This is a genomic window from Bradyrhizobium sp. RP6 (assembly GCF_003837805.1).
Lineage (GTDB): Bacteria > Pseudomonadota > Alphaproteobacteria > Rhizobiales > Xanthobacteraceae > Bradyrhizobium.
In genome coordinates this window covers 891,872-939,750 of the sequence record NZ_RQIT01000001.1, presented here as the reverse complement: position 1 = coordinate 939,750, position 47,879 = coordinate 891,872, and the positions used below count along the sequence as shown (strand labels likewise).

Genomic DNA, 47,879 nt, shown 5'->3' with positions numbered 1-47,879 from the left:
CAACCACATGGGGCGGGGGATCTAAGGCTGGGGCAAGGTGACGAGGTCCGGACTCCTAGGCACTCCGGACCTCGAAACTTTCGACATCGAACGCAATCGCGCCGCCCGGCTGGTTTCTGCCGGGCGGCGCGTTGTCGTTTCAGCGTCGTTGCAGTCAGCGCCTCTGCGGCTCGATCGTCACCGTGCAGTCGCCCTGCCCTTGCGTTGCGACCACGATGTTGCCCGCGGGAGCGCCGAGCGCGATCGGCGCGGACGAGCCGCCGTCGGGCATCTGGACCGTCACGCTCAAGGAATCGGTGCGTGCAGTCGAGCCAACGGTCGAGGGTTCCGCTTGGGCGACATTGCCCGAGGCGTCACGCCGCATGATCTGGCAGTTCACATTGCTCCCGCCGGCCGCCGCCATGCTCGACGTGGCGCTGCCGCCCATTTGAGCACGGGCCCGCGACGGATCGCGGGGCACCTGGCTGACGATGCGATGCGTCCGCGGCTCGACAATGACGACCTCGTCCTCCGTCGCGAAATATTCGTAGTCTCGATATGCGGGCTCGATCGAGACGATCTCGGGCGGAAGCCTATGGAGACGCACGCGCGAGGGAATTGTCTCGCCGACCCGGATCGAGATGTTCAGATTGCGCTCCGGCTGCGCCAGCCGCGCGCGGCTCACCGTTTCGGAGATCCGCACCTGCTTCTCCGACGTCACCTGGGCCTGCTGATTGACCTGCGTGTTGGTCTGCGTGGTCTGATTGGCTTGGTTCGTCTGCGTGGCCGAGGTGCCGGGTGCGCTCTGCGCATTGCTGGCCGGAGCCGTCCGGTTCGTATCGCTCGCGGTGGCCGGCCGGTTGGTCTGTTGCGCCGGCTGCTGTTGCTCGGCCGCATTGCGCGGCGGCTGGGCCTGGTTGCGCTCGTTCTGGTTGGCCGCAGCTCCCGTGCGCTCGTTCTGCTGGCCAGTTGGGGCGGTCCTGGACTTCTCGGACTCGGCCGTTGATTTCTGCGGCGCAGACTTGTCCTGCTTCGTCTCCGCGCTGCTCTTGCCGCTGTCGCGTCCCGGCTTCGCGCTCTCTGCCTCGCGGTTGCGATCGCGCGAAGGCTCTCGGGATTCTTGTATCTGATCCCTCGTCTTCGGTTGGTTGCGCTCGGCAGAACTGGCTGGCTGCCGCTTGTCGTCGTTCGCCTCCTGCTTGGCAGCACCGCCCTTCTGTTCGCGGCCCGCACCCTGCAGCCGCTCCTGAGCGCCCTGCGCGCGCTCTTGAACGCGCTCTTGAGCCGGACCGCCGCGCTGTGGCGCAGCGCCTTTTGCCGGTTCCTCCGTTGGTTTCGGCTCGTCCCTTCGCTCACCGGGCGCCTGAGCGTAGGCGAAGCCGGATGCGAGCATGAGTCCGATGGCCGCAGTCGATAACATCAGGTGTTTACGCATGGTCCCTCTCCTCGAAAATCCTCAACGACAGACGCGAACGTTCTGTCCTTGCGAAGGTTCCTGAGCGGGAACGTAACGGTCAGTGAGCGGATTGGGTCACGTTCACATCGCATCCTTGAGCGTTAGTCGCGCCATGAACGTCACGCTGGTCTTGCCGACCAGCGCCATGCCTTCGACCTCCGCACCGCCGGAAGAATAGTCGCCGGAGAAGCCGCAGGTGACCTCCCTGCCGCCGAATGCAAGCGTCCTGCCGATCGACTCGGTGTGCTGGTTGACGACCAAGTCGCCACGCCACTTGCCGTTCCGGAAGGTGTAGCTGCCGGTGTAGTAGAAATAGCTGTCGCCCCCCATGATGCGGCCGTCGCAGAGCACGACCACGCCTCTCGCCTGCCCGCGCTTGCCGTCGCGCATCTCGATGTCGAAGATGTAGAGGCCGTTTACGACCTTGCTCTCCCCACCTGCCTCTGACGCGCCGGCATCCGACATCAGATCCTCTCCCGATACTCCCGATTGGCGACGCCGATCAGTTCGGCACGTTCCTTTCCAGATCCTCGAGCCAGGCGGCCGCGCTCGAATCCGACGGCGCGCGCCAGTCACCGCGCGGCGACAGGGAGCCGCCGGCCGAGACCTTCGGCCCATTCGGCATGGCCGAGCGCTTGAACTGGCTGAAGGCGAAGAAGCGGCGCAGGAACACTTCCAGCCAGCGGCGGATCTCCGGCAGATCATAGGCCCTGCGCCGATCGTTCGGGAATGCTGGCGGCCACTCGCCCTTGGCGACCTCCTTCCACGCGTGGAAAGCCATGAAGGCGATCTTGGAGGGCCGCATGCCGAACCGCAGCGTGTAGAACAGGTTGAAATCCTGCAGCTCGTAAGGCCCGACGGACGCTTCCGTGCTCTGCGGTTTCTCGCCGGGCTGCACCGGCACCAGTTCGGGCGAGATCTCAGCGGCCAGAATCGCGCCAAGCGTCCGGTTGACGTCGTCGCTGAACTGCCTGGATGAGATCACCCATCGGATCAGGTGCTGGATCAGCGTCTTCGGCACGCCCGCATTGACGTTGTAATGCGCCATCTGGTCGCCGACACCATAGGTGCACCAGCCCAGCGCGAGCTCGGAGAGATCGCCGGTTCCAATGACGATGCCGCCGTGATGGTTGGCGAGCCGGAACAGATAATCCGTGCGAAGGCCCGCCTGCACGTTCTCGAAGGTGACGTCGTAGACCTTCTCGCCCTTGCCGAAGGGATGGCCGATGTCCTTCAGCATCTGGGTTGCAGTGGTGCGGATGTCGAGCTCCTGCCAGCTCGTCCGCAACGCCTGCATCAGCGCCAGCGCATGGGACTTGCTCTCGCTGCCGGTGGCAAAGCCCGGCATGGTATAGGCCAGGATGTTTTCGCGCGGCAGACCGAGCAGGTCGACCGCCTTGGCGGCGACGATCAATGCATGGGTGGAATCGAGTCCACCGGACACGCCGATCACGACGCGCTTGGTGCCGGTCGCGCGCATGCGCTGCACGAGCCCGGCGACCTGGATGTTGTAGGCCTCGTAGCAATCCTGCTCGAGCAGGCTCTCGTCGCTCGGCACGAACGGAAAGCGCTCGACCTTGCGCAGGAAACCGATGTCAGCGGCCGGCGGCTTCAGCGCGAATGTCACTTTGCGGTAAAAGGCCTCGCGCTGCCGCCGGTTGTCGTCGAACGTTCCCATCAGCGCGCGTTCCTGCCTGAGCAGGTCGAGGTCGACATCGGCCAGCGTGATCTGGCCGCCCTGGCGAAACCGCTCGCCCTCGGCCAGCAGCACCCCGTCCTCGTAGATCGAGGTCTGGCCGTCCCAGGCGAGATCGGTGGTCGATTCCCCTGCGCCGGCGGCCGCATAGACGTAAGCCGCAAGACAGCGCGCCGACGTCGATTGGCACAGCAGCGCGCGCGAGCGTGCCCGGCCGATCGTGATCGGGCTCCCCGAAAGGTTGATCAGAACACTCGCACCCGCGAGCGCGAGCTCCGAAGCCGGCGTCACCGGGATCCACATGTCCTCGCAGATCTCGACGCCGATGGTGAGGCCCGGAACGTCCTCGGCGGCGAACAGGAGATCCACGCCGAACGGCGCGTGCAGGCCGCCGAAGGCGATCGTCTCGCCGACGATGCCGGCGCCGGAGGCGAAATGGCGTCCCTCATAGAACTCGCGATAGGTCGGCAGATAGGATTTCGGCACCACGCCGAGGACGTTGCCGCGATGAATGACGACGGCGCAGTTGTAGATGCGATGACCAAAGCGCAGCGGCGCCCCGACGATCAGGACCGTCATCAGCCCCGCGGAGGCCTCGACGATCGCGGCCAGCCCGCGCTCGACTGCATCGAGCAGCGGATCCTGCTTAACCAGGTCTTCGATCGCATAGCCGGACAGGCACAGCTCGGGAAAGACGGCGACCGCCGCCGACTGCTCGTGGCAGGCCTCGGCCGCCGCCAGGACAGCCTTCACGTTGGCCGTGGGATCGGCGACATGAGAGGTAGTGACACAGGCCGCCACCCGCGCAAATCCGTGAGCGTAAATCGAGTGGAAAGTCATCGAGCGCAGTACCCTTAAGTCTCTTCCCGGCGGACACCGACCGTCGGGTCAGATTCATATGTAACCCATCGGTCTGGCCCCGTGCAGGCCATCCGCCGTCATGCATAACGGATTTGCGCCCCGGCCGGTCCAGAGCCGGCGACCTCAGGCGCTGCGGGCCAGCACGCCGGGCAGATCGCCGCGCAGCCACTCGGCAACCCGCGGCCAGGCATGCGCGTGGGTGCGCGCTCCCATGAACAGGCCGAGATGATTGCTGGGCTCGGATGCCGCCGCAATGAAGGCTGGCGGCGTGCCGACGAGATTGGCCGTGGCGAGCGCTTGCGTTGCCGGCACCACGCCGTCGTCGAGCCCGGCCAGCAGGAAGATCGGCGCCTTGACGTCCTTCAGATCGATCGACCGGCCGAGCGCGACGAAGCTGCCCCCGGCAATCCGGTTCTCCCGGAAAATCCCGTTGACGATCTCGAGATAATAGGCGCCCGGCAGATTGAGCGTCTCGGCGTTCCATCGGTCGAAGCGCGCGAGCAGCGCCGTGCCCTGCTCGTCCGACAGATCCCGCTGCAACGCCGCGACGATATCGTCGCGGTTCGGCGCTCGGGACCACAAGCGCAGCATCTCCTCGCCGCTGACATTGCCGCCGCCGCGCGCGACGAGCTGCTCATAGACCAGCTCGGGCGCGTTGCGGGCGAGCCTGGATAGCGAGGAATCAATCGACAAGTCCACGGGAGCACCGACCAGGACCAGCCGCCGCACCTTGGCCGGAAAGCGCGCCGCGTAGAGCAGCGACAGCCATCCGCCCTGGCAAAGGCCGACGAGATCGACCGGCGCGCCGATCTCGTCGATGGCGACGTTCAGATCACCGAGATAGCTGTCGATCGAGAGATAGCGCATGCCGGGGGTGGCCGACCGCCAGTCGGTGACATAGACCCGGTCGACACCGCCCTCTTGCAGTGACTGCACCACGCTATGGCCCGGCGCGAAATCGGCGATCAGGGCCCGATGCAGCGCATAGGGGGCGCAGACCAGCGCCGGCTGGCCGGACCGGGTCCGCGAGCAATCGCGCAGCTGCATCGTTGCGAGCTCCAGGGCAACGCGGTTGGGCGTCGTCCATGGCAGGCTGCTCTCTCCCTGCTTCGCGGGTCCGCGCTCCAGCCACCAGAAGCAGGCATCCATGGCGAGCTGCGCCGCCGCAAACGGCCACAGCCGTGGATCGTCAGGAGCAAGCCCTGGTCCACGTGGCTGTCTGGGGGCCTTCTCCACCATGGCTACCTCGATATCCTCACAGGAACGCCTCGAGGCTGACGACAGCGATGCCGCGGTCCCTGAAACTTTGATGGGTGGCGGCCACCGAGCCGTCGAGATCGATGCCGCGGCAGGCATCCTCGACGACGGCCACCTCCAGCCCCGCCTGACGCGCATCCTCCGCCGAGAAGCGGACGCAGAAGTCCAGCGCCAGACCGGCGACGAAGACGGTCTTCAGTTCGCGTTCGCGCAGATAGCCAAGCAGTCCTGTCGGCGTCCGATGGTCGTTCTCGAACAGCGCCGAATAGGAATCGATGCCACGGCGAAAGCCCTTGCGCACCACGAGGCTCGCCCGCGTCATGTCGAGATCGCGATGAAATTCAGCGCCCGCCGTGCCTTGCACGCAATGCACCGGCCATAGCACCTGCGTGCCGTAGTCGAGCTCGACGGCCTGGAACGGCTCCTTGCCCGCATGGTTCGACGCGAACGAGACGTGATCGCTCGGATGCCAGTCCTGGGTCAGCACCACATTGTCAAATTTTTGGGCGATCCGGTTGATGGCGGGGACGACCTTCTCGCCACTGGGAACGGCGAGCGCCCCGCCGGTGCAGAAGTCGTTCTGTACGTCGATCACCAGCAGCACGTCGCGGTCGGAAATCTTCATATCAAGCCCCAATCCATCCGCCCGGCGTCAGGCGCCGGATGCTTCCTCCCAATGTCGATCTTCCGGCGCCGCTTAGCAACCACCGACCGCGTGCGGCGATACCGCGCTGACGGCTAGGATTTGTCCAGAATGCAACGGTTCGACCTCATCCGTGTTGACTAGGAACAACCAAGCGAGGATTCTCAGACCGTCCGCGCTTGCGGATCGATCAGGAACGGAGGCAAAGGTTCCCGAGGGCCGACAAGGCCGCGGAAGCCGCAGGGCCATGGGCATCGGCAAGACAGGAACAATTCTTCTCGCCGATATCGGCGGCACCAATGCGCGCTTCGCGCTGAGCCGGAATGGTCAGACCGGACCGATCGATTACGTGAAGGTCGCCGACTTCCCGACCATACGGGAAGCCATCGCGGATGTGCTGGCGCGCCGGTCAGGCGGCGAGCAGCTCCAAAGAGCGGTGCTTGCCGTGGCGGGACCTGTCACCAACAACCGCTGCGTCATGACCAACAGCCCCTGGGTCATCGACGGCAACGAGCTGCAGCCCGCGCTTGGTTTCGACAGCGTCCATGTGCTGAACGACTTCGAGGTGGTGGCCTGGTCCCTGCCCGCCTTGCAGCCTGCCGACCTGATCCCGCTCGGCGGCGGCGATGGCTTGCCCGGAGAGCCGTTGCTGGTCGTCGGGCCCGGAACTGGTTTTGGTGTCTCCTGTCTGATCGAACGCCATGGTTCGCGGCTGGCCGTCGTCACCGAGGCCGGACACGCGACCCTGCCAGCGGAGAACGAGCGCGAGGAACGCGTGATTGCCTGCTTGCGCCGGCGCCTCGGCCATGTCTCCATCGAGCGCGGCGCACTCTCGGGTTCCGGACTGCAGAATCTCTACGAAGCGTTGGCCGAGATCGACGGCGTCCAGGTGCCGCACCGCGATGCCGCCGCCATCACCAAGGCTGCGCTGGACGGCAGCTGTCCTGTCAGCCGCGCGACGCTGGAGATGTTTTGCGCCACCCTCGGCTCGGTTGCCGGCAATCTCGCGGTGACCTTCGGCGCCCGGGGCGGCGTCTATATCGCCGGCGGAATCGTGCCGCGCTTTCGCGAGTTCCTAGCGGCCTCGGCGTTCCGCGCACGCTTTGAAGCGAAGGGACGCTTCCAGGACTATCTTCGCAACATCCCGACCAGGCTCGTGATCAAGCCCGATGCGAGCTTCGTCGGCCTGAAGATGTTTGCCGACCACACTGCGGACTGAGAATGAGTGCTCTCCGCCGCTCGCGGGTTCCAGTAATTCACAGATGATTCAGCACGTGCCCGGTTCCAGGGGGAACGTGCTTGCGTGCATGTTTCAGATAAGAAACAATTCAAGCATGCGCGGCGTAGTTGCGGGGGCGTGGCATGCGTAAGCAGGATTTGGGTTTCGACTATCACCGCTATCATCGTCTGCTGAGCGAAGCGGACAACGAAGACAAGCGTTTGGCCCTGATCGAGCTCCTGATCGAGGAAAAGGCGCGTGACCGGCTGGCTGCCCAGCGCGCGTCGGACCGCGCAGCCATGACAGCCCACACCATTGCCAGGGTTTTGAGGAATGGTCGCAACTGAGCCGACTGGATCGCTCTCTGGCGCGCGCCTTGGGCGTGATCGGTCAGCCCGGAATTTCGGCTGACGGCTCGGGAAACATCGAATCGATCATCGCCTTGAGCTGATCCATTGCGATCGGCTTGCGCAGGATCGGCCTGCGCCGAAGCAAGGACGGCAGCAGTTCCGGCCCGTAGCCTGTGGCGAAGAAAAATGGTTTTCCGCGACGTTCGATTAGGTCGGCGACGGGATCGACGTAGACGCCCATGAGGTTGATATCGAGGATGGCCATATCGTACTGCGCGGTCATGGCAAACGCGCTGGCGTCGCGCACATTGTCCGCTTCCGCGACGACGTGGTGGCCGAGTTCCTCCACCATGTCGGCGATCATCATCCGGATCAACGCCTCGTCTTCGACCAGGAAAACGGAGAGTCCGTCCGCCATATCACCCCCGCAGTCAGCCTTACGAAGCTAACCATACCCGAATTGCGGAGAGGATTCACGAATTCGTGGCGGACGCCGTTAATTCAGACGCGAGCGAGCCGATTCAACTTGATCAATCCAATCCGCGCTCGTGGCTGAGGCGCACCATCTCCTGAATGAAGACCTGCTTCTGCTTGTCGTCGAGGCTCGAATAGAGCGGTTCGGCGGCGTCGGCCACGTTGCGCTGGTCGGCGGCGCGATCGATCAGGAACTGGGCCTCGTTTCGCATCTGCTCGATGATGTCGTCGGGCGGATCCCGCTTGGCGCGCGCAACCCGGAGGTTGAGCCGCTCTGCACCATTATGCCCGAGATAGTGCATCGCGCTCGAGAAGCCGTACCAGTGCTTCTCCTGATCCGGCGTGAGATTCAGCTGGCTCTTGATGCGCTCGATGTAGGAATCGCTGTTGGCGACGATCTGCTCGGCGGTGAGCTGCGGGGCGCCGGTCTGGGTGAGGACCGTGACATCCTTATTGTCTTTGGTGCCCTTGTTGTCCTGCGGCGCGTTCTTCGCCTCCTTGCTCGCCTTGGCACCCTTGCCCGCCTTGGTGCTCTTGGCATCCTTGTCCTTGGCCGCGCCCTGCTGCTTGGCGTCCCTGGCGACTTCCTTGGCGGCTGGCGGCTGATTGCCGCCGTTGTTGCTGCCGACACCGAGCACGCCGGTGAAGACGCCGACCACGCCGCCGATCGCGCCGCCGAGCACGCCACCGACCGGACCGGCCGCCTTGTTCCCGGCCGCCGCGCCTTCCTGAACGCCCTTGACCAAACCTTGAGCATTCGCCGCCGCGGCGGCACCGAGCAACAGCACGAGCACGGATCCCAGCGCTAACCATCGCTGCACGCAAAGCCGCGCTGGCTGTGCCGGATTGATCATCCTCGTCTCCATCGTCGATCTGCCTAGCCTATCGTGCGGAAGCCCGCCGGCTTCAACTCTATCGTTTTCGCCGCTTCGAGGTCCAGACGCAGCCGATTGCTGTCCACGCCGGAAAAGTCTTTCACGCGAAGCGGTTATGCAGGCTTATTCGAAACTGCGGCGTAAATGCGTAACCGACCGTTCCAGACGGCTTGCCGCGAAGTGTGCATCGCAAAAACGACGAGCCCTGCGCCTGCGACGCGTCGCCTCGACATGCGTCACGACGTTTTCCGGACACAACGTTAGTTTTAGACTCGGAGCCGTTCGGCTTCCTCGACAGATGCGATCAATCATGCTCTGATCGCGCTACCAACTTGCTGCGGCTTGCGTGAATTGCTCACGCGACCGACGGCACCAACAAGAAAAGCCAACAGCAAAAAACTCAATAAAGAAGTCTGTCTGAGGAAACTCCAACAACAACACCCAAGCGAGGAAACGAGATGTCACGCAAGACACTGACGCGACGTCAATTTGTGGCTGCCACTGCAATGTCCTCCGCGGCGCTGATCACCGCGCCCTATGTCCGGGGCGCTTACGCCGCCGGAAAGCTCTCGATCGGCTTCTGGGACCATTGGGTGCCGGGCGCTAACAAGGCCTCGACGGACCTGGTCAACGAATGGGCCGCGAAGGAGAAGGTCGAAGTCTCCATCGACTATATCACCAGCAACAACAAGAAGCTCGAACTGACGGTCGCCGCCGAAGCGCAGGCGAAATCCGGTCACGATATTCTCCAGATGCCGACCTGGTGGCCGCACGCCTATGCCGACCAGCTCGAGCCGGTCAATGACATCATGGAGCCGATCATCAAGCAGAACGGCGACGTCAACGGCACCGTCAAATATCTGGGCCAGGCCGGCGGCAAATGGCTCGCCGTGCCCGCGACCGTCGGCAGCCAGATCAAGGGGCCCTGCTCCCGCATTGACTTGATGAAGCAGCATGCGGGTATCGACGTGCAGGAGATGTATCCGGCCGGCGCCGCGCCCAAGGCGGACAACTGGACCATGGAGACCTTCCTGAAGGCGGCGGAGGCCTGTCAGAAGGCCGGCTTTGCGTTCGGGATCGGTCTCGGCGAGACCACCGACAGCGTCGATACAGCCGGCGCGATCTTCCAGTCGTTCGGCGCCGAGCTCGTCAATGCCAAGGGCGATGTCACGGTGAAGACGGACGCGGTCCGACAGGCGCTCGAGTTCTACAAGAAGTTGATCGCCGTCCTGCCGCCCGACGCAGCATCCTGGGACGATGCGTCCAACAACAAATGGCTGATCTCGGGCCGTGGTGCGCTCATCCTGAATCCGCCGAGCGCCTGGGCGGTGGCCAAGCGCGATGCCCCGCAGGTTGCCGAGCAATGCTGGACCCACAGCATGCCGGCCGGTCCGAAGGGCCGCTTCGCACCCTTCCTGCCGTACTTCTGGGGCGTCTGGGCGTTCGGCAAGAACAAGCAAGCCGCCAAGAGCCTGCTCGCCCACCTTTCGCAGCCGTCTTCGATTGAGAAATTCGTCGCTGCGAGCGGCGGCTATGACCTTCCCTCTTTCGCGAACCTGACGAAGCTGAAGACCTGGGCCGAGGAAGGCCCGCCGAAGGGCACGCTCTATCACTATCCGGATCCGCACCACAGCCAGACAATGTCGATTGCGGCATCGCCGGCGCCGCCGAAGATCGCGCAGCAGATCTACTCCCAGGCGACGTTGACCAAATTGGCGCTGCGTTATGCGAGGGGCGAGACGATGGAGCAGGCGCTCGCCTGGGCCGAGGGCGAGTGCGAAGGCTTCATGCGGAGCTGACGCCGGGTGCTCATGGCGGTTCACGCGTTCACGGGTGAGCCGCCGACGATTCCGCCCGTCCCCTTGTCGGGGGAAGCCGACCGATGCGGCCGGCTTCCCCGTTAAACCTTCCGTAAGAAAGTTTGACCATGGCCGATGTCGTCGTTGAGCAGGGTCGCTCCGTCCGCGCCGCGAGCCCGCGCAAACGCACCAGCTTACACAACGCGCTCAGGCGGAAGTCGACGGTGGCGTTCTTCCTGACGCTACCGCTGATTCTCCTGATCGCGCTGCTCGTGCTCTATCCAGCCTTCTACTCCGCGCATCTCGCGATGCTGAACAAGTCGATGCAGAAGTTCGTCGGCCTGAGCAACTTCACTTTCCTGTTCAAGCGCGACACGTTCTGGATGGTCGTGAGGCAGTCCTGCATTTTCGCCATCACAGCGGTGTTCTTCAAGGCGTTGCTGGGCTTCATCGTCGCTCATTTCGTCCACAACCTGCCGGCCAAGGGCCAGCGCAAATGGCGCGGCATGCTGCTGGTGCCGTGGGTGATCCCGCCCGCCATGAGCACGCTGGCCTGGCTGTGGCTGTTCGACCCCTCCTATAGCGCCTTCAACTACACGCTGTCCTTCTTCGGCATCGGCCCGATCCCCTGGCTTGGCGACACCTTCTGGGCGCGTTTCTCCGTGATCCTCGTCAACGTCTGGTACGGCGCACCGTTCTTCATGATCATGTATCTGGCGGCGCTGAAATCGGTGCCGGACCAGCTCTACGAGGCAGCCGCCATCGACGGCGCCAATTGGTGGCAGCGGATCTGGTACGTGACGCTGCCGATGATGCGCAACATCATCGCCATCACGACGCTGTTCTCGTTGATCGTGACCTTCGCCAATTTCGATATCGTGCGCATCCTGACCTCGGGCGGCCCGTTGGATTCCACGCATATATTCGCCACCTGGGCATTCCAGGTCGGAATCCAGAGCAGCGACATTCCGCTCGGCGCCTGCGTCTCGCTGTTCATGGTGCCGATCCTCGCAGTCGCGGCGATCTTCATTCTGCGCGATGTCAGCAAACGTGGGAACGAAGCCTGATGAGCACGCTCGCAATCGACAAAGGCGGTCCCACGCGCAAGGTCAAATACCGGAGCATGAGCCGGGATCGTACCTGGGCTCTGCGCTGGTCCTACTTCTTCCTGGTGCTGTTCGCGATATTCTCGCTCACTCCGCCGATCTACATGCTGATCACCTCGCTCAAAAGCAGCGCGGAGATTTCGGCGGCGACCAATCCCTGGTGGGTGTTTCATCCCACCCTGTCGAACTACGTCGAGCTTCTGACCTCGAACCAGTTCCTGCGCTTCTTCTGGAATTCCGCTATCGTCTCCATCGTGGTCGTGATGGTCACCATGCTGATCAGCATTCCCGCGGCGTTTGCGCTGGCGAGGATGAAGTTCTGGGGCTCGACGACGCTCGCGACCGGGGTGTTTCTCACCTATCTGATCCCCGACAGCCTGCTGTTCATTCCGCTGTTCAAGATGCTCGCGGTGGTCCAGGACCTGACCGGCATCACGCTGCTGAACCGATGGTATGTGCTGCTGTTCATCTATCCGACGCTGACCGTGCCGTTCTGCACCTGGATCATGATCGGTTATTTCGCCTCCATCCCGAAGGAACTCGACGAGGCCGCCCTCATCGACGGCGCCTCCTGGCTGCAGACCCTGACGCGGATCTTCATCCCCGTCGCGCTGCCCGGGCTGATCGCCGCGACCATTTTCGCCTTCACGGTGTCCTGGGCGCAGTTCCTCTATCCGCTGGTGTTCACGACGTCGGTGGACCAGCTCGTGCTGCCGGTCGGCATCACCACCACGCTGATCAAGGGCGACGTGTTCAACTGGGGGCAGATAATGACCGGCGCGCTGCTCGGCGCCGCGCCGCCGCTGATCATCTACGCATTCCTGATGGACTACTACATTGCCGGCCTGACCGCCGGCGCGACAAAGGGTTGATGACGAGGAGCAGAAGTTCGATGGCTGACGTTGCTTTGCGGAAGGTAGTCAAGCGTTACGACGATGTCGAAGCCGTGCGCGGCATCGACCTCGACATCGCCGACCACGAGTTCATCGTGCTGGTCGGCCCCTCCGGCTGCGGCAAGTCGACGACGCTGCGCATGATCGCAGGCCTCGAGGACATCAGCGACGGCGACATCATGATCGGCGGCGACGTCGTCAACGACGTGCCGCCAAAGGACCGCGACATCGCGATGGTGTTCCAGAACTACGCGCTCTATCCGCACATGACTGTCGCCGAGAACATGTCGTTCGGGCTGCGCCTGAAGCACTACCCCAAGGCCGAGATCAAGGCCCGGGTGACGGAGGCCGCCCGCCTCCTCGACATCACGGACCTGATCGACCGCAAGCCGAAGCAGCTCTCCGGCGGTCAGCGCCAGCGCGTCGCCATGGGCCGCGCCATCGTGCGCAATCCCAAGGTCTTCCTGTTCGACGAACCACTGTCCAACCTCGACGCCAAGCTTCGCGTGCAGATGCGGATAGAGATCAAGAAGGTGCACCAGAAGGTGCGCACCACCACCGTCTACGTCACCCATGACCAGGTCGAGGCGATGACGCTGGCCGACCGTGTCGTGGTCATGAACAAGGGCCGGATCGAGCAGATCGGCACACCGAACGAGCTCTATCACAAGCCGGCGACGCGCTTCGTCGCAGGCTTCATCGGCTCGCCGGCGATGAACTTCATCCCGTGCCGGCTCGAGGATGTCGGCGGCACGCTCCAGCTCCGCCTCACCGACCGCATCGCCTTCCCGCTGCCGCCGGCCCGCGCGGCGCGTTACAACGCGCTGCCGCGCACGGACAAGCTGCTGCTCGGCATCCGGCCTGAGCATCTCACCGAGTCGCACGCGCATCTGGAGCCTGGCGTCGAGACCTTCGACACCGTGCTCGACGTCACCGAACCGATGGGGATGGAGACGCTGGTCTATTTCGGGCTCGACGGCACGCCGATCTGCGGCCGCGTCAATCCCAATGCCGGCGCCAAGGACGGGGCACCCATGCGTTTGGCGATGGACCTCAACAATATGCACCTGCTAAACGAGGCGACCGGCGTCGTATTGTGACGGCCGGACAAGAAACTCGCGCAGGCAGGGGACGATGGCGACCAACAAGAAGAAGATTTTCGTTACACAAACTTTGTCGCAAGGGGCACGCGCCCTCCTCACCCAGCGGGACGATATCGAGCTCGTCGAGTTTGCGAACCTGATCTCGGCGAAGGATTTCGAGGCCTTGTTGAAGAGCCATGCCCCCGTCCACGGTGTGGCGCTCGGCGCCACCGCCTTCGGCGAGACCGAGCTCGAAGCAGCCAGGGACATGAAGGTGGTGACCCGGATCGGCGTCGGCTACGACGCCGTCGACGTGGCCGCCCTCTCCCGCCGCAAGGTGCCGCTGATGGTCGCCGGCAGCGCGAACTCGCCCTCGGTCGCGGAAGCGGCGCTGTTCATGATGCTGACGCTGGCCAAGCGCGCGCAGGAGATGCACACCTGTGTCAGGGACGGCAAATGGGCCGACCGGCTCGGCATGCTGCCTTTCGATCTCTACGGCAAGACTGTGCTGATCGTCGGCTTCGGCCGCATCGGCAGTCGCACCGCCAAGCGCTGCCTGGCGATGGAAATGAAGGTGCAGGTCTACGATCCCTTCAAGGCAGCCGCCGAGATCAAGGCCGCCGGCTGCGAACCCGTCACCGACCTCGACGCCGCGCTGCCCAACGCCGATTTCGTCACGATCCATTGCCCGAAGACGCCGGAGACGGTCGGCCTGTTCGACGCTGACCGGATCGGGCGGATGAAGCCAAAATCCTACCTCATCAACACCGCGCGCGGCGGCATCGTGAAGGAAGCAGCGCTCTACGACGCCCTGGTCTCCGGCAAGCTCGCCGGCGCCGGCATCGACGTCTTCGAGGTGGAGCCGCCGCCGGTCAGCAACGCGCTGTTCGCGCTCCCCAACGTCATCGTCGCCCCGCATGTCGCCGGGGTTACGGTCGAAGCCGTCCAACGCATGAGCGAGCAGACCGCGCGCAACATCCTGAGTGTGCTGGACGGCGATCCCATCCGGCAGAACGTCATCAATCATGAGATCCTAGACCCATAGCGGCGATCTCGAATTGCCGTTCAGCTCCAACTATTTGCTGGCATTTCGAGCAATTTTCCCTTACATTTCAAGCGATTGACGAAGGGCGGCTGATGCCACATCTGCGGGCATCGGAACGGCATCCGCGGGCACGTTAGGCCCGCACCACTTTGCGTATGCTTAATTGCATGCAGCCCCTGCATGATGCTGCGGCCGTCCTCTGAGCCGAGTGGCGGCCTCGGCCGCAAGTGATACGAGCGAACCGGCCCCGCGTGCTCACTAGCGCACATTCATCGCCCTTGGATAATCTACAGTCGGCTTGCTCGCCCAAGAATTTCATAGGGATCAAGCAAAACTCACCAGCCCTGGCAGGAGCCCGGCTGCTAGTAAAAACAACTTTCATTATGCCCTCCTCGGAAAATGGAGGACATAAGAATGCAATTCGACGGGGAGCTCTAGACCTTCTTTGTTTGATACGCGTCAGCGGCGGAGAAAGGCCGCAGCAGGTGACTGCTGCGGCCCCGCGCATAATAAAAATAAACCAGTAAAACGCGTTTTAAGACAATTAATGAGCCGGGCGCCGGAACAAATATTCAATGCATTTATTATTGTCTCCGACGCAGCTTCTTGTCGCAGGCGAAGTGCCTCGCGTCATTAACCCGGATTAACATATGCATGTGCGGGAACCGCCCCGCATGGTAATTTAATTGACGGAATTCAATACTCTAATTAACTGGCTTTGCTTCAGCAGGGGTACACAGGAGGCATCGGTGAAGTTCACTTCAGGCGTTCTCAGCGCAGCAGCATTTGCGTTTTCGCTGGCGATAACCGTGCCAGCTGCGTTGGCTTGCAACGGCAAAGGTAATTGCGAGAATGCGCCGGGGCAGAATAAGCCGGGCCAGGTCAGTGGAGCCCCCGGACCGATTGCAGGTGCCGGCCTTCCTATTCTCGCGATCGGATACGGCGTGTACTGGCTGATGAGACGCCGGCGTACTCGATAGCTGCGCGCAGGTATCCGCGCTCGCTGATCGCCAGTGTTTTCTCCCGTCTGCCTGCAGCCGCCAGTGGAGCCCATCTACGGCGTCGGCTGACACAATGCCAGCTGGGGCTGTTGTCCAAAAGTCCGCCGCAAGCCGACTTCAGGCCTCTCGGAAGCACGTTTTGAGGGGCGTGCTGCGCCGGAATCGAACGTATTGCGGGCTCTGATTCTCCGCAATCACCCTGCGCCGGGCTGAAGATCGGCACTGGGATCAAGGTTGCCGGAAAGGGCGTCCCGGTGTGCGAAGCCGAGCGGAGTTAGCTTTGCGGCCGGGTCCTAATTTATCATCAATTTTGAATCGCGTTTTGCGGAGCTCGGGAATGATAGCAACCCGACACGATCAAACAAGATCTTTCTTTAGTTCAATCGAAGGACTGCGCGGCTGGCTCGCTGTTCTCGTGATGATCAACCACATTGGTTATGCTTCGAATCTTCGGCCATCGACCTTGGGCTACTTGACTTCGCTTGGTGGCGCCAATGCTGTCCGCGTCTTCATGATCATTTCGGGCTTTGTCATCTTTCATCTACTGATCGAAAAGCCAGAACCGTATCCGGCTTATCTGATCCGCCGATTCATGCGTTTGTTTCCACTATTTGCGATCAGCTGCATCGGAGGATATTTCGCCAACCTTGCAACGGTTCCAGCCCATGTGATTGGAGCCGACACGCCATTCTATGTTGAAGCACGCGACATCGCAGGGGCGACCGAACAATGGTTAGAGGCGCACGTTCTCGCGCACGCCACGATGCTGCATGGGATTATTAGCCACGAATTCCTGCCGTGGTCGGAATACGCCTTTAACGTGCCGGGGTGGAGCATCTCGTTAGAGTGGCAGTTCTACCTTGTCGCTCCACTGATGCTGCTCGCCTTACGTTCCCCATCGGTGGCCATCCCACTGATCATAGGCATCATCGTCGCTCATCACGCAACCCAACAGGTCTGGGTCTATCATCAGCAATCAATGCTTCTTGATCCGATCATTTATTTCAGTGTCGGCATCGTCAGCCGGTTGATTTATCCGTGGCTGAAAAATGGTGTGCGACAAACTACTGTCCCGCTCACCGCGATCGGACTTGCCGCGATATTTATACGAGGACCATTTGTTGTTTGGGGTCTGCTCTATCTTGGTTTGATCATCCATCGTGACATCAGCAATGGATTCACGAAGCTCTACCGTTTGTTGCTTGAAAGTCGCTTGGCCGGTTATCTCGGCTCGCGATCCTATTCGGTCTATCTTTGCCACTATCCTATCATGTTGAGCTACTCCGCATTGTGGGCGAGTTGGACTAATCAGATCGGCACCTTAACGATGATGGCATTTGCGGTAATCCCTTCGACGTTGATAGTCGCGGAAGTGCTTTATCGCGGCATTGAACTTCCTGCTATCAGGCTCGGAGGACATCTTGCGCGAATGTTTTCGCCCACTCGAATGACACTGACAAAAAGTGTCGCATCTTGATGACCCGGCACCGGACTCATCCGGCGGGGGTTAGAGTCTCAGGGTTTTGTAGGCAAGTGGAGCAACGGACGCTCGGCGGAATTGGTCAGTTGAGTTCGAGCGCAAGGTGGGACTAGTTCAACCGAATGTCCATGAAAACCGGCAGCAGCTCAATCGCCTTCTTGCTGATGCTGCCAAGCTTGTCCTTGCCTCAGCGGAGACACCCGATCCGGTGCACAGGAATTCGCCCGCGCGCTGATCAGCCCTTTCATGACTGATTATCGTGGACTCTCAAATAATATTCCGGCTCGGCCTTGGTAAAGAAAAGAGGCCCAGCTCGCGGGCTTATTTGGTGATATTGAGCTGGGGCCATTCGGGTCACCCTTGGGGAATGGAATCGGGAAAACTTGGCAATCGCGGGAATGTTCCTGTCCTAATTTTGAATGTCCAATGTCCTAAGTCAGCCGACTCCAGCCCACTACAATCCAATGGGACGTCACGTCCTCTCTCAGAAAATGACACCTTCGACCGGTTTGTTGTCTTGAAGTACCTGCCGCGCCTGCTCAGTGACCTCGTGCAACGTGAACCTTGGCTTGTTTCTTCATTCCATTTGAAGCTCGGAGAATGCGGTACAGCGGGTTCGGGCCACTAGCCATCACACGATCCCTCGATCATCCGGTCGGCCTGTGCAAGCCGCCATAGCTCGTCGGTGCGGTTCACGACGGTGTCCTCAGGCGCTCTTCGCCTCTTGCTAATTCAACCTGCTTTGCGAAGGCGCAGGCCGAAATGGCACTCGCGGACGGGAGGGAGCGGTTTCGGCGGTGATCGGTGCGCTCCGCTCCGCCTCAAGCACGCGGGCGCGAAGACTTTCCAATTCGGACAATTGAGACGTAAGCTGTTCTAGACGCTCATGCAGCAGCACAGCGGCGTCAACCGCTAGACCATGATATTCACGCATGACGTGTAACCCCAACCAAGCTCTCGAACAGACTTGGACCACGGCCCCGCGTTGACCAATCGGGAAAATGATGCAATCGCAACTGAAATCCGCCGACGTTGTTCCAGCATCTACATATGTGAATCGTATAGTCGAAAGTTAATTCGGCAGAGAGTGCACCAGACGCAGCGAAGCTGCGGCCGAAGTGTCTGGGATGAACGCCGCCCCGGCGGCGAGGCGTAGTTCGCAGAGACGTCACTCTTGCCTAGACCGGGTTATAGGGGCACTAAGTTCTCCGGCCCAATGGAGTCTGAATCAGAGCTCTGCCGCTTGATCACTAGTTCAAGCTCAAGAGTCTCAATTGCGAGTTCCTCTGCCAAGCGTCCGAACGATTCTCGCTTTCCCGAGTCACTCGTTCGTCTTCTCATGAGGGCGAGCTCCGCAGCATCGGCGCGGAGCTTCTGAGGTCCTTCATGGCATTTGGCCTTCAGGTTCCTTCCCCACCTCCGCGGCGGTTAGCCAGAACAACGACAAGAATGCCCACAGGCTCATCGTTCATCGTCACTCTGACGGCCCATGCCGAGATGAACCACACGAGCGGGCGGGCCTAAGTAGAGGCCAACGTTGGTCAGGAGCTGCCTGACGTCGCTATAGAAAAGTCCGTCGACAGGCCTATAATGGTGGTTTCCGGGCCATGCTCCTCAATCGCTGTCGAGAGCTCACGGTTCGGCCGAAGTTTAGCCTTGCCGTCCCCGAGAATCTCGCAACGCTCAAGTATTGCTCGCTTGGTGGCCGCGACACCAGCCCGGACGTCGTCCATCGCCTTCGTCAATTGTTCTTGCATTTCTGTTTCTTCGGGGTGCAGAGCTTCCCGAGCACGGGCACGCACGACATTCCATTCCGCCGCAGTAGGGCCTGACAGGTAGTCGGGCGCGGCCAAAATCGCGCTGAAGCGCGCCCGCCAGGGATGGACGTGCATCTTTCGGCCGCCTCAACGTTCACTGAGCCAAGTTAAATCAGGCTCGAAGACCTCGTTTCGAAACCATGCACGCGCGCAATCAACGAAGCTGTAGACATCTGAGCCGAACTTCCCGGCGGGCGACGGATGCGCCCGCCTCTGGGACGCCAGAAAGCGTCCCATTTTGGTGCAGATCGAGCCCCAACTCAGCCTTAATCAACCGCGCGTAATAAGGTCGGCCGCGGCGGCAGTGGGACAGACTTGCCGGCCGCATCGAGCTGGAGGATGAACCCTTGTCAGAGATCGACCCGACCGACCACGCGCTGGCGACCATCGCCAGCATCTTGGAGCACCCCGAGCCCGTCCTCGTCGTTCGCGAGACCGAGACCATCCGGGAGACCGAGATGGTCGTCGTCGGTGAGGAGCCGTCCGCCGAAGAACATCATGCCGTCGACGAGCATCCAATGGTCGATGAGCAGCCGCTGGTGCCGGAGCACACCGATGCGGATGGCTACAGCAAGGTTGGCCCCGGCCCGATGGTCGCGATCCGCCTCAAATGGACGGTCCATCGCGGCGATGATGGCCAGTTCTACGTCCACGAGACCATCGGCGAGCAATCCGCCCCCGTGGTCAGCGGCCCGATGACGAGCGAGGCCGCCGTGCGCTTCGTTGACGAGCGGGAGGACGAGGCACATCGTCGCTTCGAAGAGCTGCGCAGCGAGATCGCCGGCCGAAGCTCGCTCGCCGACTACGAGCGCAAGGGCGAAGCGTAAAGCAGCACCGAAGGTGCCGTGCACCTCTCCCTTAGGGAGAGGTGTACACCGAGCCCGCCAACTACTTCCTCCCGAGATAATCCTTCTTCACCAGCTCGACGCCGGCGTGCCGCAACAGGTCGTAGGCCGTGGTCACGTGAAAGAAGAACTGCGGGACGCTGAACGTCAGCAGCAGCGTCCGTCCGGTGAAGGGCAGCTCGGTCCCGTTCTTCAACCTGAAGACAACATTCCGTTCCGCAGCCGCATCGATCTCCATGCGCGACAGGCTTTCGACGAACTCGATGGACGTTGCGATGCGCGCCTGAAGACCGGCCATGTCGTGTTCCAGTGCCGGCAGCGCCACTGGCTCGCACTGCGCCAGCAAGGCCGGCGCAACCGTGGCATGGCGGCAGGCTTCGCCGACCTGCTGCGCCAGATCGTACATGTTCGGCGCAAGGCGCATGCCGAGCAGAACCGTCGGATTGAACTTACGGGCCTCCGCATGGGCGACGCCCTTGTCGAGCAGCGCTGACAGGTTGCGCAAATAAGGCACGAAGAGGCCGACTGAGGCCTCGTACATCGAGATCGTCACCTCTGGATCCCCTTCAATTCTGCCTCGCCACCGACGGGCATCTGGTCTAAATCGACCGCTCAAGGGCTGCACAATGACAGCTCGGGCATGGGTGGAAAAGAGATGATCGTTCGGTTGTGGACGGCTTTGGCCGTGGCGTTGCTGGTGAATGTCCCGGCGCTGGCGCAGCAGGCCGCGCCCTCGCGTCTCGACGAGATCGTCAAGCGCGGCAGCTTGCGCGTCGGCATGACCGGCGACTACAGGCCCTTCACCTATCTGGACAAGACCACGCAGCAGTTCAGCGGCTTCGATGTCGACATGGCGCAGGCCCTCGGCAAGGCGCTCGGCGTCAAGGTCGAGTTCGTGCCGACGGCGTGGCCCAAGCTGATGAAGGATTTCGAGGCCGACCAGTTCGACATCGCCATGGGCGGGGTCTCGGTGACGCTCGACCGGCAGAAGAAAGGCTTCTTCTCCACACCGATCATGCGCGAGGGCAAGACGCCGATCGCGCGCTGCGCCGATGTCGGCAAATACCAGACGCTTCCGGACATCGACAAGAAGGGCACCCGAATCATCGTCAATCCCGGCGGCACCAACGAGCGCTTCGCCCGTGCCAACATCAGGGATGCCGAGATCACCGTCTTCGCAGACAACACCGTGATCTTCGATGAAATAGCCAAGGGCAACGCCGACCTGATGATGACCGACGCGTCCGAAACCCGCTACCAGCAGAAGCAGCATGCCGGCGTGCTCTGCGCGGTGCATCCCGAAAAGCCGTTCGACTTCTCCGAGAAGGCCTATTGGCTCCAGCGCGACATGGCGCTGAAAGCCTTCGTTGACCAATGGCTGCACATTTCCATGGAGGATGGCAGCTACAAGAAGATCTACGCCGCCTGGTTCGACTAGGCCTTAAATCGCGTCCTCCTGTCGCTTGCCTTGGCCAAAGTTTGGATTGGCCAAAGTTTGGACCGGCTCCGGGCCTATTGAACCCGGAACCACCGGAAGACGACTCATACCAACGACAGTGATCTAGATCACTTTTTGCGAGCGAACCGGCGCGTAAGCGTCGGTCCGGGGACCACCTGTTCAGGAGACGGAAATGAGGAAGCTGTTGGCCACGGCCGCATTCCTTTTGGCGAGCACCGCCGCACAGGCGCAGTACACTTTCGAGTATGGCGGGCGCACCATCCGCATCGATCCGGACCGCGGCACGGTGCAGATCCCCGGCGTCTATGACAACACCGGCCAGAGCAAGCCCAAGAAGCCCAAGAAGAACGAGACGGCCCCGGGCCAGCAAGCGCCGCAGCAGGCCACGGTCGAGCCGCAAACGCCGGCCGCTCCCGCCCCCGCTCCGGTCGCCCCACCGCCCGCGGCGGCGCAAGCGCCTGTGCCTGCTGCACCCGCTGCCGCAACAGCACCGCCTGCTCCACCTCCGGCGGCAACCGCCAGCAACACGCCCGCCGAGACTGCCGTGCTGCCGCCGCCCGCGCCGCCTTCGGCGCCTGCACCGGCCACGCAGCAGGCAGCTCCCGCCGTGACACCACCGCCGGTCCAGGCCATGACTGCGGCTCCTCCGGCACCGCCCGCTCCGCCCCCGGCAACCGCGCCAGTTCAGGCGGCTGCCGTCGCGCCGCCTGCTCCTGCAGCGGCGCCCACGCACGATCTCAATTCGCCGCTCGGCATCTGGCTTACCGAGGAGAAGGAAGGCAAGGTCCGCATCGAGCAATGCGGCAGCAATCTCTGCGGCTATTCGGTCGACAGCAAGTCGAACCAGAACGGCGAGCAGGTTCTGATCAACATGAAGCCCGGCAAGGACCAGAAATGGTCCGGCCGGATCCTCGATCCGAACTCCGGCTCGACCTACGATTCCACGATCGCGATGAAAGGCACCGACCGGCTGCGCGTGCAGGGCTGCGCCTTCGGCGGCATGTTCTGCGGCGGCCAGACCTGGACGCGCGTGAATTGAGCCTCTCGAACTTTCCTTTACCGAGTCATTCCGGGGCACGCGAAGCGTGAACCCGGAATGACGGCGGAAAACGCGTGCGACGCATCGCCTTGGGCGATGTGCCTTTTCCGGGACACGAGAACGTCAGCCGATAGCGGCACCGTACTCCGCGTCGGTGACCGGCTCCAGCCAGGTCGAGTAGACGCCGTCGAGCGCTTCCTGCATGGCGATGTGGCACATGGCGTTGGTCGGCGATGCGCCGTGCCAGTGCACTTCACCTGGCGGAATCCAGACGGTGTCGCCGGGACGGATTTCCTGGACCGGGCCGCCCTTGGTCTGAACGCGGCCGACGCCCGAGATCACGTAGAGCGTCTGCCCGAGCGGATGGTGGTGCCAGTTGGTGCGTGCGCCCGGCTCGAATGCGACGCGCGAGACGTTCAGCCGCGCAGGCGCAGGGGCCATGTTGATGGGGTCCTGCCATACGGTGCCGGTGAAATGTTCCTTCGGCGCGCGGCGGGTCGGCCGCGTGCCGGCGAGCGTGATGTCCATGAGGTACCTCGTTCCTTTTCCGTTACTTCTTGCTGGCGGCGTAGCGCGCCTTGGTTTCGGCGTTCATGGGGTAGAGGCCGGGCAGCACAGCGCCATTGTTCACCTCGTTGACGATCCAGGCTTCCATCCGCTCCTGCTCGACACCCTCGGCCAGCACGTGATCGAGCATCGCCTGCGGAATCAAGACGCAGCCGTCCTGATCGGCGACCACGATGTCGTTCGGGAATACCGCAACGCCGCCGCAGCCGATCGGTTCGCCCCAGCCGACGAAGGTCAGGCCCGCAACGGAAGGCGGCGCGGCATAGCCGTCGCACCACACCGGCAGGTTCGTGCCGAGCACGCCCTCGACGTCGCGGACGACGCCGTCGGTGACCAGCGCGGTGACGCCGCGCTTGACCATGCGCGCGCACAGGATGTCGCCGAAGATGCCGGCATCGGTGATGCCCATGGCATCGACCACGGCGATGCAGCCTTCCGGCATCGCCTCGATCGCGGTGCGGGTCGAGATCGGCGACGACCAGGATTCGGGCGTCGCCAGATCCTCACGCGCCGGCACGAAGCGGAGGGTGAAGGCCGGACCCACCAGGCGCGGCAGGCCAGGGCGGAGCGGACGGGCGCCGCGCATCCACACATTGCGCAGCCCCTTCTTCAGCAGGACCGTGGTGATCGTGGCGGTTGTGATGCCGGCGAGGGTCTTGCGGGCTTCGGGGGACAGCGACATGGACGATAACGAGCTCCGGATAGGCGGGAAAGAACGCGCGCATCTTGCGAGCCGCAGCCCTTGCGTCAAGGGCCAAGAGGGCCCCCAATTGCGCAGGGCCGCTGAGCTGTTATGCGACGCGATAACAAGGCTTTATCGGCTCCCCTTGCATTAATTTATTGGACTTGCGGGCCCATTTACGCGAAGCAGGGTGACGCGGAACTCAACGTCGAGCCCGCGCACTTCCAAAAGCCCGATTTCGACAGCTCTTCGACAGCTCAATGGCCGCGACGCTCCCCCCGCCCCGCCTTCTGCCCAGTGGCGACAGCGCCGTCACGGTCGAGTTCAGCCGCACCATCGACGACGACGCCAACCAGCGCGTGCTGGCGCTCGACAAGGCGCTCGCAGCGAACCCCATCGACGGCATCACCGAGACGGTGCCGACCTATCGCTCGCTGTTGGTGCACTACGACCCCGAAAAGATCGGTTTCGATGCGCTCGGCGAGAAGATCCTCCCGATCGCCACCCGGCCGCTGCCGCCGGTCACCAAGGCGCGCCGCTGGCGCATTCCCGTCGCCTATGGCGGCGAGCATGGCATCGACCTCGAGGACGTCGCGAAGGCGCTCAACACCACGCCCGACGACATCATCGCCCGGCATACGGGCGGTGATTACAAGGTCGCCATGATCGGCTTCACGCCGGGCTGGTCGTATCTCAGCGGCCTCGACAAATCCCTGCACATGTCGCGGCGGCAGTCGCCGCGGTTGCTGACGCCGGCCGGCACGATCTCGATCGGCGGCATCCAGGCCGGGATCCAGTGCCTGGCCGCGCCGAGCGGCTGGCACCTGCTGGGCCGCACCCCGGTGCGAACCTATCAGCTCCACCGCAATCCAACCTTCCTCACCGAACCCGGTGATCGCGTGACATTCTTCGCCATCGACCACAAGACGTTCGAGGAGATGGACCGCGCGGCGGAAGCCGGCGAGCTCATCGCCGAGCAGGTGGCCGCATGAGCCGGCTCGTCGTCGCCAGCATCGGGCCGGCGAGCTCGGTCCAGGATGGCGGCCGCCTCGGCGCACAGCGCTATGGCTTGACGGTCAGCGGGGCGATGGACCGCCTGTCGCTCGCGGCGGCGAACACGCTGGTCGGCAACGAGCCGTTCGCGGCCGCCGTCGAGATCGGCCCGTTCGGCGCCTCCTTCACCGCCCGCGACGGCGCGGTCCGCATCGCGATATCTGGCGCGCCGCGCAACGCGGACATTGCAGGCAACCCGGTCGCGATGGACACATCGGTGACGCTGAAGGACGATGAGACGCTGACGCTGGGCTTTGCCCGCGGCGGCGCCTTCACCTATCTCGCGATCGAGGGGGCCATCAAAGGCGAGCCGATGTTCGGCAGCCTCGCGGTCAATGCCCGCGCCGGCCTCGGCAGCCCCTACCCGCGCCCGCTTCAGGCCGGCGACGAGTTCACCGTCGATCCTGCGAGCGGTGCGCCGGAGCTGCGCATCGAATTGCCCAAGCCTGCGACAGGTCCGATCCGGGTCCTGCTGGGTCCGCAGGATGACGAGTTCGACGAGGCCAACAAGGGGCTGTTCCTGGACAGCGAGTGGAAGATCTCGGCAACCTCCGACCGCATGGGCTACCGGCTCGAAGGTCCCGCCATCAAGCATCTGCACGGCCACAACATCGTCTCCGACGGCACCGTCAACGGCAGCATCCAGGTGCCCGGCAACGGCGCGCCGATCGTGCTGATGATGGATCGCGGCACTTCCGGCGGCTATCCGAAGATCGCGACCGTGATTACGGCCGATGTCGGCCGCCTCGCCCAGACCCCCGCGGGAACCGCGTTCCGCTTCAAGGCGGTCAGCATGGCCGAAGCGCAGGACGAGGCGCGCAAGTTCGCACAGTTGATCCGCAGCCTGCCCGATCGCCTGCGCTCCTCCGACACCGTCGCGCTCAACATCGAGGCGCTCAGCGATGCTAACGTGGCGGGCTATGCGGTCAGCGCGGTCGATGCCGGGACCTGGCAGGTCACGGCCGAGCCGGAAGCGACAACAAGACCAGAGGCGGAGAGCACCCCATGAAGACAGTCGATCTCAATTGCGACCTCGGCGAGGGTTTTGGCGCGTGGGAGATGGGCAACGACGCCGCGATGATCGAGCTCGCAAGCTCGGTCAACGTCGCCTGCGGCTTCCACGCCGGCGACCCCGACATCATGCGCCGGACGGTGGAGCTGGCGAAGGCGCGCGGCGTCTCGGTCGGCGCGCATCCCGGCTATCGCGATCTGCACGGCTTCGGCCGGCACCCGATCGCAGGGCTGAAGGCCTCCGAGATCGAGAATCTCGTCGCCTACCAGATCGGCGCGCTGCAGGCGATCGCAACCGCCGCCGGCCACAAGGTGACGCATGTGAAGGCGCATGGCGCGCTCTCCAATGTCGCCTGCGAGGACGACATGACCGCGAAGGCGATCGCCGCCGGCATCAAGGCGGTCGATCCCAGCCTGATCTTCGTCGTGCTCGCCAATTCGAAGCTGGTGAAAGCGGGCGAAGCGGCCAATCTGCCGATGGTGCACGAGGTGTTCGCCGACCGCGCCTATGAGGACGACGGCAACCTCGTCTCGCGCAAGAAGCCCGGCGCGGTGCTGCACGACGCCAAGGCGATCGCCGACCGCGTGGTGCGCATGGTGCAGGACGGCGCGGTGGTCTCGGTCACTGGTAAGGTGATCAAGATGCGCACGGATACCGTCTGCATTCACGGCGACACGCCGGGCGCGGTGGAGATTGCGCGCGGTGTGCGCGAGGCGTTGAAGGCTGCAGGGATCGAGGTGGCACCGTTCAAACGCGGGTGAGGCCTTCCGTCATTCCGGGATGATGCGAAGCATCAGACTATGGTGCGCAATTGCGCACTTGATAATCTCGAGGTTCCGGGTTCGACTTCGCCGCCCCGGAACGACGATTCAGAACGGATGCACCGAGAGCGTTCCGAACACGATCGCCGCGATGACCGCAAACGCGCTGTAGAGCGCCAGATGATGGGCGTTTGCCCGGGTCTGCCGCGAGAGCGAGCGCGCGTAGAAGTGCAGCCTGGCTTCCGCCGAAAGTTCGCGCATGGTCGATCTCCAACGCCCCATTTGCGGGAGTATGAGGGATCAAACCGGGCGGGAGGTAAGATGGCGGCGGAAATAGCGATGCGCCTCCTGCGAGGCGGCCGTCTCGCAGACGTAAATTCTCTTAGGGCCGAGGTTCCGAGAATCTTATTCGTTCAAATCCGAGCCAGTCGGAACCGGCTCGGATAATGGTGAGCGGTGGCGGTCAGTACACATCCGCCTGGAAGCGGCCGGTCTTCTTGAGCTCGGCGACGAACCTGACGGCCTCATCCGTCGAGCGTGCCCCGAACTGGGCGACGATGTCGACCAGCGCGCGCTCGACGTCCTTGGCCATGCGCTTGGCATCGCCGCAGATGTACAGATGCGCGCCTTCGGCGAGCCAGGTCCACAATTCGCGGCCGACTTCGCGCATGCGGTCCTGCACGTAGAACTTCTTCTCGCCGTCGCGCGACCAGGCCAGCGACAGGCGCGTCAAGAGCCCCGAGGTCTTCATCGCGTTGAGCTCGTCCTGGTAGAAGAAGTCGCAATCGCTGCGCTGATGGCCGAAGAACAGCCAGTTCTTGCCGGGCGCACCGGTGGCCTTGCGGTCGAGCAGGAAGGCGCGGAACGGCGCGATGCCGGTGCCGGGACCGATCATGATGATCGGCGTCTTCGGGTCCTGCGGCAGGCCGAACCCGTGCGCCTTCTGCACGTAGACCCTGAGCTTGTCGCCCTCATTGATGCGCTCGCCAAGGAAGGTCGAGGCGACGCCGAGCCGCCTGCGCTTGCCGATGACGTAGCGTACGGAGTCCACCGTCAGCGACAGCCTTCCAGGCGTCGCATTGTGCGAGGACGAGATCGAATAGAGCCGGGGCTGGAGCGGCTCCAGCGCCTCGACGAAGGCCTCGGGATGCGGCCGCGTGCCGGAAAACTTCTGCAGCCCCGCCATCACGTCGAGGGTGGCGGCATCGCCATCGGGATCCTCGCCCTGCGCCAGTGCCCGCGCCTTCTCGCGGGTCGCGCCGCCGGTGATGAAGGAGATCAGCTCGAACAGCGAGTCGGGTGCCGGCGACAGCGAGACGTCGTCGATCAGCACCTCGCGCAGCGTCTTACCGTTGACTTTCGTGGTATGGGAGGCGCCGAGCAGCGCGATGATCTGGTCGACCAGGCCGACATCGTTGCGTGCGAACACGCCGAAGGAATCGCCGACGACGTAGTCGAGCTTGCTCTCGGAGAGATCGAACTCGACGTGATAGGTCTCCTTCTCCGACTTCCCCCTGTTGAGAAGACGGCGCGACAGGAAGGTTGCGGTGACGGGGTTGTCGCGCGAGCGGCCTGGCTCTGCGATCGTCACGGTGACGGCCGGCGCCGCCGGCTCCGGCCTGTCGGCTGGTTTGGCCACCGGGGCCTTGTCGAGTTCCTCGTACAGCGACTTCAGCATCCGCGCGGTTTCCTTGCCGCCGGGGACGCAGAGATTGAGCCGTGCTTCGCTGCGGCTCGCGATCGCCTCTGAATAATCGTGGCAATTGTAGCCGCACTGGCCGCAGTCCTGCTGCGCCATCGCCGCCATCATCTTGCGGCGCAGGGGTCGTCCCTCGGCGAGTTTCATCCGCTCGGCGATCGGCATGGTCTGGTCGTGCCACGGCGCTTCGCCATCGTCGCCGTCGCCGGCTGCGCCCTGCATGACGGCCGCGCCCTGCTCCGCCGACAGCGGCGCGGCGACGTCGGGCGACAGCAGCCCGGCAAAGAAGCCGTTCAGCCAGGAGCGCTGCGCATCCGAGAACGGTGCGCTGGCGGGAATGATGTCGAGCTTGGGCGGAGGGGTGAACTGGTTCATGCGGACACCTGTGCGTCGGCCAGCTTGCGCAGCGTCTCGCCGTCATGGCGGCGCGCAAAAGACAGGAACGTTTCTTCGGGAGACGAGCGATGGGCGATATAGGCCTTGAGCAATGCTTCGACCGTCTTCGGCGCGTCCTCGGCCTTGAGGTCGTGATAGACCTCCTGCCCGACATCGGCATCGGGACCGAATCCGCCGCCGGTGAAGAGGTGATAGCCCTCGACGGTGTCCTCCTCATTGATCGGCACGCGCGCGCCGATCAGGCCGATGTCGCTGATGTAGTGCTGCGCGCAGGAATGGTGGCAGCCGGTGACATGGATGTTGACTGGCTTGTCCATCGCAACGCGCGGCTCGCACCAGTCGCCGATCTCTTCGGCATGGCGCTTGGTGTTCGCCGCCGCGAAGCGGCAGCCGGCATTGCCGGTGCAGGCGATCAGGCCGGCGCGGATGTGCGAGGCCTCGACCGCGAGCCCAATCTGTTTGATCGCGGCAATGGCGAGCTCGACATTCTCCTCGCGCACGCCCGAGATCAAAAGGTTCTGCCAGACGGTCAGGCGGATCTCGCCGTCACCGAGGTCGCGAGCGACCTTGGCGAGGCCCCGCATCTGATCGGAGGTGAGCTTGCCGAGCGTCAGCGATACGCCGATCCAGTTGAGGCCATCCTGCTTCTGCTTGTGCACGCCGATATGCGCCATGCGGTCCGCCGCAGGGCGCGGGAGAAACGCCTCTTCCGGCACGCGCGTGAACGGCGTCTTCAAGCGCTCCTCGACCAGCTTGAGGAAGCCGTCATGGCCCATGGAGTCGAGCACGTATTTCAGCCGCGCCTTGTTGCGGTTGGTGCGATCGCCATGCTCGATGAACACGCGCACGATGGCGTCGGCGACGGCGGTGGCCTGCTCCGGCTTGACGATGATGCCGGAATATTTCGCAAAGTCTTTGTGACCGGTGATGCCGCCGAGGCCGAGCCGGAACCAGACGCCAGGCTCGACGCCGAACCCGTCCTTCACTTCGTAGGCGGTGAACGCGATGTCGTTGGTCTCCTCGAGCACCGCGATCCTGCCGGCACCGTCGAAGGCGACGTTGAACTTGCGCGGCAGGCCGTAGAGCGAGCGGTCGTTGAGGATGTGGTAGTGCCACTCGCGCGCATAGGGCCGCGTGTCGATCAACTCCTGCGGATCGATGCCGGCCGTCGGCGTTCCCGTCACGTTGCGGATGTTGTCGGCGCCGGAGCCGCGCGAGCACAGGCCGAGGTCCTGGATGCCCTCGATCAGCTTCACGGCATTCTTCGGCGGAATCTCGCGAAGCTGGAGGTTGGCGCGCGTCGTGACGTGGCTGTACGGCCCGCAGAGTTCGTCGGCGAGATCGGCAAGGCCCGACAGCTGCCAGTGCTTCATGATGCCGTTCGGAATGCGCAGGCGGCACATGTAGGAATCCTGCGTCGGCGCGACGTAGAAGATGCCGTAATAGCGCCAGCGGAAATTGTCCGCCGGGCTTGGCGGGGTGTTGTCGAGCGCCTGCTGGCGCAACCGCGGATACGCATCGAACGGATGCTCGTCGCGCTTGATCTTCTCCTGGTCGGCGAGCTTCTTGCCCGACGCGACCACCTTGTCCTGCGCCTTGATGTGCACGGCATCGGGGCCAACAGGCTCGGCATTCGCCTTGCCGGCACCCGCGCCGAGACCGCGGCCGACCCGGCTGATCTGCAAGCCAGTCGTGAAGCCTTCGAGATAGCGTTTCTGCTCGTCGGTGAAATCGACTGAGAGCGTTTCGATTTTCATGGTCGGTAACGAAGCTCCTGCGGCCACCAAAGTGGCGTCGACGGAAATTGTGCGACCCGCGGGGAACTCGGCCGGCTCAAGAGCCCGCTTCGCAGCCCGACGGTCCATTCAGCTTCGTTGCTGTGGGACTTGGCTCAGCAGGCACCTATGACAAGCTGGCCGCACTGCAACATTCAAGTTGCGTGCCAGCTTGATCGAAATAAAAAGCTTCGTAATATCAGGTGATTAGGAAACGCCCCCGGGGAATGCCGGGCTGAGAACGCTCCCGAAATTCGAGCAATCAGCCCAAACATTAGCCAACGAACTTACGTGCTCGAAAACGAAGCAGATCCGAATCAGGCCTTCCAGCGTCCGACCTCGAAAGCCTCGAGATGCCCACGGATGTTGCCGGAATCGAAGGCAGGCCCGGCGAAGGCGCCGAACGCTGCTGGAGCTTCAAGAGGCGCCGTGCTGCCCAGGGCTGCGTCGTAAAGGTCGGGCCTGAACACCGCCATCGCCGTCTTGACGCCATCAGGGGTCAGGGCCGTTTGCCCCCAGCGCACCATCTGGGCATAGAGCCAGGCGGCCTGGACCGGGTCGGGGCGCCCTGCCCCTTCGCGCCCAACGAGGAGGTAGCGGCCGCTTTCGCGGAAGATGCCATCCGGCGAGATCTTGAGGCGTCCGGTGAGGGTGCGCTGGATGACCTCGGCATCGACGCCGATCCGCTCCGGCTGGGCCAGGATCTGCGCCGCCTCGATGCGGTTCTCGGGATGCTCGATGAACTCGGCGGCTTTCACGGCCGCACGCACCAGTGCTGCGACCACGTCCGGATTCTTGTCGGCCCAGGCCTGGCGGACGGCCAGCACCTTCTCGGCCGCACGGACCAGGATGTCGGAGACGAAATGCAGGATGTGACCGATGCCGAGATCGACCGCGATCGAATTCCAGGGCGCGCCGACGCAGAACGCATCGACATGGCCGTTCTTGAGGCTGTCGACCATGAAGGGCGGCGGCAGCACCACGAGGCGCACGTCCTCGTCGGGATCGACGCCTGCCGCGGCCATCCAGAACCGCAATTGATAATTGTGGGTGGAGAACGGGAAGGTCATGCCGAAGGTCAGCGGCTCGGCCCCTGTCTTGCGCCTGATGGCAACCACCTTCGCCAGCGCCTTCGCGGTCGCCATCGGGTCGAACCGATCGCCATCGATCTCCACCATCAGTGCGGCATGGAGCGCCGGCGACACCGTGATGGCATTGCCGTTGATGCCGAGATTGAAGGGCGCGGCAATCGGCACCTTGACGTGGCCGAGACCCAGCGAGGACGCGATCGCCACGGGCGCCAAAAGATGCGCGGCGTCGAACAGGCCGATGTTCAGCTTGTCGCGGACGTTGGACCAGGACACCTCGCGCACCAGCTCGACGTCGAGCCCTTCGGCTGCGGCAAATCCCTTGTCGACGGCGACGATCAGCGCCGCAGCATCGACCAGCGGAATGAACCCGATGCGGAGGGGAACGGTCATTTCAGCATCTCCGACGCGGTGATGATCGACTGTGCGATCTCGCCGATTTTCTTCTTCTCGCGCATCGCGGTGGAGCGCAGCAGCACATAGGCCTCGTCCTCGGTCAGGCCCTTCACCTTCATCAGGATGCCCTTGGCGCGTTCGATGATCTTGCGGTCCTCGAGCTGCGACTTGGTCCGCTCCAGTTCCTCCTGGAGCTTGGCGAAGGCGTTGAAGCGGGACACGCAGAGGTCGAGGATAGGCTTGATACGCTCCTTCTTCAGGCCGTCCACGATATAGGCGGACACCCCCGCCTCGACCGAGGCCTGGATCGAGGCTGAATCGCTCTGGTCCACGAACATGGCGATCGGCCGCTTCACGGCGCGGCTGACCTGGAACATCGCTTCCAGCACGTCGCGGCTGGGGTTCTCCAGGTCGATCAGGATGATGTCGGGATCGACCGCATAAATACGGGCGAGCAGGCTCTGCATCTCGCTGATATGGACCACCTGCGTGAATCCGGCCTCGCGCAATCCCTCCTCCAGGATCGCAGCCCGGATCGGGCTTTCGTCGACGATCACGATTTTGGGTGACTGTTCGGCGCTCATGGCTCACTCGCGGCGGGTGATTCATCCATAGCACGCCGGTACGCCCTGCAAAGGGTTGTAATTATGGGCAATTGGGACTAGCTCAGGCCGGTCAATCAGGCAGTTCAGATATGGATCAGACGGCTGCGCCCAAGGTCAGCTTCGTGTCGCTCGGGTGTCCCAAGGCATTGGTGGATTCCGAGCGCATCATCACGCGCCTGCGGGCGGAGGGTTACGAGCTCGCCCGCAAGCATGACGGGGCTGACATCGTCATCGTCAACACCTGCGGCTTCCTCGACAGCGCCAAGCAGGAATCGCTCTCGGCGATCGGCGAGGCCATGGCCGAGAACGGCAAGGTGATCGTGACCGGCTGCATGGGCGCGGAACCGGAAGCGATCGAGCAGGCCTATCCGGGCGTGCTCTCGATCACCGGCCCGCAGCAATATGAGAGCGTGCTCGATGCCGTGCATCGCGCGCTGCCGCCGGCGCACAATCCGCATGTCGATCTGATGCCCCCGCAGGGCATCAAGCTGACGCCGCGGCATTACGCCTATTTGAAGATCTCCGAGGGCTGCAACAACCGCTGCACCTTCTGCATCATCCCGAAGCTGCGCGGCGACCTCGTCTCGCGTCCGGCCAATGACGTGCTGCGCGAGGCCGAGCGGCTGGTCGGCGCCGGCGTCAAGGAACTGTTGGTGATCTCGCAGGACACCTCGGCCTATGGCGTCGATCTGAAATATGCCGAGAGCCCGTGGAAGGACCGCCAGGTCCGCGCCAAATTCCTCGATCTCGCGCGCGAGCTCGGCGAGTTCGGCGCCTGGGTCCGGCTGCAATATGTCTACCCCTACCCGCATGTCGACGAGATCATCGCGCTGATGAACGAGGGCAAGGTGCTGCCCTATCTCGACATCCCGTTCCAGCATGCGAGCCCCGAGGTGCTGAAGGCGATGAAGCGGCCGGCGGCGCAGGACAAGACGCTGGCGCGGATCAAGCGCTGGCGCGAGGAATGTCCCGATCTCGCCCTGCGCTCGACCTTCATCGTCGGCTTTCCCGGCGAGACCGATGCCGATTTCGTCTATCTGCTCGACTGGCTGGATGAAGCCGAGATCGATCGCGTCGGCTGCTTCAAATACGAGCCGGTCGCCGGCGCCACGTCGAACACGATCGAGAATCCGGTGCCGGAAGAGGTCAAGCAGGAGCGCTACAACGCACTGATGGCCCGCCAGCAGAAGATCTCGGCACGCCGGCTGAAGCGCAAGGTCGGCACGCGCCAGCAGGTCATCATCGACGAGGTCGGCCCGACCGTCGCCAAGGGCCGCTCCAAGGCCGATGCGCCGGAGATCGACGGCGCGGTGTACCTGTCGAGCCGCCGCCCCCTGCGTGTCGGCGAGATCGTCACGGCGAAGATCGAGCGCGCCGACGCATACGATCTGTACGGCAGCGTCGCGGGGTTCTGACGGCGTTTCGCGCGCACTGACCGCGTCATGGCCGGGCTCGTCCCGGCCATCCACGCCTTGACGCGCGATACGAACGCATGACGACCTTGTATTAATGGCCGTATGCGATAGCGCAGTCGCTAACGTTGCTGGACCGTCATGTCGCTTCTCCCCACGCCCGCTGTTGTTCAGCGCCGCCGGGAAGCCCGCATAGACTGCCATCTGCATGATGATCTCCACGATCTCGTCGCGAGACAGCCCGACGTTCAGACCCGCCTCGATGTGCACTTTGAGCTGAGGCGCGGCATTTCCGAGCGCCGTCAGCGCGGCGATCGTCGCGATCTCCCGATCGCGGAGGCCGAGGCCCGGGCGGCAGTAGATGTCGCCGAAGGGAAACTCGATCACGTATCGCGCGAATCCGGAGCTATGTCGGCGAGTGAAGCGACGACCTTTTCGCCGGCACTGCCGTAGCACGACAGCAGAAGATTTCGGCGCGCCGGCTGGACGGCAGCATCGCGGGATCCGAGCTTCAGGATGCCGCCAGCCATTTCGGCACCCAGCGCTCCGGCCTTGGCGCGCGAGCGAGATCGGCCTGGGCCTCGGACAATTCTGCCGGTTCGCCGTCGATGGTTGGGCGCACATCGTACTCGAAGCTCGGCATGATGCGGCCGTCGACATAGAGGCCGAACTTCATCACGTACCACAGCCCAAGCTCTGGCTGCGCGCGGCGCATCTCCTCGCGCAGATCGCGCAGCAGGGACTCGATCGCGCCTGCTTCCTCGAACGGCTGCGGCCCGCGCGAAAGCACGCGCGCCTCATACTGCCTGCCGACGATCGCGACCTCGAAGCGCGTCTGGTCCCAGGGGTTCTTGCCCTTCGGCAGATGCGCAGCGAGTCGCCAGCCGAGCTCGGCCATCAGGCGGTGATTAGCCCAGTAGTCCTCGCGATCCCGGCTCCATTTTTCCACGAAGCCGCGGAAGTCGGGCAGCTCCGGCGCACCTTCTTCAGATGTCGACTTGTCGCCAGCCGGCTGCCCGGCGAGCCACTGCGCAAGCTCGACCGTCTGACACGGGACATCCTCGTGCGGCCGCAGATCGCTCCAGGCGCTGTCGAACTGCCGCGACGTCAGCCTGGCGAGCAAAGCATCGAGGCTTGGCGCCAGCAATTCGTAATCGCCCTCCGACCCCAGTCCCACGATCGGCGGATTGTCGCGGTCGAGACCGGCGCCATACCAGCCGCCGACGGCAGAGCCGTCCGGCAATCGCATGAACAGCGAGAACCTGTCGCGCAACGGACTGCCGTCGACGATCGGCGCATGATCTGCGAACTGGCCTTGCAGAGCGAAGCAGCCGACGCTGCCCCAGGGACGTCCCTCGAGCCAGCCGGCAAAGTCGACCAGCAGCCGCGGCGCGTCGATGCCCGGTGGAAATGCGCCGCGAATGCTGTCGAGGTCGATCGGATAAGGCGTGTCGGACAAGGCTGCAAACTGTCTGTTGGTCCCGCCCTCTTGGTCCGAGCCGCCGTGCGTCCGGTTCGAACCAAGTCGCGTATCTCGATCACAAACGCGCCAGCGATGCGATGGTTTCTGCGGGGCGGACAATGAAATGGCGAGAGATCGCCGGTATCGGGATCGGACGATGCGCGCGCCGGTGACCGCATCGCTTCGCTCGCACGCTTCGTCGTCTCGACTGCCGCAGCGCCATGCGGGAGACTGTCTGCGGAACCTATTGTGACACTATAGTGCATTCACGCAGAGGTCACGGACTCGGCCTAACTCTGCCCGCGCTTTTCAACGCGAGCGAGGAACGAGGATGAGCCTCTCGGGTATGCTGCGCACACAGCGCTTCGACGATTACCGCTTCTACCACCAGAGCACCGTCAACCAGACGCTGCATCTCTTCAGCGCCGTGATCTTCCTGTTCTGCTACGCGCTGCTGTTCATAGACCCCGCGCTCGCCGGCATCGTCGGCTGGCTTGCGATGCTGACGCGGCAGACCGGGCATTTCTTCTTCGAGCCGAACGGCTATGACGCCGTCAACGGCGTCAGCAACGAGTACAAGGAAGCGGTCAAGGTCGGCTACAACCAGACCCGCAAGATCATCTTGCTCTTCGTCTGGGGCAGCGCCCCGATCGCGCTGTATTTCCATCCGACGCTGTTCGGGCTTTTCGATGCGCCGGCCGGGCGTCTCGACTTCATCCGGCATGTCGGCACGCTCTGGCTCGCGATCGGCATCGGCGGCGGACTTGCGCGCATGCTCCAGCTCTTCGTCACGCGCGACCTCACGACCGGCCCGGTATGGGCGTTCAAGGTGCTGACCGACCCGTTCCACAACATTACGCTGTACTGGAATTCGCCGCTCAAGCTGATGCGCGGCGAACTGATCGACACCGCGATTGCGGACGCGGATTGGGGCGACGAAGACGCCGAGGAAGCCGCCCACCTGACCTGACCGATGCACGCCAAGCGGGTGCTCGGCTGAACGCCCGCTTGACAAGCCCTGGCATTCGCATGTATTGCCCCGCCCCATGATCAACCGGACCAACCAGCGCACCGCAATGCTCCGTCGTCGCTCCCGCGACGATGAGAGGGTGCGCCATGTCCGACGACGCCGCTGAACCACTAGAATTCAGCCAGGTTTTCGAGAAGGCCGCACCCGCAAGGTGCGGCCTTTCTGCTTTTTGCGCCCTTTTTTCCACCCGCCTCCAGAGGAGTTCGACATGACGACGCATCCGTATGACGCGCTGATGGACATCACCGCACGGCCCAAGGCCGTGTTCGTCCGCGGCGCCGGCTCCTACCTCTGGGACGACAGCCGCAAGCGCTATCTCGATTTCGTGCAGGGCTGGGCCGTGAACTGTCTCGGCCACTCCCCGCCCGCGGTCGCCGACGCGCTTGGCGCGCAAGCCAGGCGGCTGCTGACGCCGAGCCCGGCGTTCTACAACGAGCCGAGCCTCAAACTCGCGCAGGCACTCGTCGAGAACAGTGCTTTCGATCAGGTGTTCTTCGCCAATTCCGGCGCGGAGGCCAATGAAGGCGCGATCAAGCTCGCGCGGAAATATGGCAGCGTGCACAAGGGCGGCGCGTTCGAGATCATCAGCTTCGAAGGCGGCTTCCATGGCCGGACGCTCGCGACGATGTCGGCTTCGGGCAAGAAGGCATTCGAGCCGCTGTTCGAGCCGAAGGTCGCGGGCTTCAAGAAGGCAAAGCTCAACGACATCGCCTCGGTGGAGAAGCTGATCAACGACAACACCGTCGCCGTGATGCTCGAGCCGATCCAGGGTGAATCCGGCGTGTGGCCCGCGACCGACCAGTTCCTGCAGCAGTTGCGCGCGCTCACCGAGGCGCACGGCCTGCTGCTCATTTTCGACGAGATCCAGACCGGCATGGGTCGGACCGGCAAGCTCTTCCACTATGAGCACACCGGGATTGCGCCCGACATCATGACGCTCGGCAAGGGCATCGGCGGCGGCGTGCCGCTCGCCGCGCTGCTGGCGACCGAGCGCGCGTCCTGCTTCGAGCACGGCGACCAGGGCGGCACGTTCAACGGCAACCCGATCATGTGCGCGGCGGGGCTTGCGGTGCTCGAGGAGGTCGGCAAGCCGGACTTCCTGAAGGCGGTCAGCGAGACAGGCCTCCTGCTCGAAAGCGAGTTGCAGAAAGTCTCGGCCCGGCACGGGCTCGGCGGCGTACGCGGACGTGGGCTGTTGCTCGCGCTCGATCTCAAGCTGCCGATCGCGCCGGGCATCGTCGCGCAGGCGTTCGAAGCCGGCGTGCTCCTCAACGCGCCGCAGGTCGACACGCTGCGCTTCATGCCGGCACTGAACGTCACGAAGGCAGAGATCGCCGAGATGATCGATTGTCTCGACGGGATTCTGACCAAGGCCGGCGCTGCACGGCGCGTGGCGTAGACGTGGTGGTCTCGTGCCCCGGACGCAGCGCAGCGCCTCTTCGGCGGTGCGCTGCAGAGCCGGCGCCCATCTCTCCGCAGTGCGTGTTGCATCTGGGTCCCGGCTCTGCGCCGCAACGCGCGCGCGTTGCAACTTGTCGGGGACACGAGAGTGGATCTGACGGAAAGACTACGGCTTCAGGATCGAGGCGCCCGTGGTCTTGCGGCTTTCGAGATCGATGTGCGCCTTGGCGGCGTCCTTGAGCGCATAGGCGTGGTTGATCGGCACGTGCAGCTTGCCATTGATGACGGCGGCGAACAGCGTGTCGGCACCCTCCAGCAACTCCTTGCGTGTGCCGACATAGTCATTGAGCTTCGGCCGGGTCGCGAACAGCGAGCCGTGATTGTTGAGCTCGGCGATCGCGAACGGCGGCACCGGACCTGAGGCATTGCCGAAGGAGACGAACATGCCGCGCGGCTTCAGGCAGGACAGCGAGCCCGGGAAGGTCACCTTGCCGACACCGTCATAGACGACGTCGCAGCCCTCGTTGCGGCTGATCTGCTTCACGCGGGCGACGAAATCCTCCTCGTTGTAGAGGATGACGTGATCGCAGCCATTGGCTTCCGCAAGCTCGGCCTTCTCGCGCGAGCCGACCGTGCCGATGACATGCGCGCCGAGTGCCCTCGCCCATTGGCAGGCAAGCAAGCCGATGCCGCCGGCGGCGGCATGAATCAGCACGCGGTGATGCGGCTCGACCTTGAACGTCTTGTGCAGGAGGTACCAGACGGTCAGCCCCTTCAGCATCAGCACGGCACCCTGCTCGTAGGTGATGTGGTCGGGCAGCTTAACCAGCTTCTCCCAGGGGATGTTGCGCTCGCCGGTATAGGCGCCGAGATTGTGATAATAGGCGACGCGATCGCCGGGATGAAAATTCGTGACGCCAGGCCCGACCGCGACAACTTCGCCCGCAGCCTCGTTGCCCGCGATGAAGGGCAGCCCCGGCGCCTTGTAGAGGCCGGTGCGGTAATAGACGTCGATGAAGTTGAGGCCGACCGCATGCTGGCGGATACGCACCTCGCCCGGCCCGGGCGCCGGCACGTCGACGCTCTCATAGACCAGGGCCTCGGGGCCTCCGACCTTGTGCACGCGGATGGCTTTGGTCATCATTTGACCTCCTCTTCTCGCGACTGAGCGAAAGCCATCGCGCCAGCCTTGTCAACTCGGGGCCGGCCGCGACGATCAAGCAGACGACTTGCCGGCTTTCCTGCGGTTGCGCCTGGCCAGCACGTTGAAGAATTCCACCGCCGCCGAAAACGCAATCGCGAAATAGATGTAGCCGCGTGGAATGTGAAACGCCAATCCGTCCGCGACCAGCGCGACGCCGATCAGCACCAGGAAGGCCAGCGCCAGCATCTTCGTAGTCGGATGCTCCGCGACGAATCGCGACACCGGGCCTGACGAAATGTACATGATCAGGCACGCGATCACGACGGCAGCCACCATGATCTCTATGTCCTGCGCCATGCCGATCGCGGTGATGATCGAATCCAGCGAGAACACGATATCGATGACGATGATCTGGACGATCACCCAGAAGAAGGCGCTCCCGCCGGACCTGCGGTCGCCCTCGCCCTGATCGGCCTCGACCTCGGCGTGAATTTCGTGCGTCGCCTTGGCGATCAGGAACAAGCCGCCGCCGATCAGGATGAGGTCGCGCCAGGAGAAGTCGTAACCTGCAAAAGAGAACACAGGCGCGGTCAGGCCGATCAGCCAGACCAGCACGCTGAGCAGGATGATGCGGAACACCAGCGCCAGCGCAAGCCCGATCTGGCGCGCGCGATGCGCCTGCTGCTCCGGGATGCGGGAGACGATCACCGAGATGAAGATGACGTTGTCGATGCCGAGCACGATCTCGAGCGCCGTCAAGGTCAGCAGCGCCGCCCAGGCTTCGGGGCTGGCAAGGAGCTCCATCATGCGAATGATTTCCCGAGCCGGATCAAGGCGTCGCTGAGGCTGATCCAGAGCGCGATGGCGCAGAGCACGAGCGTCACGCCGGTTCCGACGCGGAAATCCATCGCCAGCACGTAGAGGGCGAGCACGGCCCAGATCGCCATCAGCGACATGGTCAGCCAGCGCAGCCGTACGACGCGGACCGGATGCAGCACATGGAACGGCACGAAGGTCAGCACGACGAGTGCGGCCACCAGCAGCGTCGACCACAGCGGCGGCCAGTGCAGCAGGAACAGATAGAACGCCGCCGCATTCCACAGCGCGGGGAAGCCGCGAAAATGATTGTCGTCGGCCTTCATGCGAAGGTCGGCGAAATATAACGCGCTGGTGACGATGATGGCGATGCCGAGCAAGGGCGCTGCGACCGGCAGCAGCAGGCCGCTGGCCACGATCGCATAGGCGGGGACGAAGACATAGGTGACGAAATCGACCACCAAATCGAGCACGTCACCCGACCAGTTCGGCTGCACGTTCTTGACGTCGAGCCGGCGCGCGATCGGTCCGTCGATCGCATCGATGACGAGGGCAATGCCGAGCCATTGAAACATCGCCGCCCAATGCTCGCGGACGGCCTCCAGCATGGCCAAGAGCGCGATCGCCGCACCGAACGCGGTGAAGATGTGCACCGAGAGTGCCGCGGCACGGACCGCGGCGGTCGGCTTCAGGGAATCCTCTTGGCTGTCCATGGCTTCTGCTATCAGAATGGGGCCGATTTGCACATCCGCCATTGCGGCGCGCCGTCGCACAAGTCCCCGCCGCTCCGGAAAAATAGGTGGGCTTGAATTTGCCGTGGGTCGTGTCAAATGTCGTTCCATGGCAGACGCATCGACACTCCACGACGCGGCCGTGATCGGCGGCGGACCAGCGGGACTTGCAGCGGCGATCGCATTGGCGCAGTCCGGTGCCCGGACCGCGCTGGTGGCTCGGCGCGTGCCCTATGCCGACAATCGCACCACCGCGCTGCTCGGAGCCTCCGTCGATCTCCTGGAAGGCCTCGACGTCTGGCCGCGCTGCAAGGACAAGGCGGCCGCGCTGGAGATCATGCGCCTCGTCGACGACACCGGCCGGCTGTTCCGCGCGCCGGAGGTGCGGTTCTCCTGTCACGAAATCAGCCTCGATGCGTTCGGCTACAACATCGACAACCGTTCGCTGATGCTGGCGCTGGAACAGCGCGCGGCCGAGCTGGCCAACCTCGTCCGCTTCGATGACGAGGCCGAAAGCGTCGTCATCGAAGCCGACGACGTCGCGCTGCGCACAGCCTCCGGTCAGTTTCTCTCGGCCCGCCTTGTGGTCGGTGCCGACGGCCGGCACTCGCTGTGCCGCGAGGCCGCCGGCATCGAGGTGACGCGGCGCGAGCTGAACCAGACCGCGCTGACCTTCAACGTCGGCCACGCACGGCCGCATCGCAATGTCTCGACCGAGTTCCACACGCCGCATGGGCCTTGCGTGTTCGTGCCCCTGCCCGGCGATCGCTCCAGCATCGTCTGGGTTTCGGCGCCCGCGGAAGCCGAGCGGCTTCGCGGCTTGAGCGACGAGGAGCTGTCCGCCGCGATCGAGAAGCAGTCGCATTCGATCCTGGGACGCATGACGGTGGAGCCCGGGCGCAACCTGTTCCCGCTCGCGATCGAACGTCCAAAGTCCTTCGGCCGCGACCGCATCGCGCTGGTCGGCGAAGCCGCCCATGTGGTTCCGCCGATCGGTGCCCAGGGCCTCAATCTCGGCCTGCGCGACGCCGCCGACATTGCGCGGCTCGCGAACGACGCCATCGCCTCGGGGCAGGACCCCGGCGCGGACGAGATCCTCAGGCGCTACGACCGCGCGCGGAGGCCTGATATTTTGAGCCGCACCTTTGCGATCGACATCGCCAACCGCTCTTTGCTCAACGATTTCCTGCCGCTCCAGCCGGTCCGCGCCGTCGGCATGCACCTGCTCGGCGCCATCGGCCCGCTCCGGCGCTTTGCGATGCGCGAAGGGTTGACGCCGACCTGGCGGCGGTGACGGCAAGCTGGCCCGGCCGGCCCTTACGGGAACGCCAGCCGTCCGGTCTGGAGCAGCCACATCACACTGGTCAGCGTGACCACCGAGGCGAAGGTGCCGAGCAGCACTGCCACGGAGGCGGATTCGATCCAGGCGTCATTTTGCCGGGCGATCACGAACACGTTCAGCGCCGGCGGCAGCGAGGCCATCAGCACGGCGGTGGCCGCCCAGGGCTGTGCGAACGGACCGAACGCCAGCATCAGCCCGAACGCTGCGAGCGGATGAATCAGGAGCTTGACCGCGATCACGCCCGGCACCTCCCACGGCACCCGATCGAACGGGCGCAGCGCCACGGTCACACCGAGCACGAACAGCGCGGTCGGAGCGGCTGCGTTCTGGAGGAAGATGATGGTGCGGTCGAGCGCGACCGGCAGCTCGATATGGAGGGCGGCGACCGCGGCGCCGAAGCAGGCGGACATGATCAGCGGATTGAGCACGATCTGCTTCAGCACGACGCCGAAGGCGTGGACGAGCGAGGGATGGTCGCGGTCGGAAAGCTCGATCAAGAGCGGCACGATCGTGAACAGGAAGATGCTGTCGCAGCAGAAGATCAGCGCCGTCGGCGCCGACGCCTTCGGCCCCAGCACCGCGAGCGCCAGACCCGGCCCCATGTAGCCGATATTGCCGTAGCCGCCGGACAGACCCGCGAGCGTCGCCTCGCGCAGCGTCAGCCGGCCCAAGACCTTGCCAACGACCAGCGCCAGCGTGAACGCGGCAACCGTCGACAGCGTCGTCGCCACCAGGAATGGCGGGTTGTTCAATTCCGAAAACGGCGTCTTCGACATGATCGCGAACAGCAGCGCCGGCAGCGATACGTAGAGCAGGAAGAAGTTCATCCAGGCGAGGCCCGATTCCGGGAGGGATTTGACCTTGCCGCAGGCGAAGCCGACGAAGATCAAGCCAAAATAAGGCAACGCCAGATTGAGGATATCGACCATTGATGAAGTGTTTTCTGAAGGCTTGGGCGCTATCCGCCCCGGAAACGAAGGTTAATTCCAGACGAGGGCACTAGCATCGGCCACAATCCTGGTCTATCGACGGGGAATGATTAAAACGCGGACCGCGAAATTCCAGATCGGACAGGTCGTTCGCCACCGGATCTTCTCGTTCCGGGGGGTGATCTTCGACATCGATCCGGAATTCAACAACACCGAGGAGTGGTGGCTGTCGATCCCCGAGGAGGTGCGGCCCAACAAGGACCAGCCGTTCTATCACCTGCTCGCGGAGAACGCGGAATCGGAATATGTCGCCTACGTCTCCGAGCAGAACCTCTTGCCCGACGATTCCGGCGAGCCGGTCCGGCATTCCCAGGTCGCCGAGATCTTCATCAAGGACAAGGCCGGCGGCTATCGCCCGCGCAACTCGTCACTGAACTGATCGTCGCCGGAGGGCGGCAAGCAAAAAAGGCGCTCGAAACGAGCGCCTTTTTCATATCGGAATCTGGCCTGATTACTTCTGCGCGGTCGGAGGTGACCCGGGCGCGCCACCCTGCTGCTCGAGCTTCTTGCGCTGCTCGTCGGCCTTCTTCTGAAGCTCTTCCTGGAGCTTCTTCTGGGTTTCCTCGAACACCTTCGGGTCGGTCGGCGGACCATCATAGGCCTTCTGGAATTCGCCGGCGAGTGGCAGCGGCAGGGTCAGCGGCGCGCCGTTGGCGTTGATCGCCTGGACAACGAGATTCTGCCCCTTCTTCATGTTGTTGATGAGCTCGGGCGTGGCCTCGTAATCCGACATGCAGCCGTTCTGGAAGCAGATCACGTAGGGCTGCTGCAGCGGCGGGTTGTTGTCCACGATGATGCGGGTGCCGTGCACGAGCTGCATGCCGAGCGGCAGCGTCACGCGCAGGATCTTCTTGGGCTCTCCTTCCGGCTCGATGATGACGGCCGCGATGACCGGCTGTCCCGATTCGATGCGGCCATCCTTGCCGGTGAAGCAGACCTGCTTGGCGTTGGCATCCTGGCCCTTGAGACAGAACTTGGTCCAGGGGGCGTAGATCAGCTGGATCTGCTGGTCGGCGGGCTGGGCCGCGCCCTGCTGCCCGGGAGCGCCCTGGGCGGGAGCCTGCTGAGCCTGCGGAGACGCTGCCGGTGCCGGAGCCTTGGGGGCAGCCTTGGGAGCCGCTTTCGGAGCCGGAGCCGCTTTGGGTGCGCCCGGGGCTGGCGCAGGGGTCTGGGCCTCGGCGGCAAACGGAATGGCCAACGCCGTCGCCGTCAACAGGGCGAGAAGTCGCCCGCGCGGCCGGACGGACGCGGCCAAATAACGGAAATTCATTGCGGAAAACCCTTTCTGAACGGGAAGTGCCCGAACCGCTCCGAAGCGCCGAACCTGGCCGCCTTGGGCGCGGCTCTCTCCCCGTCAATTGAGGCGGATAGGTGACGGGCTCGACGCTCTTGCGCGATTGCCGCCTTTTAACGTGGCCGACGAAAAGATCAATGCCGACAACCGCCTTTGGCCGGCTTGGCGCCAACGCCCCACCAAATTCCCTGTGATAGGATTCAGGCCCGCCGGTCGTCGAATCACCGTGTGCCGATGTTCATGTTCCAGTGCCTTCTCGAAGGCTTCGGCGTCCGCCTCTGCGTTCTCGCCCTCGCTGTGGTCACCGGACTTTCGGCACGCGCCGCCCGGGCGGAGGAGGCTCATGCCATCGCCATGCACGGCAAGCCGGCAATGCCGGTCGACTTCACCCACATGCCCTACGCCAACCCCGATGCCCCCAAGGGCGGCCGCTTGACCTGGGGTGTTCTCGGAACCTTCGACAGCCTCAATCCCTTCATCGTGAGAGGGTTGCCCGTACAGCAGATGCGGGGCTACGTGGTCGAGAGCCTGCTGGCACGCGGCAATGACGAGCCGTTCACGCTCTACGGCCTGCTCGCCAGGACGGTCGAAACCGACGACGAGCGGAGCTTCGTCACCTTCCGCCTCGATCCGCGCGCCCGCTTCTCCGACGGCAGGCAGGTCGCGGCCGAGGACGTGCTGTTCTCCTGGCAGCTGCTGCGCGACCACGGCCGCCCCAACCTCCGGCAGTATTACGCCAAAGTTGTCAAGGCCGCGGCGCTCGATCCCCTCACCGTCCGCTTCGATCTCGCAGGTGCCAACGACCGCGAGCTGCCGTTGATTCTCGGCCTGATGCCGATCCTGCCGAAGCACGGAATCGACGTCGCGACCTTCGAGGAGACCACGCTGACGGCGCCGGTCGGCTCGGGCCCTTATCGGGTCACGGCCGTGAAGCCCGGAGCCAGCGTGACGCTCACCCGCAATCCCGACTATTGGGGCCGCGACCTCGCCATCAACCGAGGGCTCTACAATTTCGACGAGATCCGGCTCGATTATTTTCGCGAGGCCAACGGCCAGTTCGAAGCGTTCAAACGCGGCCTCTACGATTTCCGCATCGAGCACGAGCCGCTGCGCTGGCACGACGGCTACGATTTTCCAGCCGCGCGAAGCGGCGAAGTGATCCGCGACACCGTCAAGCCCGGCGTGCCGCAACCTTCCGAATTCCTGGTGTTCAACACCCGCCGTCCGATCTTCGCCGACATCCGGGTGCGCCAGGCCCTGACGCTGCTGTTCGATTTCGAGCTGGTCAACCGCAACTACTTCTTTGGCCTCTACTCGCGCGTCGCCGGCTATTTCGCCGGCTCGGACCTGTCGGCCTATGGCCGCCCGGCGGATGCACGCGAACGCGAGCTGCTCAAGCCGTTCGCCGCACGGATTCCGCCCGATATCATGGATGGCAGTTATCGCCTGCCGGTCACCGACGGGTCGGGCCGCGACCGCACCACGCTGCGCGCCGCGCTAAAGCTGTTGTCGGAGGCCGGCTACGAGCTCAACGGCAACGTGCTGCGCAACCGCGCGACCAAGGCGCCCTTCACCTTCGAGATCATGGTCACGACCCGCGATCAGGAGCGCATCGCGCTCGCCTTCCAGCGTGACCTCAAGCGCGCCGGCATCGAGCCGACCGTTCGCTCGGTCGATCCCGTGCAGTTCGACCAGCGCCGGCTCGCTTACGAGTTCGACATGATCCAGAACCGCTGGGACCAGTCGCTCTCGCCCGGCAACGAGCAATATTTCTATTGGGGCAGTGCTGCCGCGGACAATCCCGGCACCCGCAATTACATGGGCGCCAGGGATCCCGCGGTGGATGCCATGATCGCCGCCCTGCTGGAGGCCCGTGAACGTACGGATTTCGTCCCGGCGGTGCGGGCGCTCGACCGCGCTCTGATCGCGGGCTTCTACACAATCCCGCTGTTTAACGTCTCCGAGCAATGGATCGCGCGCTGGAATCGGATAGAACGGCCCAAGGTCACCTCGCTCTCGGGCTATTTGCCGGAGACCTGGTGGTCGAAGAGGCAGCCGCAAGCTCATCAAGCAAAGTGACGCCGTGAACCAGCCAGCAATTTCGCCGACGCTCGACACACTGTTTCAGCGCACGCTGATGCGGCAGCCGCACGCGCTTGCTCTGCTCGATCCCCTCAACAAGGCGCGCGTGACCGGGCACCAGCCGCGGCGGATGACCTATGCCGAGGCCGATACGGCCATCGAGGCCCTGTCGGCGCATTTCGTCGAATCGGGCCTTCCGGCCAATTCCGTGATCGCGATCCAGCTGCCGAATACGGTCGAGTTCGTGCTCACCGTGCTCGCCGCCCATCGCGCCGGCCTCGTCGTCGCGGTGCTGCCGCTGCTCTGGCGACACGCGGAACTGACCGCTGCGCTGAACCGCACCGCGGCGCGCGCCATCGTCACCATGAGCACGGTCGACGGCGTCAGCTATGCCGATCTCGCGATGCATGCCGCAGCCGAAGCCTTCTCCATCCGTCACGTTTGCGGCTTCGGCGCCGATCTCCCGGAAGGCATGGCGTCGCTCGACGATGTCCTCGCCCGCCCGCCCGGCCTCACGCGCGCCGTGATCCAGGACGGCCGCAAGGCGGCGATGATCTCCTTCGACGTCACCGCCGAAGGCTTCCGTCCCGTGCCGCGGCCGCATTTCAGCCTGATCGCCGGGGGACTCGCCATGTCGCTGGAAGCCGACATCAGGCAGGGTGCGACCGTGATGGCGACATTCGCCCCGATGTCGTTCGCGGGCCTCGCCTCCTCGCTCGCGGTATGGCTGCTCTCGGGCGGCACGCTGGCGCTGCATCACCCGTTCGAGAACGAGGTGCTGGAGCAGCAGGTCAACGAGCACGAATGCGAGGTGCTGATCGCGCCGGGGCAGCTCGCCTTGCGGCTCGGTGCTGCCGACCTCGCGGCACGGATGCCCTCGTTGCGCAACGTCATCGGCCTGTGGCGCGCGCCCGAGCAGGTTGCGGCGAGCGATGCCTGGATCGCGCCGCATGCGCCGCTGACCGACGTCTATCTGTTCGGCGAGGCCGGACTGTTCGGAGCCCGCCGCGGCGAGGACGGCATGCCGGTACCGGTCATGCCAGGGCCGCACGGCGCCCCGCGCGAGCAGTCGGGCTCCTCCATTGCCGGCGAAGTCCTGCTGACACCCAAGGGCACGCTCGGCCTGCGCGGCGCGATGGTGCCGATCGCGGCCTACGCCCCGCCGCAGCCGGTCGGCGAGACGCTGACCGCGCAGCCGCCGCGCGACTATGTCGACACCGGATACGCCGCGCGGCTCGACCGTCCGAGCGGCGCGATCTGCATCACTGCGCCGCCCTCCGGCATCATGGCCGTCGGCGGCTACCGCTTCCTCTCCAACGATCTCCAGGAATGGGCGCGCCGGCTCGGCCAGGGCGCCCTGCTCACGGCGCTGCCCGACCGCCTCTCGGGTCACCGGCTGGCCGGACGCGCCCAGGACAATGCCCGCGCCCGCGAGGCGCTCAACGAGCTCGGGCTTAACCCCCTGATGGTCGAGGCCTTTCGCGACCGCTCCGGGCCGGTCTAGGCATAGTTTTGCGCGTTCCGTTGACGCTGCATTAAGGCGGCCAAACTAGATTGCGCGACATCTGTTGCTTGATCAGAGTTTGTGGATGTCTCAGGCGGGCCCGATCCTGTTTGTGTCCGATGCCGAGCGCCCCGCCTTCGCGGCAGCGCTGGACGAAGCCCGGCTCTTTCCCGTCGTCGACACCGATTGGACGAGTGCGGCGCGCGCGGTCGATGAGGTGCAGCCGGCCGCGGTTCTCGCTGCGCTGCATGCCGGACACGAG

44 protein-coding genes and 1 pseudogene (1 of these 45 cut by a window edge) are annotated in these 47,879 nt (G+C 64.1%); 22 read left to right on the top strand and 23 right to left on the bottom strand.

The features are described from left to right. Positions 1–154: 154 nt before the first annotated feature. The 5 genes from EHH60_RS04875 to pncA all read right to left on the bottom strand — a co-directional run bounded on the left by EHH60_RS04875 (position 155) and on the right by pncA (position 5,874). Positions 155–1,414, bottom strand: coding sequence for a DUF1236 domain-containing protein (locus tag EHH60_RS04875; RefSeq protein ID WP_124158303.1), 1,260 nt, complete (start codon positions 1,412–1,414; stop codon positions 155–157). Positions 1,415–1,516: 102 nt separating this feature from the next. Further along, positions 1,517–1,900 (bottom strand): GrlR family regulatory protein, encoded by a 384-nt coding sequence (locus EHH60_RS04870; protein ID WP_124158302.1) that lies wholly within the window; start codon positions 1,898–1,900, stop codon positions 1,517–1,519. A 37-nt stretch (positions 1,901–1,937) separates the two neighbouring features. Beyond that, on the bottom strand, positions 1,938–3,971 hold the full coding sequence (locus tag EHH60_RS04865) for an NAD(+) synthase (RefSeq protein ID WP_124158301.1): 2,034 nt from the start codon (positions 3,969–3,971) through the stop codon (positions 1,938–1,940). Between the two features lie 144 nt (positions 3,972–4,115). Further along, on the bottom strand, positions 4,116–5,231 hold the full coding sequence (locus EHH60_RS04860) for an alpha/beta fold hydrolase (RefSeq protein ID WP_124158300.1): 1,116 nt from the start codon (positions 5,229–5,231) through the stop codon (positions 4,116–4,118). A 16-nt stretch (positions 5,232–5,247) separates the two neighbouring features. Then, positions 5,248–5,874: a bifunctional nicotinamidase/pyrazinamidase gene (pncA, locus tag EHH60_RS04855; RefSeq protein ID WP_124158299.1), complete on the bottom strand. Its 627-nt coding sequence runs from the start codon at positions 5,872–5,874 to the stop codon at positions 5,248–5,250. 265 nt (positions 5,875–6,139) lie between these two features. Here pncA and glk point away from each other — a divergent pair, with 265 nt between their 5' ends. Next, positions 6,140–7,111, top strand: coding sequence for a glucokinase (glk, locus tag EHH60_RS04850; protein ID WP_124158298.1), 972 nt, complete (start codon positions 6,140–6,142; stop codon positions 7,109–7,111). Between the two features lie 143 nt (positions 7,112–7,254). Beyond that, on the top strand, positions 7,255–7,458 hold the full coding sequence (locus tag EHH60_RS04845) for a hypothetical protein (protein ID WP_124158297.1): 204 nt from the start codon (positions 7,255–7,257) through the stop codon (positions 7,456–7,458). A 43-nt stretch (positions 7,459–7,501) separates the two neighbouring features. On the opposite strand, the gene EHH60_RS04840 is transcribed toward EHH60_RS04845, so the two are convergent. Both EHH60_RS04840 and EHH60_RS04835 read right to left on the bottom strand, forming a co-directional pair. Then, on the bottom strand, positions 7,502–7,879 hold the full coding sequence (locus EHH60_RS04840; RefSeq protein ID WP_124158296.1) for a response regulator: 378 nt from the start codon (positions 7,877–7,879) through the stop codon (positions 7,502–7,504). Positions 7,880–7,991: 112 nt separating this feature from the next. Beyond that, positions 7,992–8,789, bottom strand: a complete 798-nt coding sequence (locus EHH60_RS04835; protein WP_124158295.1) for a Spy/CpxP family protein refolding chaperone — start codon at positions 8,787–8,789, stop codon at positions 7,992–7,994. A 479-nt stretch (positions 8,790–9,268) separates the two neighbouring features. Here EHH60_RS04835 and EHH60_RS04830 point away from each other — a divergent pair, with 479 nt between their 5' ends. The 6 genes from EHH60_RS04830 to EHH60_RS04805 all read left to right on the top strand — a co-directional run bounded on the left by EHH60_RS04830 (position 9,269) and on the right by EHH60_RS04805 (position 17,213). Further along, entirely contained in the window at positions 9,269–10,609 is a 1,341-nt protein-coding gene (locus tag EHH60_RS04830; RefSeq protein WP_124158294.1) for an ABC transporter substrate-binding protein, read from the top strand. A 128-nt stretch (positions 10,610–10,737) separates the two neighbouring features. Then, positions 10,738–11,676 carry a carbohydrate ABC transporter permease gene (locus EHH60_RS04825; RefSeq protein ID WP_124158293.1) on the top strand — a complete coding sequence of 313 codons (939 nt, stop codon included), beginning with the start codon at positions 10,738–10,740 and terminating at the stop codon, positions 11,674–11,676. Next, positions 11,676–12,587: a carbohydrate ABC transporter permease gene (locus EHH60_RS04820; RefSeq protein ID WP_028179734.1), complete on the top strand. Its 912-nt coding sequence runs from the start codon at positions 11,676–11,678 to the stop codon at positions 12,585–12,587. The genes EHH60_RS04825 and EHH60_RS04820 overlap by 1 nt, the downstream gene beginning before the upstream one ends. Before the next feature lie 20 nt (positions 12,588–12,607). Continuing rightward, on the top strand, positions 12,608–13,708 hold the full coding sequence (locus EHH60_RS04815) for an ABC transporter ATP-binding protein (protein ID WP_124158292.1): 1,101 nt from the start codon (positions 12,608–12,610) through the stop codon (positions 13,706–13,708). 34 nt (positions 13,709–13,742) lie between these two features. Beyond that, positions 13,743–14,735 (top strand): hydroxyacid dehydrogenase, encoded by a 993-nt coding sequence (locus EHH60_RS04810; RefSeq protein WP_124158291.1) that lies wholly within the window; start codon positions 13,743–13,745, stop codon positions 14,733–14,735. 1,338 nt (positions 14,736–16,073) lie between these two features. Further along, the gene (locus EHH60_RS04805; RefSeq protein ID WP_124158290.1) at positions 16,074–17,213 is read left to right on the top strand and encodes an acyltransferase family protein; all 1,140 of its coding nucleotides are present in this window, start codon (positions 16,074–16,076) and stop codon (positions 17,211–17,213) included. Between the two features lie 1,544 nt (positions 17,214–18,757). Here the strand turns inward: EHH60_RS04805 and EHH60_RS04800 are convergent. Continuing rightward, positions 18,758–19,108 carry a hypothetical protein gene (locus EHH60_RS04800; protein WP_124158289.1) on the bottom strand — a complete coding sequence of 117 codons (351 nt, stop codon included), beginning with the start codon at positions 19,106–19,108 and terminating at the stop codon, positions 18,758–18,760. Positions 19,109–19,380: 272 nt separating this feature from the next. Here EHH60_RS04800 and EHH60_RS37405 point away from each other — a divergent pair, with 272 nt between their 5' ends. After that, entirely contained in the window at positions 19,381–19,860 is a 480-nt protein-coding gene (locus EHH60_RS37405; protein ID WP_199751287.1) for a hypothetical protein, read from the top strand. A 61-nt stretch (positions 19,861–19,921) separates the two neighbouring features. Here EHH60_RS37405 and EHH60_RS04790 read toward each other — a convergent pair whose 3' ends face one another. Then, on the bottom strand, positions 19,922–20,419 hold the full coding sequence (locus EHH60_RS04790) for a DUF1993 domain-containing protein (protein ID WP_199751304.1): 498 nt from the start codon (positions 20,417–20,419) through the stop codon (positions 19,922–19,924). A 114-nt stretch (positions 20,420–20,533) separates the two neighbouring features. On the opposite strand from EHH60_RS04790, the gene EHH60_RS04785 reads away from it, so the two are divergent. Continuing rightward, a complete protein-coding gene (locus EHH60_RS04785) occupies positions 20,534–21,316 on the top strand; it encodes a transporter substrate-binding domain-containing protein (protein WP_124158288.1) in 783 nt (260 codons plus the stop codon). A gap of 193 nt (positions 21,317–21,509) precedes the next feature. Beyond that, complete coding sequence (locus EHH60_RS04780) at positions 21,510–22,376, top strand: DUF2147 domain-containing protein (protein ID WP_124158287.1); 867 nt, start codon at positions 21,510–21,512, stop codon at positions 22,374–22,376. Between the two features lie 123 nt (positions 22,377–22,499). Here EHH60_RS04780 and EHH60_RS04775 read toward each other — a convergent pair whose 3' ends face one another. Then, positions 22,500–22,904: a (R)-mandelonitrile lyase gene (locus EHH60_RS04775; protein WP_124158286.1), complete on the bottom strand. Its 405-nt coding sequence runs from the start codon at positions 22,902–22,904 to the stop codon at positions 22,500–22,502. Positions 22,905–22,926: 22 nt separating this feature from the next. Beyond that, positions 22,927–23,625, bottom strand: coding sequence for a ribonuclease activity regulator RraA (locus EHH60_RS04770; RefSeq protein ID WP_027550912.1), 699 nt, complete (start codon positions 23,623–23,625; stop codon positions 22,927–22,929). Positions 23,626–23,885: 260 nt separating this feature from the next. Between EHH60_RS04770 and pxpB the strand changes: the two genes are divergently transcribed. Genes pxpB through EHH60_RS04755 form a run of 3 tightly spaced genes read left to right on the top strand, consistent with a single transcriptional unit; the run spans position 23,886 to position 26,451 of the window. Further along, positions 23,886–24,617, top strand: coding sequence for a 5-oxoprolinase subunit PxpB (gene pxpB / locus EHH60_RS04765; RefSeq protein WP_124158285.1), 732 nt, complete (start codon positions 23,886–23,888; stop codon positions 24,615–24,617). Continuing rightward, positions 24,614–25,687 carry a 5-oxoprolinase subunit C family protein gene (locus EHH60_RS04760; protein ID WP_124158284.1) on the top strand — a complete coding sequence of 358 codons (1,074 nt, stop codon included), beginning with the start codon at positions 24,614–24,616 and terminating at the stop codon, positions 25,685–25,687. The genes pxpB and EHH60_RS04760 overlap by 4 nt, the downstream gene beginning before the upstream one ends. Next, on the top strand, positions 25,684–26,451 hold the full coding sequence (locus tag EHH60_RS04755) for a LamB/YcsF family protein (RefSeq protein WP_124158283.1): 768 nt from the start codon (positions 25,684–25,686) through the stop codon (positions 26,449–26,451). The genes EHH60_RS04760 and EHH60_RS04755 overlap by 4 nt, the downstream gene beginning before the upstream one ends. A gap of 108 nt (positions 26,452–26,559) precedes the next feature. On the opposite strand, the gene EHH60_RS04745 is transcribed toward EHH60_RS04755, so the two are convergent. The 5 genes from EHH60_RS04745 to EHH60_RS04725 all read right to left on the bottom strand — a co-directional run bounded on the left by EHH60_RS04745 (position 26,560) and on the right by EHH60_RS04725 (position 32,389). After that, positions 26,560–26,712: a hypothetical protein gene (locus EHH60_RS04745; protein WP_035677849.1), complete on the bottom strand. Its 153-nt coding sequence runs from the start codon at positions 26,710–26,712 to the stop codon at positions 26,560–26,562. A gap of 202 nt (positions 26,713–26,914) precedes the next feature. Next, the gene (locus EHH60_RS04740) at positions 26,915–28,525 is read right to left on the bottom strand and encodes a sulfite reductase subunit alpha (RefSeq protein ID WP_124158282.1); all 1,611 of its coding nucleotides are present in this window, start codon (positions 28,523–28,525) and stop codon (positions 26,915–26,917) included. Continuing rightward, on the bottom strand, positions 28,522–30,303 hold the full coding sequence (locus EHH60_RS04735; RefSeq protein ID WP_124158281.1) for a NirA family protein: 1,782 nt from the start codon (positions 30,301–30,303) through the stop codon (positions 28,522–28,524). The genes EHH60_RS04740 and EHH60_RS04735 overlap by 4 nt, the downstream gene beginning before the upstream one ends. Positions 30,304–30,638: 335 nt before the next feature. Then, positions 30,639–31,802, bottom strand: a complete 1,164-nt coding sequence (locus EHH60_RS04730; protein ID WP_124158280.1) for a CmpA/NrtA family ABC transporter substrate-binding protein — start codon at positions 31,800–31,802, stop codon at positions 30,639–30,641. After that, positions 31,799–32,389, bottom strand: a complete 591-nt coding sequence (locus tag EHH60_RS04725; RefSeq protein WP_124158279.1) for an ANTAR domain-containing response regulator — start codon at positions 32,387–32,389, stop codon at positions 31,799–31,801. Before EHH60_RS04725 ends, EHH60_RS04730 begins: the two co-directional genes overlap by 4 nt. A gap of 110 nt (positions 32,390–32,499) precedes the next feature. Between EHH60_RS04725 and rimO the strand changes: the two genes are divergently transcribed. Continuing rightward, entirely contained in the window at positions 32,500–33,825 is a 1,326-nt protein-coding gene (gene rimO / locus EHH60_RS04720) for a 30S ribosomal protein S12 methylthiotransferase RimO (RefSeq protein ID WP_124158278.1), read from the top strand. Positions 33,826–33,990: 165 nt separating this feature from the next. On the opposite strand, the pseudogene EHH60_RS04715 reads toward rimO, so the two are convergent. Both EHH60_RS04715 and EHH60_RS04710 read right to left on the bottom strand, forming a co-directional pair. Then, positions 33,991–34,286: pseudogene (locus EHH60_RS04715) on the bottom strand (carboxymuconolactone decarboxylase family protein); the annotation flags it as partial. Between the two features lie 47 nt (positions 34,287–34,333). Continuing rightward, positions 34,334–35,281, bottom strand: a complete 948-nt coding sequence (locus EHH60_RS04710; protein WP_124158277.1) for a hypothetical protein — start codon at positions 35,279–35,281, stop codon at positions 34,334–34,336. A 334-nt stretch (positions 35,282–35,615) separates the two neighbouring features. Between EHH60_RS04710 and EHH60_RS04705 the strand changes: the two genes are divergently transcribed. Together EHH60_RS04705 and EHH60_RS04700 are read left to right on the top strand one after the other, a co-directional pair. Then, a complete protein-coding gene (locus tag EHH60_RS04705) occupies positions 35,616–36,254 on the top strand; it encodes a hypothetical protein (protein WP_124158276.1) in 639 nt (212 codons plus the stop codon). Positions 36,255–36,522: 268 nt separating this feature from the next. Next, positions 36,523–37,713, top strand: coding sequence for an acetylornithine transaminase (locus tag EHH60_RS04700; protein ID WP_124158275.1), 1,191 nt, complete (start codon positions 36,523–36,525; stop codon positions 37,711–37,713). Between the two features lie 168 nt (positions 37,714–37,881). Here the strand turns inward: EHH60_RS04700 and EHH60_RS04695 are convergent, their stop codons facing one another. The 3 genes from EHH60_RS04695 to pcsA form a co-directional block, all read right to left on the bottom strand. Continuing rightward, complete coding sequence (locus EHH60_RS04695; RefSeq protein ID WP_124158352.1) at positions 37,882–38,856, bottom strand: quinone oxidoreductase family protein; 975 nt, start codon at positions 38,854–38,856, stop codon at positions 37,882–37,884. A gap of 75 nt (positions 38,857–38,931) precedes the next feature. After that, on the bottom strand, positions 38,932–39,666 hold the full coding sequence (locus tag EHH60_RS04690) for a TerC family protein (RefSeq protein ID WP_124158274.1): 735 nt from the start codon (positions 39,664–39,666) through the stop codon (positions 38,932–38,934). Beyond that, the gene (gene pcsA, locus EHH60_RS04685) at positions 39,663–40,430 is read right to left on the bottom strand and encodes a phosphatidylcholine synthase (RefSeq protein WP_124158273.1); all 768 of its coding nucleotides are present in this window, start codon (positions 40,428–40,430) and stop codon (positions 39,663–39,665) included. Before pcsA ends, EHH60_RS04690 begins: the two co-directional genes overlap by 4 nt. An 85-nt stretch (positions 40,431–40,515) precedes the next feature. Between pcsA and EHH60_RS04680 the strand changes: the two genes are divergently transcribed. Beyond that, positions 40,516–41,700, top strand: coding sequence for a UbiH/UbiF family hydroxylase (locus tag EHH60_RS04680; protein ID WP_124158272.1), 1,185 nt, complete (start codon positions 40,516–40,518; stop codon positions 41,698–41,700). Between the two features lie 23 nt (positions 41,701–41,723). Here EHH60_RS04680 and EHH60_RS04675 read toward each other — a convergent pair whose 3' ends face one another. Beyond that, positions 41,724–42,677 carry an AEC family transporter gene (locus EHH60_RS04675; RefSeq protein WP_124158271.1) on the bottom strand — a complete coding sequence of 318 codons (954 nt, stop codon included), beginning with the start codon at positions 42,675–42,677 and terminating at the stop codon, positions 41,724–41,726. Positions 42,678–42,783: 106 nt separating this feature from the next. On the opposite strand from EHH60_RS04675, the gene hspQ reads away from it, so the two are divergent. Continuing rightward, entirely contained in the window at positions 42,784–43,116 is a 333-nt protein-coding gene (gene hspQ / locus EHH60_RS04670; protein WP_124158270.1) for a heat shock protein HspQ, read from the top strand. A 72-nt stretch (positions 43,117–43,188) separates the two neighbouring features. Here the strand turns inward: hspQ and EHH60_RS04665 are convergent, their stop codons facing one another. Beyond that, a complete protein-coding gene (locus EHH60_RS04665) occupies positions 43,189–44,007 on the bottom strand; it encodes an invasion associated locus B family protein (RefSeq protein WP_124158269.1) in 819 nt (272 codons plus the stop codon). A 258-nt stretch (positions 44,008–44,265) separates the two neighbouring features. Between EHH60_RS04665 and EHH60_RS04660 the strand changes: the two genes are divergently transcribed. From EHH60_RS04660 to EHH60_RS04650, 3 genes are all read left to right on the top strand, one after another. Further along, positions 44,266–46,110 carry an extracellular solute-binding protein gene (locus EHH60_RS04660; RefSeq protein ID WP_199751303.1) on the top strand — a complete coding sequence of 615 codons (1,845 nt, stop codon included), beginning with the start codon at positions 44,266–44,268 and terminating at the stop codon, positions 46,108–46,110. Positions 46,111–46,114: 4 nt separating this feature from the next. Beyond that, complete coding sequence (locus tag EHH60_RS04655; protein WP_124158267.1) at positions 46,115–47,617, top strand: class I adenylate-forming enzyme family protein; 1,503 nt, start codon at positions 46,115–46,117, stop codon at positions 47,615–47,617. Between the two features lie 85 nt (positions 47,618–47,702). After that, on the top strand, positions 47,703–47,879 hold the start of the coding sequence (locus tag EHH60_RS04650; RefSeq protein WP_124158266.1) for a GGDEF domain-containing protein. The gene runs 1,047 nt beyond the window's last position; 177 of the gene's 1,224 nt are visible here — the first part of the coding sequence; its start codon is at positions 47,703–47,705; its stop codon lies off the right edge, out of view.

Coding starts and splice junctions, on each gene's coding strand:
- EHH60_RS04875 (WP_124158303.1), bottom strand. CDS start 1,414: ATGCGTAAACACCTGATGTTATCGACTGCGGCCATCGGACTCATGCTC.
- EHH60_RS04870 (WP_124158302.1), bottom strand. CDS start 1,900: ATGTCGGATGCCGGCGCGTCAGAGGCAGGTGGGGAGAGCAAGGTCGTA.
- EHH60_RS04865 (WP_124158301.1), bottom strand. CDS start 3,971: ATGACTTTCCACTCGATTTACGCTCACGGATTTGCGCGGGTGGCGGCC.
- EHH60_RS04860 (WP_124158300.1), bottom strand. CDS start 5,231: ATGGTGGAGAAGGCCCCCAGACAGCCACGTGGACCAGGGCTTGCTCCT.
- pncA (WP_124158299.1), bottom strand. CDS start 5,874: ATGAAGATTTCCGACCGCGACGTGCTGCTGGTGATCGACGTACAGAAC.
- glk (WP_124158298.1), top strand. CDS start 6,140: ATGGGCATCGGCAAGACAGGAACAATTCTTCTCGCCGATATCGGCGGC.
- EHH60_RS04845 (WP_124158297.1), top strand. CDS start 7,255: ATGCGTAAGCAGGATTTGGGTTTCGACTATCACCGCTATCATCGTCTG.
- EHH60_RS04840 (WP_124158296.1), bottom strand. CDS start 7,879: ATGGCGGACGGACTCTCCGTTTTCCTGGTCGAAGACGAGGCGTTGATC.
- EHH60_RS04835 (WP_124158295.1), bottom strand. CDS start 8,789: ATGATCAATCCGGCACAGCCAGCGCGGCTTTGCGTGCAGCGATGGTTA.
- EHH60_RS04830 (WP_124158294.1), top strand. CDS start 9,269: ATGTCACGCAAGACACTGACGCGACGTCAATTTGTGGCTGCCACTGCA.
- EHH60_RS04825 (WP_124158293.1), top strand. CDS start 10,738: ATGGCCGATGTCGTCGTTGAGCAGGGTCGCTCCGTCCGCGCCGCGAGC.
- EHH60_RS04820 (WP_028179734.1), top strand. CDS start 11,676: ATGAGCACGCTCGCAATCGACAAAGGCGGTCCCACGCGCAAGGTCAAA.
- EHH60_RS04815 (WP_124158292.1), top strand. CDS start 12,608: ATGGCTGACGTTGCTTTGCGGAAGGTAGTCAAGCGTTACGACGATGTC.
- EHH60_RS04810 (WP_124158291.1), top strand. CDS start 13,743: ATGGCGACCAACAAGAAGAAGATTTTCGTTACACAAACTTTGTCGCAA.
- EHH60_RS04805 (WP_124158290.1), top strand. CDS start 16,074: ATGATAGCAACCCGACACGATCAAACAAGATCTTTCTTTAGTTCAATC.
- EHH60_RS04800 (WP_124158289.1), bottom strand. CDS start 19,108: ATGCACGTCCATCCCTGGCGGGCGCGCTTCAGCGCGATTTTGGCCGCG.
- EHH60_RS04790 (WP_199751304.1), bottom strand. CDS start 20,419: ATGTACGAGGCCTCAGTCGGCCTCTTCGTGCCTTATTTGCGCAACCTG.
- EHH60_RS04785 (WP_124158288.1), top strand. CDS start 20,534: ATGATCGTTCGGTTGTGGACGGCTTTGGCCGTGGCGTTGCTGGTGAAT.
- EHH60_RS04780 (WP_124158287.1), top strand. CDS start 21,510: ATGAGGAAGCTGTTGGCCACGGCCGCATTCCTTTTGGCGAGCACCGCC.
- EHH60_RS04775 (WP_124158286.1), bottom strand. CDS start 22,904: ATGGACATCACGCTCGCCGGCACGCGGCCGACCCGCCGCGCGCCGAAG.
- EHH60_RS04770 (WP_027550912.1), bottom strand. CDS start 23,625: ATGTCGCTGTCCCCCGAAGCCCGCAAGACCCTCGCCGGCATCACAACC.
- pxpB (WP_124158285.1), top strand. CDS start 23,886: ATGGCCGCGACGCTCCCCCCGCCCCGCCTTCTGCCCAGTGGCGACAGC.
- EHH60_RS04760 (WP_124158284.1), top strand. CDS start 24,614: ATGAGCCGGCTCGTCGTCGCCAGCATCGGGCCGGCGAGCTCGGTCCAG.
- EHH60_RS04755 (WP_124158283.1), top strand. CDS start 25,684: ATGAAGACAGTCGATCTCAATTGCGACCTCGGCGAGGGTTTTGGCGCG.
- EHH60_RS04745 (WP_035677849.1), bottom strand. CDS start 26,712: ATGCGCGAACTTTCGGCGGAAGCCAGGCTGCACTTCTACGCGCGCTCG.
- EHH60_RS04740 (WP_124158282.1), bottom strand. CDS start 28,525: ATGAACCAGTTCACCCCTCCGCCCAAGCTCGACATCATTCCCGCCAGC.
- EHH60_RS04735 (WP_124158281.1), bottom strand. CDS start 30,303: ATGAAAATCGAAACGCTCTCAGTCGATTTCACCGACGAGCAGAAACGC.
- EHH60_RS04730 (WP_124158280.1), bottom strand. CDS start 31,802: ATGACCGTTCCCCTCCGCATCGGGTTCATTCCGCTGGTCGATGCTGCG.
- EHH60_RS04725 (WP_124158279.1), bottom strand. CDS start 32,389: ATGAGCGCCGAACAGTCACCCAAAATCGTGATCGTCGACGAAAGCCCG.
- rimO (WP_124158278.1), top strand. CDS start 32,500: ATGGATCAGACGGCTGCGCCCAAGGTCAGCTTCGTGTCGCTCGGGTGT.
- EHH60_RS04705 (WP_124158276.1), top strand. CDS start 35,616: ATGAGCCTCTCGGGTATGCTGCGCACACAGCGCTTCGACGATTACCGC.
- EHH60_RS04700 (WP_124158275.1), top strand. CDS start 36,523: ATGACGACGCATCCGTATGACGCGCTGATGGACATCACCGCACGGCCC.
- EHH60_RS04695 (WP_124158352.1), bottom strand. CDS start 38,856: ATGACCAAAGCCATCCGCGTGCACAAGGTCGGAGGCCCCGAGGCCCTG.
- EHH60_RS04690 (WP_124158274.1), bottom strand. CDS start 39,666: ATGATGGAGCTCCTTGCCAGCCCCGAAGCCTGGGCGGCGCTGCTGACC.
- pcsA (WP_124158273.1), bottom strand. CDS start 40,430: ATGGCGGATGTGCAAATCGGCCCCATTCTGATAGCAGAAGCCATGGAC.
- EHH60_RS04680 (WP_124158272.1), top strand. CDS start 40,516: ATGGCAGACGCATCGACACTCCACGACGCGGCCGTGATCGGCGGCGGA.
- EHH60_RS04675 (WP_124158271.1), bottom strand. CDS start 42,677: ATGGTCGATATCCTCAATCTGGCGTTGCCTTATTTTGGCTTGATCTTC.
- hspQ (WP_124158270.1), top strand. CDS start 42,784: ATGATTAAAACGCGGACCGCGAAATTCCAGATCGGACAGGTCGTTCGC.
- EHH60_RS04665 (WP_124158269.1), bottom strand. CDS start 44,007: ATGAATTTCCGTTATTTGGCCGCGTCCGTCCGGCCGCGCGGGCGACTT.
- EHH60_RS04660 (WP_199751303.1), top strand. CDS start 44,266: ATGTTCATGTTCCAGTGCCTTCTCGAAGGCTTCGGCGTCCGCCTCTGC.